This is a genomic window from Microcystis sp. BLCC-F209 (genome assembly GCF_041928595.1).
Classification (GTDB): domain Bacteria; phylum Cyanobacteriota; class Cyanobacteriia; order Cyanobacteriales; family Microcystaceae; genus Microcystis.
In genome coordinates this window covers 1-57,671 of record NZ_JBHFLL010000077.1, presented here as the reverse complement: position 1 = coordinate 57,671, position 57,671 = coordinate 1, and the positions used below count along the sequence as shown (strand labels likewise).

The following is a 57,671-nucleotide window of genomic DNA, read 5'->3' as shown; positions in this document are numbered from 1 at the left end:
GGCAATGTGTTACAACTACAGGGAAAAATTGAAGAAGCGATCGCTTATTTTCAAACAGCAATTAAACTTAATCCTAAGTATATTAAAGCTTATAATAGTTTGGCTTTAGCATTAGGAAGACAGGACAAAGTAGAAGCAGCTATGAGCGTATTTAAGCAAGCTTTAGCTATTCAACCTAATTCCCCAGAGGCTTTCGCTTGCTTATTTTCTATGAAGGAAATGACTTGTAATTGGGAGACAAGAGAAGCTGATTTAATTCAACTTTGGCAATTAACCAAAAAACAGTTACAAGAGGGAAAATCTAGCGCAGTAACTCCCTTTGATACCTTATATAAACCTTGGTCTGCTAGTCAACAGTTGAAAGTAGCTTGTAACTATGCTCAAGAGATTAAAAGACAATTAGCCTTAGGGACTAAACCCCTCAACTTTAACCATTCACGCACCCGATCTGGACGATTAAAAATAGGTTATTTATGCCATGATTTTCGTAATCATCCTACCAGTCATTTGATGCAAAGTGTCTTTGGTTTACATGATCGCAATAACTTTGAAATAATTGCCTATTCCTATGGTCCTGATGATGGTAGTGAGTATCGTCGTCGCATTGCCAATGATTGCGATCGCTTTTATGATATTGCTACTTTATCAATTACGGAATCTGCACAACGGATTTTTGATGATGGGGTGCATATTTTAGTTGATTTGATGGGATATATTGATAAAGCGCGGACGCAAATATTGGCTTTAAAACCGGCACCGATTCAAGTTAATTATTTGGTTTATCCGGGGACAATGGGAGCAGATTTTATCGACTATATTATTGGTGATGCCATAGTTACCCCACCGGAATCTGCTGATAATTTTACTGAAAAATTGGTAATTTTACCAGATAGTTATCAGGCTAATGATTATCAACAAATCATATCATCTAAACCGGTTACTCGTTCCCAGTATGGTCTTCCTGAATCGGGTTTTGTCTTTTGTTGTTTCAACCATACCTATAAAATTGAGCCGCAAATATTCACTGTCTGGATGGAAATTCTGGCCAATGTTCCAGGTAGTGTATTATGGTTATTTTCGAGAGTAGCTGAAGCTGAAGCAAATCTACGTCGGGAAGCACAAGCGCGAGGAATTGAGGGCGATCGCTTAATTTTTGCCCATCTCGAACCTAAGTCGGAACATTTGGCGCGGCATCAACTAGCTGATTTATTTCTTGATACTTTATACTATAATGCTCATACTACTGGGAGTGATGCTTTATGGGCAGGTTTACCGATTATAACTTGTTTGGAGGAGACTTTTCCTTCCCGTGTTGGTGCTAGTTTACTGACAGCTATTGGCCTACCTGAATTAATTACTAAGAATTTAGAGGAGTATAAAAATTTAGCGATTAATTTAGCAAAATCTCCTGATAAATTGCACGAAATTAAACAGAAACTAGCACAAAATCGTCTGACTTATCCGTTATTTGATACCCTTCGTTTTACCCGCAATTTAGAAAAAGCTTATCGGACAATGTGGGATATTTATGCTGCGGGAAAATCACCAGAGATGATCAGGATAGCCAATTGATCACTGGAATTATCAGGGTAAGCGCATCTTAACAATCCTTGACAAAATGAACTTTATCCCTCCGGGGTTTCACGGTACTTGACCAGAAAAATCAGAAAAAGTATCGGTATTTTTTTGAGGAATTAAAGCTTATTTTCATAGATTAAATTTACTTGACAAAATGACTTATGTGTGTTAATAAATTAAGTCCTAAAATTGAATTACCTTGCTCATTTAACAGGGGACTATAACAAGCGATCGCTCCCTGTTTTGGTACAATTGATAACAAAGCTCCACTAACTCCCGATTTAGTGGGAAACCCTACCTCAAGGGCGAATTGTTGGGAAGCTTCATAGAGTCCACAATTAGTCATAATTTCTAGAATAATTTCGCCAAAAGGAGCAGCTAAAATCAACTTACCTAAATTAGCAAGATCGGCAATTTTTCCAGATAAACAACAGATTTGATTGTAGGTTTCTAGAGCTAAATAACGATGACTGATATAACCATTTTTTTCTAATTCTAAGCTTAAAGCCTGATTGTGGGTATTAGGATAGGAGTGGACAGAATCAAGGACAGAGCGATCAATAAATAATTGACAATTACCCATTTCATTTAACCATAAAAGCAAATTTTTACAGCGAGATTCTGGCGTTTCTCCTGCTAATAAATCCGCCAATGAGATCGCACCACTATTAATCATAGGATTACGGGGAAAACCTCGATCCTCTTGCAGTTGAGTTAAGGAATTAAAAGGATAACTAGAAGCTTGTTTTCCCACGCGACGAAAAACAGCATCTTCCCCTAAATGAGTTAAAAGATATAATAACAAAAAAGGTTTAATCACACTCATCAAAGGAAAAGTTACAGTTTCATCTCCCCAAGACAAAATCTCCCCCTCAAGACAGTGAATCTGGAGAGCGAAAACCTCAGGATTAACTTGCTTCAAAACCGGTATATAATAGGGAGTCTGACCCTTCCTATCCGATAAATGCACTTCCCCGAGCCAAGCTTGTATATCTTCCACCCTTAATCTAGCTAATCGGTTCATTTTTTTAATCCATGTACTCAGTCAAAGAAGCAGAATCTATAATCTTAACTCAAATTCAACCCCAACACCCAACCGAAAAAGTTTCTCTAGGGGCAGCTTTTGGGCGCATTTTAGCCGAAGATATCAGCAGTGATTTAGACTTTCCCTATTGGGATAATTCCGCTATGGATGGCTATGCTGTCCGCTACGAAGATGTCAAAGACACTAACCCAGAAAATCCCGTTACTTTAAAGATTATCGCCGAAATTCCCGCCGGCAAAGTCCCCGAAAAAATTATTCAACCGGGAGAAACAGCGCGAATATTTACCGGAGCGATGTTACCCGCCGGCAGTGATACGATTATTATGCAGGAAAATACTCAAAAACAAGGGGAGCGAGTGGCGATTCTTATCCCTCCCGAAAAAATAGGTCTTTTCGTGCGTCAACGCGGCACATTCTATCGAGCGGGAAATACCCTATTAAAAGCCGGTATTGCCCTTAATTCCCCAGAAATGGCGGTTTTAGCCACGGCACAAGCTACCGAATTGACAGTTTTTTCCCGTCCCCAAGTGGCAATTTTCTCCACGGGAGATGAATTAATTAATCCCGATGAAACCCTACAAAAAGGTCAAATTATTGACTCGAATCGCTATGCTTTAACGGCATTTGTCGCCAGTTTAGGGGCAATTCCCAGGCCTTTAGGTATAATAAAAGATAATCCTGATCTTCTCAGAGAAACTATCAAAAAAGCCATTAATTCTAGTGCTATCGTCCTTTCCACTGGAGGCGTTTCTGTGGGAGATTACGATTATATCGAGGGAATTTTAGGGGAATTAGGGGGAGAAATTCTGATTGGCAGCGTTGCTATTCAACCGGGTAAACCCTTAACCTTTGCTACTTTTCCTAACGGTTGTATTTACTTTGGTATCCCCGGTAATCCCGTCTCTGCTTTAGTTTGCTGTTGGCGCTTCGTACAAATGGCCATTAAAAAATTATCGGGATTGACAGATTATCAGAACAAATTTCTGCGAGTTGTCACCCGCGATACTCTCAAATCTAAGGGACAAAGAGAAGTTTATCTCTGGGGAAAAATAGAAATTATCGAGGGAGTTTATCAATTTCAACTTGCTCCCGGACAACACAATTCGGCTAATTTAATTAATTTAGCGGGTACTAATGCTTTAGCCATAATTCCCCAGGGTAAAACTACCATACAAGCGGGAGAAACAGTAGAAGTTATGACTGCACTTACCCTTTGAGAGCCAGTTTCAGATTTTGGCAAGGGTTCTTTTTTTGACTTGATCTCCTTCTCGGCAAGAATCAGGTCGAAGAACAGCAGCTGGGGAATTATACTAGCTAGGGCTAAAAGTCTTGGAGAGCCTGGGTTAAAATTTAATTTTTTAGTATTTCTGTATGGAGGAAGTCCAAGAATACTGACTCCCGAATACCGACTCCTAACCCCCAAACTTTTTCAGCAGACCCTAACTATATATTGGCCTCAAAAACGGGACAATAGCCTTCGGCAACCACTTTAAAACCGTAGAGAGGAGAAGCGGGATTCCAACAGCGCTGACTTTTGTAGTGGACACAGACACGACAGCAATCCATCTCCTCTAAAGCTTTGGTGGTGCGATTGGGAATCTCGCTTAATAATTCCCGTTGGGAGACTCCCCGCAATAATAATTCTTCCCCTTGCCAGCGCGCTTCCACCAGTCCCGTATCGGCGAAATTACTCCACCGGGGATCCCGGGTGATCGGCTCTGGTAAGGTGATAGTGATGATCGAATCCGATTCATTTAATTCTCCCTCATAGTGACTGGGGGCCGGGGGTGTCGGTTGCAAAAAGCGATCGCCAATAGGCAATTCCACCAGGGTTCCCACGGCCGGAGAATGGAGTTGATAACGGCTTTGTAATTCTTCTAAACTGGTCAAATCCGCTAGATATAGGGGCGAGCCATGGACGAACATGATATGCTGCGGTCGCAGGTTATGGATTAGTTGGGTGGTGTTGCGACTATCGCTATGTTCGGCCAGTAGATAGGTTTCTTGGCTAATTAATCCCGAACGCTGTGCCGCTTTTAATCGGGGATTCTCCAGGTTGATATCGTGCAGGTGTTGGGGAGCTAACATTAACCAAGGTTTATCCCCTTGCAGATATTTACTCACCTCCTCTAGGCGATCGATTAGTAAAATGATCGGAGTGGTTCCCCCTAGAGGTGTCGGTTTTTCTGGCAATCTTCGCAACCGGGGACAGATGCGCTCATCCCAAAATAAGGGCTGATGTTTGGCAAAATTTTGCACAGAGGCAGGAAATTGTGGCAAGATTTCTAGGTAGGCATCGCAAGCTTTAGCGATCTTGCCCCCAACCCAGATATCAATGTCGCGGCCCGTGAATTGGTGGTGCGATCGCAGTAATTTTAAAATTTCCTGACCCAATCCCAAAGCGGGGACGGGTAGTAGGACATTTTGCCCCTCGGCGATCGCATGATAGATGCGATTCATCAACTGTTTTTCCTGCTGTCGTCGGTGGGGATGGCGCTCTGTGCCGTAACTGCCTTCAATAATCAGTACATCGGGGGATATTCCCCGCAGCAGATCGATCGATAATCCTTCCACCAGTTGAAAATTAGATAGGGAAAAATCGCCGGTATAGAGGACCTTATAGGTGCGTTTGGGGGTTTTGTAGGTGAAGAGAACTACAGCAGCCCCAGGTAGGTGGCCGGCCGGAAAAATCTCGACGGTGAGATCATCGAAGAGAGTGATCGGCGATCGCCATGGCCAACCCTGACAGAAACTGCCGATTTCCTCGACAGAATCGGGCCATTGTAGGGGCAGCAGTTGTACTGTCACCTCGCTGGCATAAACTGGCAATTGGGGATAGGTCTGATGGAGAGCCATTAACCCACGGATGTGATCGCTGTGGGCATGACTACAGAACACCAGATCCACGGGTGGTTTTTTGTTTTGGGTCAGGGGTTGCATATCGGCCAAACCGCAATCTAAAAGTAGGCGATAGGGACCGATTTTCAGGAGGAGACAAACCCCTTCCGACGCGTGACCGACACCAAAAGGTAAACAGGATAAAAGGGATTTTGACCCCCAGACAGCAGTAGAGCGTTGAACCATGGCAACCCTGATTATGATGACTGGTTAGTGAGCCGAACCATTGCCATCGTAGTTATCGCTATCGTAAAAACCGTTGCGGGTGCCGAAAAAGAGACAAGAGACGGTGAATACAGCCGTTAATGCCAACAGGATTAATTTGATGTCCATATAATTAGTGCAACTCCTCAGAGGGTATCTCCCCTCATACTAACCCAACTTTTTCGGTTGTTAGCAGCTAGGTTTTGAATTTGTCCCTGGGCGCTCTACCTCTTTTCATAATCAAACCTCTTGCATAATTAATTTTTGAGGGTTCAAAAACGGTAAAAACAAGGATTAAATTGCATAAAATCTGTAAATAGACCATTTATTTGAGACGAGGGACTGAATCATCTCCGCTGTCAAAGCGCATCAACCTGATGCGAGAAAAATTGATTTTTGTAAATAATAATTTCAACGCGCTCGCTACTAGCATAGGATAGAAACGTTGAATTTCCAGGAGGGGTGATGATGAAAGACAGTTCTATATTCCGACGTTTCCCGCAGGTATTCGCGGGTTTATCGGTGCTATCGATCGCTCTCGTCTTGAGTTCGTGGATAGCGGCGCGCTCCCTCTTAGCAGTGAAACGGGCCAGCGATGTTTTTGTCGTGACCGGTTCGGCAAAAAGGGCGATCACATCCGATTATCTTCTTTGGCGTTTGTCGGTTTCCAGTCAACAACCGACTGCCCGCGACGCCTACCGCGATCTGACCATGCAAACCGAGCGGATACGAGCTTATCTCAAAGAAAAACAAGTTCCCGACGACGCAATCACCACCAATGCGATCGAGACGATGCCGATTCCCGAAGTAACGACTAACGGCCAGGAGACCGGGCAAATTCTCGCCTATCGCCTCACCCAACGCTTCGAGATTCGAGCAGGCGATGTGACCCGTTATACGGAACTTTCTAGGCAGGTAACGGAATTGATCGAGGAGGGAATTAACCTCGTCTCCGAACCCCCCCAATACCTTTACACCCAACTGGATAAGCTGCGGGTGGAAATGGTGGCGGCAGCGACCAAGGACGCAAGAGCGAGAGCCGAAGCGATCGCCGGTAGTACCGGCAGTCGGGTGGGAAGGGTGCGCGATGCGAAAACGGGAGTTTTTCAGATCACCTCGCGCAATTCCACTGACGTGAGCGATTCGGGAATTTACGACACTTCCTCGATCGACAAAGATATTACTGCGGTGGTTTCGGTGACGTTCGGGATCGAGTGAATTACAACACAATCCTTACTGCTGTCTAGGCAGGGAAGCCTCTGTGCTAGAGCTAGACTTGACGATGAGAGCAATGGGAACTAGGCCAATCCGCTTGGCTGAGATTAGGGTTTCCAAGACTAATCTCGCAGATTTTGCGCTTTTGACGCTTCCTTTGGCACGTTTACCGTCTGATGCTAAATCCTGTTATAATAGGGTAAATAAAAACCAGGAGATAAAATGCCGAAGAAAGCTTACTTAGCTGAACATCTAAGTTCAGAGGAACTGAAAGATAGATACAGAAGTAGTCAAGACTCAGTGGAAACAAGAAGATGGCACTTATTGTGGAAAATATCCTTAGGATGGACAATCAAAAATGCGGCAGTAGCTGTGGGATTAGATTATCAATATAGTTTTAGAATTCTCAAAAGATATAATGAATTAGGAGAAGAAGGAGTTACAAATCTCAAGAAAAAAAGTGTGGAACATCGGAGAGGAAAAGAACCTTTATTGAAGGAAGAACAGTTGCAAAAATTAAAAGAAGAACTGAAAAAACGTCCTGCCGATGGAGGAATCTGGACAGGTCCGAAGGTGGCTAGATGGATAGAAAAGGAAACGGGACGAGAAAAAGTTTGGAATCAAAGGGGATGGGATTACTTAAAAAAAGTGCGGTTATTCTTGTCAAAAACCGAGGCCAAAACATAAAAAGCTAACCCCAGTTAAACCAGAAAAATTTAAGCAGAATTTACCAGTAAAATTTTAATATTAAGACATAAATTTCCCAATGCTCAGAGAGAAGTTAAAAACTGTAAGTTGCCGATGGAATCATGCTCGATTTTCTACTGTGCTGATTCGCCAGAATTACAGCCAGCCGAGAGGTTGTGGTCTCTAGTAGATGAATCCCTGGTTAATGAGCATTTTGAAACGATGGAAGAAAGGGAAGAACAATGACTTATGATTGATTGTTATCAGCTTTTCAAAACAGGATTTGGCATTAAAAGTCAGACAGAGGAATAATTCCACAGGCTTGAATTTTGTTTAAAACGAGGTGAAGTTGCCACAATAACCAATTGCCAACCCTCCAGAAAGCCAAGGAGTTTTGATGGTCAGAAACCTCCCCAGATGGGGAACAAAGATTTTCTTCAAAAATCAGCCAATGAACGGGTAAATGACCGAGGGGAGAATTCGGATCTAATTGAAAGTTTAGTTGCTCATAATTGAGCCATTGACCCTGCTGCCGCCAACCTAGGCGCTCGCCAAGTTTCTTTTGAGTTTCATAATCCACTAAACCACCGAGACTAGAGAAAATAGCTTGCTGAATACTAAAACCGAAATGACCGTTACTATAATGGAGCCAAAGTTGATCAATTTTTTTCAGTTCCGAACAAGGTAATTGAGCAATATCTTGAGGATAAACCTCATTCCAGTAGGTCTTACCCAAAATTTTCAATAGTAGTTTGGTCGTTTGGCGATCAGCGGCTTGCCACTGTTGCTTTCTTAGCAAATCTTGTAATTGATTATAATCAATATCCGCCGATTCTTGAGTTAAGATATTTGGGGAAGTCTGGGGATTTTTAGAACTAGAAGATTTGTCAAGACTGTTTTGAGTGAATTGAGAAACAACTATTGCCGGGGGAGTTTTTGGCCTAGTGTCTTTTTGACAAGCCTCTTGTTCTGCTAAATGATGAGATAATTTATTGATGGTTTTTTCTAGGGAAATAAATTGTGCTGACCATTCACTTTCATTGAATAAGTAATCATTAACTTGGCCAGAGGACAAAGCATCTTTTAACCTTGCTTCTTTCTCGTAACCAGTCGCCAGGAAATTGAGCAAAAACTCAGAATTCATGGCGGAATCTGACGTTTCTAACAGATCAGGCTGAGGTATAAAAATATTATCTACTAAATACTTAATTTCTCCCACTGTTGCATAAAATTCTTCATCCACCTTAATAACTTCTTCTATTAATAATTGAAAAGGAGCAAAATAGTCCTGTAAGTAGTTTTCAAAATTAACCGCATTTTGGGCAAGATCAGCAATTTCTTGGCGAACCCGTTGAGCTCTGAGTTGATAATGATTTAATTCCTCATAAATTTTGAGTTCTTGGATAATTGTTTGCACAATTTTTTTCTGATTTTGAGTATCCTCGGCTAATTTCTGAACTCCTTCCCCTAGCAATTTAGTTTTTTTCAACATCAAAAAAGATGTTTTTCCCAGTAGCAAAATTGCCCGAAAATTTTCCTGTTTTTCCAGCTTGAGTTGCTCGAGAATATTTTGATTGTTATTATTTTTAATTTCCAGTTTTATTCTCTCGTAGTCTAAGATTTTTAATTCTTGATATTTTTGGGAAAATAAAATTTTTAGATTGTCACTGAGTTGCAGTAAAAAACGATAATATCCTTCTTGATAGAGTTCTAGTCCATTAATTAATGAATTATAGTCTTTAATTAATAACTGAGTCTCGAGCAAGATTTCCTGTTGAGTAATTTTTTCTTTTCGTTTGATAATCTTACCAAAATAGTAATGGTAGCGAACTCCTTCCTGAATTAATTTCCGACGTTCCTTGATGATTTTCTGAAAATTTTTTAAGCATCTATTCTTAAAAACAGGAAGTTGATAGCTTTGCTCATAAATGGCAATCTTTTTATAGGTCATCAGATGTTGAGAGTTCCTATTTAGCATAGCTATCTTAGACCAAAAAATTTCTCAATACTTAGCAATAATTATTCGCTTCCCCCAGCTATTGCAAGAGGGAGCAATCCCTAATTAAACATTTTCAACGACAACTGTTCCATTTTCAACAACTGTTTCATTTTCAACAACTGGTTCCTTTTCAATAACTGGTTCATTTTCAATAACAACTGTTTGAGGACTTTCAGGAGTTGGATCAGTTACCGTTTCTGGCTGCTTTACTGTCTGTTCTTGATGCTCGGTTAAGTGTTTTTTGGTTTTTAATTTCAAGTCATCAGTCAGAGGTAAACTATCAATTTCAGCCAAAAGTGTTTCCAGAGATTCTTTTTTACTTCGCTCGGCGTAAAAAGCATTGAGAACCGCTTCAATTCCGTACTCGGCGATCGCATCTCCTAAGACAGTCACCAACCCCATCGCTCCGATACCCAGAAAAACGACAAAGGGTTGTCCGAGGGTGAGAATTAGCACGATGACAGCAATAATAGCCGAAGCTAAATAAGCACCAGCAACTTTTTTAATAATGTTATCAAGTTCCATAAAAATCACCTCAAATTTTTAGCGAAGGATTAGTTTAATTGTAAAGCAAGGTTAATCTGTCTGTTGCTCGCTGTCAAGTAAAGCTTGAAGAAAAGGTTCAAGACTTTTGGGACGATAATCGGAAAAAGCCTTTAATCGTTTTACCACACTGTGATGAACGGTGACAACTTTGCCATTGAAAGTTCGCCATTCTTCCCCTCCCAATGCCGCCAATCCCTTAACCGCATTATCGAACTTGATGGTGGGGTCTAGTTTAATTTGGAATTCCTCAGATTCAGGGAGGGTTGAGTTAAACTCTAATCCCAATTTTTTGGCTTGATTAATCATCCATTGTAACGGGTAATCGGCAAGTCCTTGATATTCTTTTTTGCCACCGCCTAGACAGGTATGTTCACCGACAAACAAAACTTCTTTGACAACTTGTTCGGGATTTTCGGGGTTGGCTTTGATCGGAGTCGAAGGGAAGTTTTTACGTTTTTCATCAATGGCAACAGCCTGAAAAGCATTCTGGATAATCGGACTTAATTTTGTGTTACTAAATTCATATTTTTTATGATAAAACTTAGCCAGGGGAAACCAAGGAGTTAAATCGGGAATACCAAAATCCCCCACGGTATCCCAACAACCTAACATCTTAACTGGAATACGCTCTTGAAGATCTTCCTTTTCTGTCTCAATTTTTTTAGCATTAGCGGCACGGAATTGTCGAGCTTTAGCACTATCAGCACTAACGGTGTGGTCCCGATAGAGTTGATAAGCCTGGGGAATTGCTTGAAGCTTAGAGCGTTTTAGGATTCCACATTTATCGATAAAACTGGCCAAACAACGAACGATATATGCTCCTCGACTAAAACCTAACAAATAAATTTCATCCTCGCTTGTGGGATTATAGTTAAGGACAAGAAAACGATAGGCATCTTGAATCATCCGATCGAGGCCGCAGCCAAAAGTTTCATTCCCTAAATTTTTAATAAATTCGTTGTCTTCGGGGCCGCCATAACCTGATAAAAAGATGATTTGGGGGGTTTGATCCTCGGCAATATGCTTAATAGATGTGGCGAATTTAACCACATTGGTGGGATCAGCACTGACCGAGTCTTCCCAAGAACCATCACAACAAACAATTAACCGTTTTTTCTGGCTTGAGTTAGTGACTATAGCGGGTTCAGAAATTGCCGTTTCAGCAATCTCCTCAATTTCATTGCTCTCGTTGTTGGCAAGAGCAGCTTCTTCGGTGATTATCGTTGATTCTGGATTCTCTTCCGGGGAAGGTTCTTGATGTTCGGCTGGAGCATTCTGTTCAATCGCTTCTTCTTCTTCAAGGGAGTCAAAAATTTCGTTGACCATTGTTATCCTTTTCGCATTCCTTCTAGCTTTACTGCTAGTCTGAGTTTTTGATTTAGGGATCGAGGTTGATTTAGAGGGAAGACTATCTAGTTGCCAGGTTGTCCCATAAAGAACACCATGATTACCATAACTTGTTTGATCCTCAGCACTGCCATTGAGTGATAAATAAGTGACTAAGCCAACGTCATCAACCCCGGGAGATTGATACATCGTTTTTTGGATTTCTTCTTGGCTAAGTGCTTGATTCCAAAGAGAAAATTCAGCGAGACAACCTTGCCAATAATGAGCGGGATTAACAGAGGCCCCCAAGATAATTTTTTCAATCCCGGTTAAGGACCGGTTATGACCGTTGCCACGATGCCAAATGATCCCATTGCGATAGATCAACATTCGGCCTGTGGCGGCATTTTTGACAAAGGCCCAATGAGTCCAGTTATTATAATCCTTAAGCTTGACTTTTTTTTCAATTCGATCGAAACCTTCTTCATTACCCGCATCCCAAAAAATCGCAGGTTTCACGGCATCACCCCAGGGCAGAGTAATATGTAGGACGCGGTTATTTTCCTGATTAACAGCTTCTAAAAGAGTCGTTTCTGTAGCTAAATTATTTTCCCCTTTTGCCCAAAATGTAATGGTAATACTTTGATCGATGTCGAGAAATCCCCGGGATAGCTCCATCTGATCATCAATGCCATTAAATTTTAGTACAGAGCGTTGTTCAGCCATTGGTTTTGTAATTGCCCAGGGGAGAAAGAGGTAATCAGGGGTTCAGGGACTCTGACCAATAAGAGACTGACCTATCCGTTGCGGTCTTTCTGAACCCTACCGCCTAGCTTACCACATTTTAATCATCTAGCGATATAAGTGAGAAGTTTTCGTAAAATTTAGTTTCAATAGCCTCTCATCCTATATTCTTACTCAATTCTTGTTGGTAGAAACTGGCAATTAAATTGCTGGCATCCTCAGACAGCTGGCGGGTTTGTCCAGGTTCTGGGATCGATTCGCGGTCCGGCTATTGGCCTGATTATATCAATCTTTTGCAGCCAGAGAGCTTAAGGTGAGATTTTAAGCCACTTTAAGATTTGAGGATTTTTGTCATAACGATAGGTAAAACCATCCTTGGCTAGGATCAAATTTCCGCGACTAGCTTTACTACGAACACTAGAGAGCGATAAGTCGGTTAATAGTTTCATCTCTTGATGAGAAAGTCCCTCAAGAGACTGATCTGTTTCTGGAGATTCTGACCCATGATTAATGGTAATATCAGGTTTTACAGAATTGTTCTTAGGGGTATTAGTAAACATTTCTTGCGCTTTCTTAAGGCGATAATCCTCAACGGTCGAGAGTTCCCAACTAGAGTTAGCCGAGAGTTCTAGAACCCATTGATGATAATTAAAGAGACTTTCTCGATGACCGACACTAATAAAAGTTGTCTTACGAGCTTTTAATTGCTCATATAGAATCCTTTCGTTGACTAAATCTAGGGCGCTGGTTGCTTCATCTAAAATGATAAAACTGGGGGGATTAACTAAGAGCCGAGCAAAGGCTAGACGTTGTTGTTCTCCTAGGGAGAGAATGTTTTCCCAGGGTTTTTCAGAGTCAAATTCATCCACCCGACTTAGGGCGTTTTGTAAATTGACTTGTTGCAATACTGCTTGAATTTCGCTATTAGTTATCTGACGCTCGGTCTGAGGATAGAGCAGTTGTTCGCGTAAGGTTCCTAAGATAATGTAGGGACGTTGGGGTAAAAAGAGAATTTCTTCAAGGGGTGGCCGTATTAAACGTCCGGTACCGGAATTCCATAAACCCGCGATCGCTCGTAGGAGGGAACTTTTGCCGCGGCCACTAGGGCCAACAATCAGTAATCCTTCACCGGGTTGAACAGAAAGAGATAGATCTTCGACAATTACCTGCTCATAGTCGGGAGTTTGTAAAGTGACTTTCTCAAAGGCAAAATGATTTTCTTCTATAGTTTTGATCGTGTTGATATTCTCCGGTTGTTGAGTGACGGTTTCTAGGGCAGTCGCAAATTCATTTAAACGTTCAACATAACTAGAAAATCGTCCCGAAATGCCAAATTCAGTGATCAGGTCGCCCAAAGAAGTAGCGAATATATAACAGGCTGTGGAAGCTTGTTCCACCTGTCCATAATCGATCTCACCTCTAATATACAAAGGTCCAAGAATTAAGAAGGGAAATACTTGAATAGCGGCTTGATAGCCCCTAGCAAACAGTTCGTTCCCTCTTTCCCAATCAATTTTATCGAGAGTATCTTCTAATACCTTTTTAAATCTTCGCTGAATGATATTTAATTCTTCTTTCTCCCCCCGAAAAAAAGCGATGGATTCAGCATGATTCCGAACGTGAGTTAACGCATAATTATAATCAGCTTTTGAAGCTAATTGCTTTTCATTGATCTTGATTAATTCTTGATTTAAATAAAGGGCGATAAAATTACCGATGACTGTATAAATAAGTAACGGAATAGCAATCCGCTCAGAAATCGTCCAAATCACCACTAAAAAGACAAGCATCTTCAGGCTTTTTTCTAGAAAAGATGAGAAAAAGCTAAGAGCATTACTGGTGATCGGTTCAATTTCTTGAGCAATGCGTTGATCGGGATTATCAATATCAGATTTGAAATTAATTTTATAATAGGCACGCTTATGGAAGTATTTAGTTAAAACCTGACCATTTAGCCATTCATACCAATCCAAAGCAATTTTTTTGGAAATATTTTTACTGTAACCGACTAGCAGTGTCACCAGGATCAGCCCAATCACATAGGCGATCAATTCCTGATTAAATCTGGCATAGTCTCCCTGTTGTACAATTGCGTCAATCAAGCGACGAATAGCAAAACTATTAAAAAGCGTTACGACTACTAGACCGAGGATTAGAAAAAGTAGCAAAAATAGCATTCCCCAGCCACGAATTACTGCGGGAAAGCTTCTTGTTCCTGGTTCGGTCGGATACCAGTAAGGTTGAGTGATCGCCTTGACATCTTTCAAAAATTGGTTAAAAGAAGCAAGTGCATTTTTATTTTCAGCAACTTGGGTTGACATATTTTCAAAAAAAAGGGTTGACGCTATTGGTAGTCGGGCAGCAGTTGAGCCTCTGCTAGTTTAACATTTTTGTCTCATATTTTTTCCAAGCAAGTAAATAAGTAGAGATCAGGGATAAATCGAGAGGATGACAAACGATGGAGCTACTGGCTAATCCTTCCATGGTTTGACAAGCATCGAAGCGAGGCTTTGTCTGACTAATCATTTTAGCTGATTTTAAAATAATTGGGAACCAAGAACTAACGGCTTTTTCTCCTCCCCGCTCAAAAAGGTAATTTTCAACCATTACTAACCAATTTTTATCGGATACCGCTTCAGTGGCATAACCACAGGCATTAATTAGTTCAAAAAGTCTCTGCCATGAAATTGATTCAGGATTAACTAAATGAAAGGTTTTTCCTAAAAGTTGCTTTTGCCTTGAGAGATAAACAATAGCTTTACTGGCATAGTCCATGGGAATAATATTTATATCCACATCAAAAGTGGGAAATTTTTCTGATTTAATACATATTTGAATAAACCTAAAAAAGAAATTATTGGATTTTCGATAAATTCCAGTTTTGCTGTCACCCATAATTCTTGTAGGTCGATAAATAGAGACGGGCAAACCTCTTTTTTGAGCTAGGTGTATTAATTCTTCAGCAACCCATTTGCTTTGTTTATAGCCCGTATTTAAACTGGGAGAAAATCGAGGAAATTCTGTCTCTCTAATGGGTGTATCTTGTCTATGAGCCTGACTAAAAAAAATGGCCAGTGTCGAGATAAAATGAACAGGTTTAGTTTTTCTTAGTCCGGCTAACTTAAGAATTTCTTGAGTTCCCAGAACATTAACCGCTTTCATTTGATAGTAAGGGGGGATCGGGTCGTTTTGTGATCCGTTATGATAAATAACATCAATCTCGCTGGCTAATTGACAAAACTCTTTCTCAGAAAGACCTAGCAATGGTTGAGACAAATCGCCAAGCATCGGGATAATACGAGCCTCAAAATGTTGCTGCCAAAGTTGGTAAGATTGGAGGTTTTCTTTTAGTCGCTGTTTACCAGTTTCTAAAGTATGACAACGAATTAAACAATAGATATTAGCGGTGGTTTGATCGAGCAGTTCCCTGAGCAAATAAGCCCCTAAAAATCCAGTAGCACCAGTTAAAAAAATTGATTTTGGCTCGTCAAAATTGTCCTTGAGAGGACTGTCAAAACTGATATCAGGATTAAGAATAGCCTCTGTTTTTAAATCTGGAATACATTCTTGATTGCTCATTATTTGCTAGGACATATCTAATTTAATTTAGGGAGTGGACTTGCTTCAATCAAACTCTGCACAGGCATAGTGTCAATAATTCTATCTATTTGAAATCCAGCCCTTGTCAATAGGACTTTTAATTCATTTTCTGAGCGAATTTTTCCTGAATGAAGCATCCATAACTGTAGATCAGCTAAATTATCTCTCCAATAAATCTTGCGGATAATTCTTTCTGCGATTAATAATCGAGATGTGGAAGGCATATACTGGCGACAGTTTTTGAGAATATCAACCACTTGTTGATCATTCCAACTGAGCAAAACTTGCTTGAGTAAATAAACATCAGCTAGGACGGGAACCGATTCAAAAAAATCTCCACTTATCAACTCACAGCGTTCGCTTACCCCTTCCTGTTTCAATAAATTTTTGGCTTTTTCAAGGGAGTATGGCTGTTCAAAAAGTATCCCTTTTATTTGAGGGTAACGTTTTAAGATAGCAGCAATCAGTTTTCCCTGACCGCCACCAATATCTGCCAATACTTCTACGGAGGAAAAATCATAAGCTTCTAATATTTTGGCTATTTGGAATGTGGTTATATCATTCATTGATTGATCATAAACTTTATTTTGGCTAGGATTCTCTCGATGGTACTCCTCAATATCAAGACCATACATGGCTTTAAAAGCTCCTTCACCAGTCGTTAAACTTTGGGTAAAATTGCCCCAACAAGCATAACTTTCTTCTATCTCGGTAATTAGCCAGTTGCGTAAAGTTCCCACTTGATCATCCCTTAGATAAGCCGCTAAGGGAGTATTTTGAAAATAATCCGGTTGATTTTCTTGCAAAACTCCTAAACTGACCAAAGTTCGTAAAAGACGATAGAGAGAATCAGCATGAGTGTTAGTTTCCGTCGCTAATTCTTGATAGTGTTTTGAGCCATCTCCTAACAAATCAAGAATCCCTAATTTTACAGCAGCATAAATACATTGACTGATCTGAAACCCCCTAATCATCAGTAAAACGGTGTCTCTAGGAGATATTTGATTTGGGGTTTCTCTGGGAAGATTAAACATAATTTAATGACCTTTTTGATTGAGCTTACGGATTCCCTAAAAAGGGTATTTTTTGCTAAGAATAAATCCTTGGCTAAATTATTAACGATTTTACTTTAGTTGTCAACAATTCTAGGCTTGACTGTATTATTCCCTCAGTTTGAACCAGAAACAGCAAAAACGAGAGCCTCTTGCTCAATTCTTTGGTCAGGGTGACTTACTGAATTAGCCGCACCTTTGGAAATAGTAACCGCCGCCAGAGTACAAGAGTATTTAGCTGTTGGTAGCAGACTGTTTTGACCGATCATCTTTAACACACCTCAACCAATTTTAAAGACTGTTTTACTTGCTTGAAAGTTAACTCTAACTTTTCCACCAATTCATCACATTGACTTTCTGTGATAATAAAGGGTGGCGAAATTAAGATATGGTCTCCATCGACTCCGACACCAGTACCAAACCTTCCTCTGAGTATTAATCCATTTTCTAAGCCTAGTTGCATAATTTTTTCAGTAATACCTAGAGAACGAGAAAAAGGTTGATGATTGTCTCGATTTTTAACAAATTCAATTCCTATTAATAATCCTTCCCCCCGAACATCGCCTATGATTGGCTCCCGTTCAGCCAGTTTTTCTAATTGATGTTTGAGGTATTTACCCATCACTGCACATCGTTCTATTAAATTATGTTTAGCCATATAGTTCTGCACAGCTAAAGCCGCAGCGCAACTAATAGGATGACCGGCATAGGTAAACAATGACAGGGGTATATTTTTAGTTGCATTGTCAAATACTTCCCGAACCCGTTGATGAACAATAACTGCACCAATGGGAGCGTACCCGCTGCTTAAGGCTTTCGTGGCTGTAATTATATCGGGAATTGCCGCCCAATGGTCAACGCCAAAGTTTTTACCCGTTCGACCAAAACCCGTGATAACTTCCTCAGAAATCCAAAGAATATCATAGAAATCACAAATTTCTCGCACTTTTTCATAATAGCCAGGAGGCGGAACAATGGCACTCCCGGCACCGCCAATAATCGGTTCAGCCACGAAAGCTGCTATGGTATCTGCTCCTTCTTGTTCGATTATTCTTGCTAGTTCATTAGCACAAGTTAATTCACAACTGGGATAGGTAAGTTTATAGGGACATTGATAACAGTGAGGTGCTTGAATATGGGGAAAATTTAAGAGGTCAAAGGGTGATAAACTTTCTCGCACAAACCTACTACCAGTCATGGCGAGAGTGGCAATTGTATGTCCGTGATAGCTATGCCAACGAGAAATAATTTTGTATTTGCTGGCTTTGCCTCGTAGTTTATGGTAATAAAGAGCTATTTGAAAAGCCATTTCATTAGCTGTTGAACCACTGGTGACAAAACCGACTCTATCCATACCTTCGGGAGCCATTGTTGTCACCACATTAGCTAACTTTTCTTGGGGTTCACTGGTAAATTGAGCCTTATGAATAAAACACAGTTGACGAGCTTGTTCTGCCATGGCATCGGCCACTTCTGTGACACCATGACCGATGGAAATAACATGAGTCCCCCCGATGGCATCTAGATAGGTTTTTCCCTCTGAATCATAAACATAAATACCTTTTCCCGATTCTGCCATTAAACAGGTATTATGCCAACGAGTTGTATTGAAAACGTGGGATTGATCGGTTTTCATTGATTGACGATTACCTCTAATAAATTTTCAAAATTTGACGCTATCCTAGCGATGGTATCCGCTTCAAACAAATCTTTTTTATACTTCCACCATAGCTTAATAACAGTTCCGGAAGGGGTATTTTTTTTCCAGAACAATACTCCTAAATCTACTCTTGCCATTGATAATTTAAGCGGTATGGGGGTGACATTCAAACCCGATAATTCTAAATGCTCTGTGGGAGCTTTTTGCAAAAAGTCTAAATACACTCTAAAAAAGCGTTTATTTCGCTCTATCGGCGGGTCAAAGGTTTTGGCGATTTGCTCAAAAGGGACATCTTGGTGAGTGATAACAGCAAGCATCTCCTGTTGAACCCGTTTTAATAGGTGGAAAAAGTGGTCATTTTCGCCAAAATCAAGTCTTAAAAGCAAGTGCTTCCCAAAATCTCCCATGACAGATGCAAATTGCTGCTGATTGCTATCAATCGCTGGAACGCCGATAACGAGACTTTCCTGAGGAGCGTACTGATGGAGTAAAAGTCCAAAGGTAGTGGCGATGGTGGTAAAAAAAGTCACTTTTTGTTTCTGACTCAAAATTTCTAACTGAGTAGTCAGTTCAGGAGAAATCTCTGTTTCTAGGGTGGCCGCCTGGAAGCTTTGCACCTCTGGTAGCGGTCTGTCAGTGGGAAGATTTAAAGGTTGGGGTTCTCGACTTAACCAATGTTGCCAATAGTCGCGCCTTATTTTTAGTCCTTCTTCTGTAAGAGATTGACGTTCGGCAATCACATAATCGCCATACTGTAGGGGTAATTCGGGCAAAGGAGAAGGGTTATCAGAGAGGAAAGTATCGTAGAGAAGGCTCAATTCTGGCATTAATATTTCCGAAGATTGTTCATTGGCCAGCATCATGTGTAAACCGATCAGCAAAATATGAGACGTTTCTGACAATTGTAGTAGATTAACAAACAGCCAAGGATCTTTGTCCAGAAAAACTTGTTTTTTGATTTTTTCTGCGGTTATTCTTTCTATTTCTTGCTGTTGCTCTACTTCTGAGCGGTTTCGCAGATCAATAATTTCAAGAGCTATCTTTGTGTTGGGATAGACAACCTGCCTTAAAGAACCATTGATTTCTTCTAATTTTGTTCTTAGAATTTCATGGCGACGAATAATCTCATTAAAACTTTTTTCCAAAATAGCTATATTAAGCTTTCCTTCCAGATGGAAGTAGTTAGGTAGATAATAAAAGCTCCCTAAATGACGATAATCCCAAAATCGCTCTTGAGCAAAAGAGGGCGGATAATAACGAATTTCGTCGGCAGGTTGGAGATTTGTTGCTTCAATTCTGTTAAATGTTGATGATTTTTCTGACAGACAAGTTACTAATTCAGCAATGGTGGGTGACTGAAATAGGTCAAGCATCTGCAAGTTTTTACTCAACCTTTCTTGGATTCTATTCAATAAAACAATGACCTTGAGAGAATTTCCGCCTAACTCAAAGAAGTTATCATTAATACCGATTGGCTCTAGTTGCAGAACTTCAGACCACAAGTTCGCTAATATTTCTTCTTCTCGATTACGAGGAGCTACAAAATTAGCTTTATTACTGGTTAATATATAACTCGGTTTTGCCAGTTTTGACAAGGCTAGACGGTCTATTTTATCATTAGGCGTAAGGGGCAATTTGTCTAAAATACTGATGGCATTTGGCCTCATATATTCTGGCAATTTGCTTTTAATAAATTGACCGAGTTCTAATATTAATTGCTGCTTAAATTTAATCTCGATTGGATTATTGGCATAGGTAAATATATCTTCAATAGGAGAACTAATGGGAAAAATTGCTGGTTGGAATGGTGCGGATTTATGGCTAAAAACTAGATCATAATATCCTGTGGCATCGGTATTAATCCAGCTAATCTCTAGGTGATAAGGTAAGTCCTCCACAAGAGCCATTATCCGATCAATTTCTACCCCATGCTTCGGCTGCTTACCTAGCCACTGGTTTAGTTGCTTAAGTGAGTCGCTTTGATCAGCTTCTTCTAACCATTGTTGAACCTTAACCTCCTTACTCAAACGAGCATTAGGAATACGAGAAATACCTAAATTTCTCGGTTGATATTCAGTTAAAATACGTTTAACTTCGTCTAAGTTCAGTTGTTCTTTTTGCCAGTCTAACCAATCAATCTCTGTCAACGGTTCAACGGAACTATTGATAGATAAAATCGCCTCGTAACGAAAGCGAGTTAATTCATTATCATAAACCCCAGTTTTGGGTTTTATTTGCACATGAGTAATTTCAGGAAATTGTTGTTGAAGTGCTAGGAAGAAAAAGGGATGTAATAACAACTCTTCTTCTGCTTGGTGTTTGCGGGTAATTCTTTCTCGCAATTGGCAGGCAAGAACATGATCATTAGCTCGATAAGCTTCTACCGAAGTACAATAGGTTGGCAAAAGGGCTAAATTACGAATATCTCCAACAAGAATATGACCTCCTTTTTTAACCCGTTTAATCAACCCTTCTAAAACTTGCAGTAGGTAGGCGGTACTGGGGAAATATTGCAGCACAGAGTTCATGATAATAGTATCAAAACTTTCTGACTCCAATCCCGCTAAGTCATCGGCGCTTCTTTCCCACAAAGTTACATGATCTAAACCGCCTATTGTTTGCTGAATTTTCCGAATATGATCTAAAGCAGGACGAGAAAAATCAAGACCTACATACTCGGAACAATCGGGGGCAACTCGAGTTAATAATAATCCCGTACCGCAGCCAACTTCTAAAACTTTTTCTGGGTGTAACTCTTGAATGCTTTCAACGGTTTTATCCACCCATTCGTGCATTTCTTTTTCGGGAATTGGCTGTCCGTCATAACTACTATCCCAACCAATAATATTAAAAGTAAGATCACTTTGAATAGGGGTTTGACTGTCAGTTTGCTGATTAACAGTTTTCCAAAGAGCCAGATATTCTTGTTGAGTTTTTTCCTGTTCTAAGGAATCCTCAGAAGTTAGATGAGGAACGACATAAGCGATTAACTGTTTATCCCCTAATTGATCTTGGCTGAGGATAACCGCCGCCGACTCAATCGCCGAGTGTTGAATCAATACGTTCTCAATTTCTCCTAGTTCTACCCGAAAACCTCTAATCTTAATTTGATTGTCAATGCGTCCTAAGTACTCAATGTCACCATCGGCTAAATAGCGACCCAAATCTCCAGTTTTATAAAGCCGTTCGGAGGGATTGAAAGGGTTATTGATAAAGTTTTCTTGGGTTAATTCTAGCTGATTGAGATAACCTCTCGCTAAACTAACACCAGCAATATATAATTCCCCTTGAGTTCCTTGGGGGACAGGCTGTAAATTCTGATCAAGAATATAGATTTGTGTCTGATTGATGGGACGACCAATAGGGACAGAGGTACAGTTTTCTGTTAATTTATAATTAGATAAATCACAATAGGTTGCTTCGACAGTGGTTTCTGTCGGTCCATAAGCGTTAATTAATTGGGGTACTCGGCGGAGTTTCCCAGTTTGTAGCATTTCTTCTATATATTGCTGCCATAGTTTGAGTTTTTCGGGTAATAAACTTTCTCCACCCACAAATAATAATCGCACCGATTCGGGGAAGGGTTCCTTAGTTCGCGCTAATTCGGTAATTAAAGCCTGCCAAAAAGCTGTGGGTAAATCTAAGATTGTCAGTTGCCATTCTCGACACTTTTGGATAAAGCTAGAAAATGAGCTTAACATCGCCTCAGTTCGCAAAACAACCGTGCCACCAACAGTTAAGCAAGGATAAATTTCCTCGACGGCAACATCAAAACTAATCGAGGCAAATTGTAAAATTCGATCGCTTTGACTGAGATTAGCGGTAGTCTTAACCACTTCAATAAAATTAACCACAGAGCGATGTTCAATCATCACGCCCTTGGGTTTTCCGGTGGAACCTGATGTATAGATAATATAAGCGAGGTTTTCGGGGTTAACTTCAATATCGAGATTTTCTGGCTTTTCTAGGGCAATTAGCCCCCAATCTTCATCCAATTTCAGAATTTTAACTCTCTGATTGTCCCCGAATTTACCGATTAAATAACTGTTGGTGATTATGAGAGATAATTGAGCATCTTGTATCATATAATCCAAGCGCTCCGGGGGATAGTCGGGGTCGAGGGGAACATAGGCACATCCGGCTTTTAGAATAGCCAAAAGGGCCATCACCATTTCCGGGGAACGTTCCACAGATAAACCGACGAGACTTTCCGGTTTTAGCCCATATTTTTGTAAATAATAGGCCAGTTGATTGGCTTTTTGATTTAAGCTTTCATAGCTAATTTGCCAGTTTTCCCCAATCAGAGCCATCGCTTCAGGGGTGCGTTGTACCTGCTGTTCCAATAATTGATGAATAGATTGAGTCATGGGAAATAAAGTAATTTGATTGCACTCAATGGCTATAGTTGGCTTAATTTGCTTGATCCTATTTTCCAAAGCGACGCTCGCGATTTTGAAACCAGTGGATAGCTTCTTCAATATCTGCCGGACTTAGATCGGGAAAGAAGGTATTTGTAAAGTAGAGTTCACTATAACAACTCTGTAGGGGCATAAATCCAGATAACCGACATTCTCCAGAGGTCCGAATAATCAGATCTGGCGGCGGACAAAATTGATCCATTAGCTGATGAGGTTCGATCTCTTCAGGTTTAACCCCCTTTTCTACTAGGCGGCGGACTGCGCGGATTATCTCATCTTCACCACCGTAGTCTAGGGCAAAATTGAAGATGTGACCGGTCATTCCTTTGGTGCTATGCTCTACCTCCTCAACAATAGACAAGAGATGTTCAGGAAGGCGATCTTTTCTACCTAAGTGTCGCAACTGTACTGAGTATTCAACCGATAAGGGCAATAAATTGCTGAGAAACTGACTAAAAACATCCATTAAGTTGTCAACTTCGCTATCGGAACGCTTCCAGTTTTCGGTGGAGAATAGCCACAATGTTGCGGCGTAAATTTCCTTATCCCAAAGCGTTTTTAATAGGGAAGGTGCCACCTCTATAAATGCTTTTCTGTGACCTTCTTGGGGAGATAAGCCCTGATTTTTTGCCCATCTTCTGTTACCGTCTGGAATGATGGCAATATGCTTGAGAGGTTTAGTACAGATGTTGTTAGTCATAAAATTTTTCCTAATAAGGTTGAATTGAGTAGTTTGGCAAACAGAGCGGTATTTAAGTTTCTGGTTTAGAGTGGAGTAGCTTCAATTAAACTCTCTATAGACTGAGTGTCAATAATTTTAGTTATTTGAAAGCCAGCCGTTTCTAATAATACCCTAAATTCAGATTCCGATCGAATTTTTCCTGAACCTAGCATCCATAAATTGAGATCAGCTAAATTATCCTTCCAACGATTTTTGTGCAAAATTCGATCCACGATTAACAATCGAGAGGATGGAGCCATAGCCTGACGACAGTTTTTGAGAATTTCAAGGGCTTTTTGATCATCCCAATTGAGCAGAATTTTCTTCAATAAATAAATGTCTGCTTTAAGGAAAATGGGGTCAAAAAAGCTCCCAGGAATCAAACTACAACGGTCGATCACTCCCTCTTGTGTTAGTAGATATTTCCCCTGCTCAATACAATAGGGTTGTTCAAATAGCACCCCTTTAATCTGGGGATATTTTTGTAAAATAGCAGCCAGAAATTTTCCGTATCCTCCACCAATATCTGCGACAATTTCCCCGACAGAAAAATCATAAGCGGCCAAAATCAGGGGGTTTTGAATTGCAGTTATATCAACCATTGCTTGATCAAAAACTTCAGCTTGATCGGAATTTTGTTGATGAAACTCTTCAATATTGACACCATACATAGACTCAAAAGCACCTTGACCTGTGATTAAACTTTGAGTCAGATTTCCCCAACTAGCATAACTTTCTTCTATTTCGGCCATCAGAAAATTGCGAACAGTTCCCTGTTGCTTATCTCTTAAATAAGTTGCTAAAGCAGTGTTTTGGAAATAGTTGGGTTGGGTTTCTTCTAAAATCCCCAGACTGGTTAACGTCCGCAAAAAACGATAAAGTAAATCAGCATGAGTATGGGTTTCAGTGGCTAACTGTTGATAAGATTTTGTTCCATCTGCCAACAGATCAACAATTCCTAATTTGGCGGCCGCATAAATACATTGGCTAATCTGAAAACCCCTTACCATCTGCAAGACAGTGTCTCTATCAGACATTTGCCCGGGATTTTCTCGCTGAAGATTAAACATGATTGAATGAGCAAAGTTGAGATGGTTGTTAATGGAATGACTCCAGAGATATTTTTAGACGAAATAACTCTCGGGAAATTTTTCTGTAATCATCATAATCGCTTGCTTCTGAGAGAAAACACGATAGGTACGAGAAAAAAGTTTTTCTTCTGGACTGATTTTAAAATCCTCAGCCAAATCCCCCGCAGGTTCTTGAGATAAATCAACGATTTCCTTAAAGGTTTCCATCCGATTTTCTAACCAAAGCTTACCGATGGGTTTTCCTGAATTGATTAATTCGTCTTGAAACTTGGTGTCTAGTCTATCAATAACAATAATAGACTCGGCATAAACTAATTTTTTTTGGCTGACTGTACTGCAAAGAAATATTTTTCTTTTGATAATTTTGCTACCTTTTTCAAGATCTAAAACCGGCAAGTCTTCCTCTAAATATACCGCTTCTTCAGACAGTTTAACAATTGACATTTTTTCCAACAAATAAATCTCTAAAATGTCGGTCAGAGTCCCATCGGTTATTAAAATGATTCGCTGGAGTGTGCTTAACTCCGAAAGATTAAGAGGGGTTTTGCTAAAACTATTTTTTAGCAACTCGATTTTACACCGATTCGGTAGTTTCGCTGGCATCATGGCACAATTCCTTAATTTGCTGGATAGATTTAAAGTTAGCCGATCGATGTGCCTAAGCGCTCTCTGGGCATCTTGTTATAACTGGGTAAACACAACCTTAAGCTGGACAATCTACTAAGTAGGGTCTGCTGAAAAAGTTTGTTGGTGGGGGCAGGGTGTGGCCCCCCCAACCCCCCCGACATCGGGGGGGCAGGTGGGGTGTAGGGTTTTACCGATTTTGAGGTAGTCAGTTACCTAATTTTCAGGGAAAAAGTACCTGAATTTTACCCCCGATCCCTCCAATGGTCGGCACTTTTTGAGGTCAAAAAAGTCTAAAAGCCTTATCCAACAAGGTTTTTAGATTTATTCAGCAAGCCCTAAGTAGGTTGGTCTCATTGAATGTAAGACCCAGTGTGGGCGGTATGCTCCCATTACAGGTGGGTGCAAATCAATGGCACCCACCTACTTAGTTGTTTTGCCGCGGTGCTTTGATTAGATTCCCAACCACCACATATCGGGATCAACATCTTTTGCCTGGGTTTTGATCACCTCCTTGTGATCTCGGAGCCGGTAGGAAGACTGAGCTTGGTTAGCGGCATAATCCATGATGGCTTCATATTCGGCCTCCTCTTCCGTCGGCCAATGCAGAGGAGGAATAAAATTCTGTTGCTTCATCTCTTCTGTATAGATAGAAAAACGACCCGGAACAGTTTTTAACTTAACCATCTGCTCGATCAATTGCGCGTGTAGTTCCAGGAATTTTTCTAAATATTCTGGTTTACCCGCAACATTGGTTTTTTCCAGAGGGTCATTGACTAGGTTGTACATTTCGTACTCGTAATTAGTCCCCTCGTCGTTAAAGTAAACAGAATATTTCCACTCTTTGGTGCGGATAGTACGGATACGTCGGGGAATGGTTTTGAAAAACCGGGGAGGCAGCGTACCATCATCAAAAGTAAAATGAATGGCATCGCGGACTTCCTGATTGGGATTGGTGAATAAAGGCGTTAGGTCACAACCCTGAAAGGCAAACTGGAACAGATCATATACCCCGGCAAATTTAGCCAGAGTTGGCACTATATCCAAGGTCGTGGCAAAGGAATCGGTACTAACGGCTTTGGGGAACAGATTCGGGTTAGAAATAATCAGAGGAACCCGAAGCACTTCCTCGTAGGCATTGAAAGGCTTTTCTCGCTGACGGTCGTGGGCCAGGCACATTTCCCCATGGTCGGAAGTCCGCACGATTAAGGTATCGTCAATTAATCCCTTAGCTTCAAGGGCATTCAGCACTTCATTGATTTGGTTATCTGACAGTTTTTTCAGATAGCCGTAGAAGTTAACAAACATCTGCTGAACTTGCTGACTATTGGTAGCGAATTTACCATCTTTTAGTTCTGGTAAATCTTCATACCACACCTTTTCGCCGCTCCGTTTTAGCCGTTTCCAGCGTTGCTCTTCCTTGACTTGACAGCCTTGTTTAAAAATCTCCTGGACGGTTGGCTTAAAGGATAGATCCTCGAAGACAGTTTCGGGAATGGGAAGATTAAAATCTTTAAAGTCCTCTAGGGAATAGCCAGCATCTTTCTCAAAGGTAGGAGCCACATGAATATCATGGGGATTGACCAAAGACACCACCAAGCAAAAAGGACCGTCCTCGGATTTGTAATTTTGAATAAATTCGAGAACCCCTTGTTCTTCTGGGGGAATAGCCCCGTCAATTCCAGCCAAGATCTCTTGCTTTTTCGCTTCCTTTTCCTTCGGGGAAAGTCCACTAAAAGCTCCGCGTCCTTCCTTGGCATCTTGCTCAATGACTTTTTTGACCCCTTCTACACCCCGTAGATAGCGTTCATCATTGTAAAAAATTCCTTTGCCAAACTTGGTTAAATCACTGCGGGCAACTCCCGCATCAATCGGAGTCCAGCCATCGAAACCGTAGGACTGTTTCATGTATTCGATGTCTTCGCTTGACCACTTATCGGTGTCACTCTTGGGAACACTCAAGTGCCATTTGCCTTTCCAATAGACCTTATAACCAGCCGCCTTCAGAACCCGAGCTAGGTTCACCTGAGTGGGACTAAGAAGCTTTTGTTCTAGGGATTGTCCGTAGCTATCCTCATAGCGGTTGATAATATCGGAAAAAGGCTCGGCAATGGTGTTGATGACACCGTGTTGATTGGGATAGGTACTGGTGAGCAGAGTAGCCCGACTGGGAGAGCAGGCCACCGTTACCGTGAACATTTTGTTGAAGGTCAGCCCGTTCTTTTTCAGTCGTTTCAGGGCCGGTAGATGCTCATCTTCAAAGCTTTGCGGCCAGCGTTCAGCAACGGCGGCACTGTCTTGGTCAGTGAGGAAAACGACAATATTGGGTTTAGAGGCTTTGGCAGTTAAGGGGAGTTGTTCTTGCTGCCATGTTGCCCCGTTAATTGTGCCATTACTGCCCTTACCGGTTTTGTCAGTGACGATATTACCTGAACCTTCATTAAGGGGCCAATAGCCCACCAGGCCTGGTTCATTGCCTAGCAGCCGATAATTCATTGATTTTTTAATGTCTTCCGCGGACCGTGCTTGGTTCCAAACCTGCACTTCCCCGATTTGGCCGGCAAATAAATAGTCTGGGTTTCTTTCTGTCGCTCCTGCTCCAATCCGTAAGGGAGATTTCTTATTCGGGATGATTTTGGTAGCCACGGGGCCGCCGGCCAGTTGCCCATTGACATAGAGTCTCATGTTGTTGCCATCGTAGGTGGCGGCTAAATGCGTCCAGGTTCCCAGCACAACATCGGGACCGGTTACGGTCACCCAATTACCGCCATTGCCTGTCCAAAACTGCCATTTATTGTTTTCCCCAGCATAAAGGATGTATCCCCCCTGCGGGCTGTCGGTTCTGCCAGTGATCGGCGATCGCCATTGACCCTGTTTTCCCGTTACTTTAGCCCAACAGGACACGGTAAACTGTTCCGGGTTCAGTTGAGCATTGTAAGGAACTTCCACATAATTTCTTTGCCCATCAAAGGACAAAACATTGGACAAAACATTTTGTTGAGCAGACATAAAACTGATCCTTTCTTTACTTAGGGGTTAATTCAATTCAAGGCAACCAACTTAGTTGATGTCATCAAAGACGAAGACGAAATCAGAGTAAAAAACAAGGCATGACTTGAAGTCATTACTCTACAATTTCAATTTTTCTTGGGGAACCAACATCCTCAGACACAACTTCTACCGACTCTATTTGCTGCTTGAGCTTCAGTTTCAGTGCTTGGGTAATCGGTAAACCTTCAACTTCTTTGATTAAGTCTTCCTGAGCTTCCTGTTTACGACGATCTTTATAGATAGCACCAAGAACCGCTTCAATTCCATAGTTTGTCAAGACATCCCCCACCACAGTGGTCAGACTAAGCAGTCCCAAACCACCGAAAACGCCGAGGGGACCCCCTAAAGCTGCCAGAGCGAAGGCAATGGGATAAGTGGTAGCTCCCGAGGTGGATACCGTCACCACGAGAATTACGCCTGGGAGTCCCAAAGAACCAATTCTTTTGGCTACTTCGTCCAAAGAAACCCCCCAGGATGCCAGTTTTTTGCTGATTTCACCCGGGGCAGCCTTTAGTTTTTTGCTGATTTCCTCCCAAGAAAATTCTGAAGCGGCAGCTTGTTCGTTGACATTCTGGGATGAAGATTCATCAGCGCCAGCCTGTTCGTTAACATTCTGGGATGAAGATTCATCAGCGCCAGCCTGTTCGTTAACTTCGTCCATGAGAAACTCCTAAAAATCAATCTCCCGGAGTCTAACACACTTTTACCGAGGGATAAACCTATTTTAAAAATCCTTGACAATTCGTAAATATTCTGATTGACTGGTAGCACTTGCAATGCCTAGACAGCAGACCAACGGCCGCTAAAATTAGCCAATTATCAATAGCGTTTGAGCCGCGTTTACCCTGATTTCTGCCGCCACTATCTCACCCCCATGTAACCTTCCATACCAATGTAAATGTTGAACAGCTTATTTATAGCCCGCATTCCCTCTCTAGACTCGTATCAGTCCAACGTGCTTACCGATGGATGTTTAACCTATTCTTGGCAAGATGTTGGGGAAATATTTGACAATTTGTCAAGCTTTTTCAGGCAAGAAAAAATCGATCTAGCAGACTGCTTGGCCCTGGAATGTGAAAATTCTCTTCCCAGTGCTTTAACCCTGTTATTTTTGTTAGAAAAGGGCTATAGTTTCTTTTTGCATCCTCAGTCAAACTCGCCCTCTATTATTCCTGAGTTTTGTCGCTATTGCCTCACTCCTAAACTGGAAAAAAAAGACAGTTTAGATAACATTACGAATTGGCTAAAAATTACCGAAAATCATCAATATAAAACTATCGATGACAAGGGTAAAAGGCTATATATGAAGACTTCTGGGAGTACAGGAACCCCCAAAATAGTGGTTCATTCTCAGACTAAATTGCTAGAAAATGTGCTTAACTGTGTGGAAAGATTGAGATTAAATTCAGAGGCGAGAGTGGCGATTCCAGTCCCGATTTATCATCTCTATGGTTTAGGGGCTGCTTTTCTCCCTAGTGTGGCTGTGGGGGCCTCTATTGATTTACAGAAAGGTGCTAACCTTTTACGCTATCTTCAGAGAGAAAAAGACTTTAATCCTAATATTGCTTTTATGACTCCTAGCTTTTGTGAAACCTTAGTTAAAGGCAGAAAATCAGCCAGAGAGTATAAATTAACGGTGGTGGCGGGAGATCTGATCAAAGAAAACACTTTTATCAAATATGAAGAGAATTTCGGCCCCCTAGTTAAGTTATATGGCAGTACAGAAATGGGGGTAATTGCCGCAGGTAGTCCCCAAGAAGAATCATCGCTCCGTTGTCAAACGGTCGGTTTACCTATGCCAGGTGTCCGATTGCAACTTAATAAATCTTTAAACTCGCAAATGTCAGAAGTTGGGGAAATTTGCTGTCAGCATCCATCAGGTTTTGATGGTTATGTTGATCCGGCAGGAGTGCCGCTGATGTCAACAAATTCTGATGATTGGTTCCCTACTAAAGATTTAGGTAAGCTACATTTAGACGGTCATCTGGAAGTTTGGGGAAGATGCGATCGCAGTATTAACCGGGATGGTCTATTGGTCTTGTTTTCTGACATTGAGAAAAATATGGAAACCCTAGATGCAATTGAAGCGGTTGCAGTCCAATCCCATGGAGAGAGTCAAAGAGGCAAAGGTATAGTCGCTTTTTGTGTCTTGACAAAAGGGAGTCATCTGTCTGAGAATGAAATCAGAGAATTGTGCTTTGATATACTACCGAAAAGAGCGATTCCAGACCGCATTGTCACTTTGAAAACCTTACCGATGTTACCCAACGGGAAGATCGACCATCAGCAATTAGTCAGTTTTTTACCCAAAGCTTAGAAAATGGCGACAAATATTTTAAATCAACTCAAGACAATTATTGCCGAAAAACTGGATGTCAATCTCAAAATCGAGGAAATTGACGAAACCGCCTCCCTATTTGAAGACGGGTTAGGATTGGATTCCATCGCAGTAGTTGAGTTAATTGCTTTGACAGAACAGCATTTCGAGGTTGAGTTTGCGGAATCGGATTTAAATCTAGAATCCTTTAGCAATCTTAACGTTTTAGCTAGTTGTATTGCCCAGAAAATACCGGCAAGTGAACAATTAACGGTCACAGCTTGATCTAGAGTTAATGCAACCTCAATAACAATACCCTGGTCAAAAACCATGACTTTAACCATCGAACTTCCGAAAACCCAAACGCCGCAACGTTTACCCTTAAATCCTAACTATCCCCCCTTTCGTCAGTGGAAAGCAGGGGTAATCGCCGAAAAACTAGAAGAACAGCCAATCTGTCTCTATGTCCATATCCCCTTTTGTACCCAACGCTGTGCTTTTTGTTATTACAAAACCGTTGACCTCAAAGAGAGCCAAGTACAGGCCTATGTAGATACGCTTTGCCAAGAAATTAAACTCGTTTCCGAAAGATTCAATTTGAAAAACCGACGGATTCAGGCGGTTTATTTTGGCGGAGGAACTCCCACTACCTTAACCGGAAACCAGTTAGTCCAAGTTGTCGAGAATTTACGGGAAAATTTCTCCTACTTTGAAGAAAAGAAACAGTTTTCCGTAGAAGCAGAACCCTTGAGTGTTTCCCCATCAAAAATGAGGGTACTCAAAGAATTAGGGGTAAATCGCCTGAGTTTAGGTGTTCAATCTTTTAATGATCAAATCATCAAACTAAGTGGCAGAGGTCATGACGAAAAACAAGCTTATCGAGCGATCGATGTAGCTCAAAAAGCTGGCGAGGGGCAATGGTCAATTAATATTGACCTATTGAGTGGACTAGCCGGAGAAACTGTAGAAACTTGGCAAGAAAGCTTAGAATGCGCTCTGAAAACCGGTGTAGAAAGCATCACCGTTTATAAAATGGAAGCTTTTGCCAATACCCAAGTATTTGATCAAGGGGTTCGCCAAGAAATTATAGAATTGCCATCAGCAGAGCTAGAAATGCAGTTTATGCAGTTGGCCATGGAGCGATTTGCTCAAGCAAACTATAATCCTTGGAGTCATTTTACCTATGTTAAAAATGACAGCGATTTGGCCACAAGTACCAAACAATATCGCAGTGAATACATTTTTAATATTTGGCACGGAATGGAGTTTTATGGACTGGGAGTCTCTGCTTTTGGCTGTTTAGGGGATTCTCTGTTACAAAATACTAGCGATATGGAGAAATATGCGACCCTTCTGGCCCAAGGCGAACTACCCTTATCTCGCGGTTATAAGCTGACTAGCTTGGACCGGATGGTGCGGGAAGTTTTACTAGGAATCAAGACATTACGTTTTGATTTAATTGCATTTCAGCAAAGACATGGGTTTAAATTACAATCCCTTTGCGGGGAAACTTTGTCAGCGCTTGAAAGAGATGGTTTTGTCACCGTATCTACCCAAGAAATTGAATTAACCGCTAAGGGGATTCTTTATGGGGACTATGTGGGCGAAACTTTAGCAGCATCTCTCAAAAAACTCAAAAGTTAGTAAGTAGGTGGGTGTTAAAAATTGTCAGTTTCCCCCCTTAATCAGGGGGGTCAGAACCCCTTACTCAGTTAAAATCTAGAAACTGGATAATCGCTAACTAATAATTGTTCATTGTTGAAAATGACCCAGATGAGATGTGCAGAACAAACAGTTTAGCTCAGGTCCCACTTAATGATTTACCCGTGCTTACTGCTGCGGAAATTGAAGAGCAAGTAGCCGCTATTTATGGTCTTCTTGAAAATTGCTCCCTTCCCCAGGGACAACTAGAGCAACTGACCGAAAAACTGGCAGAATTTCAAAGCCAATGGCAAGCAGTTTTTGCCAAATTTGGACAGAACTATCGAGGAGAATTAGCCTATCGAGATTTAATCGGGGAATTTAGCCGAAAAATAGCACCATTATTACAAAAATGGCTATCCTCATCCGTGGCAATCCAAGAGATAATTAATCCTATTACTTCCATGCTTTCAACCCTATCCCCTTCCCCACCCCTGAGGGGAAAAGATGGCGAGATGCTTTCTCTGCATCAGAGAAAGCGTTTGTTAATTGCCAAAAAAAAGCACCAATCTCAGCTAGAAGTAGAAGATAAAAACCTCTCAATCCCAGAGTTTGAAAAGCCGATTTTTATTGTTTCTGCACCCAGAGCAGGAAGTAGTTTATTGTTTGAAACCCTGGCTAAATTCCCCGATTTATGGACGATTGGAGATGAAAGTCACGAAATTATCGAAGGAATACCCGCTTTACATCCTGCCGCACGCAATTTTAGCTCCAACCGATTGGATGAAGGCGATGCTACCCCAGAAATTAGTAAGACTCTGAGAAAAGGTTTTACCCAACAATTACAAAATCGGGAGGGGGTAAAATATTTAAACATTGCTGAAAATGAGCGTCCTAACAAAATTCGTTTTTTAGAAAAAACGCCGAAAAATGCTCTAAGAGTTCCTTTCTTAAAGGCTGTATTTCCTGATGCTCTCTTTATCTATCTTTATCGAGATGCTAGGGAAAATATTAGTAGTTTGTTAGAAGGATGGCGATCGCATCGTTTTATTAGCTATCAACCCTTACCCGGTTGGGAGCATAGTCAGTGGAGTTTTCTGCTCGTACCCGGTTGGTCATCTCTCCAGGAATCTTCTCTGGTAGAAATTGCCGCCTATCAGTGGAAAATGGCTAATTCCTACCTAATAGAAGACCTTCAGTCCCTCAACCCTTCCTGTTGGTGTTCGGTCAATTATCGCGATTTAATTGAACATCCCGGGCAAACCATTAATCATATTGCCCAATTTGCCCAACTGCATCAAGACAAACAAATCGAGCAAATTCTCTCTCAACCCTTACCCATCGCTCAAAGAACCCTATCTGCTCCTAGACAAGAAAAATGGCGCAAACATGAACGGGAATTGGCCACATTATCACCAGACTTAGAAAACATAATTGATTTTTTGCACTATCTTAAGTAGGTAGGTATTGAAAACTTTCAGATGCCCCCCTTATTAAGGGGGGACTAAGGGGGGATCGGCACCCCCCTTATTAAGGGGGGACTAAGGGGGGATCGAACCTAAAATCCATTTTTAATTTAATTATAACCAGCTACTTAAATCATGATTGAAGTACAATTACAGCCAATTGAGGAGAATTTTAGGGCAGAAAATTATTCTTATTCCACCACAATTCATCAATTATTTGAAACCCAGGTGGAGAAGACCCCTAATCAGATTGCGGTAAGTTTTGAAGATTCCTCCTTAACCTATAGGCAGTTAAATGATCGGGCCAACCAAATCGCCCATTATTTAATTGAATTAGGAGTAAAACCAGAACAATTAATAGGAATCTGTGTTGAGCGTTCCCTAGAAATGATCATCGGGGTTTTAGGTGTTCTCAAAGCGGGAGGGGGTTATGTACCCCTTGATCCTGCTTACCCCCAAGAACGGCTAAAATTCATCCTAGAAGATGCCGGTATATCTATCTTATTGACACAGGAAAAACCCCTTATAAATCTCCCCCTTGAGCAGATAAAAGTAATTTTTTTAAATAAAGATCAGTCCCTAGTTCAACAAAGTCAAGAAAACCCTAAAACTGCTGTAAACTCCGACAACTTAGCCTATATTCTCTATACTTCTGGCTCCACTGGCCTACCCAAGGGGGTTTTAATTACTCATAAAGGAGTAGTTAATTTAGCTCAAACAGAAATTAAACTATTTAACTTAAATCCCTCAAGTCGTGTTCTGCAATTTGCTTCCTTAAATTTTGATGCTTCCGTTTCGGAAATCTTCACCGCTATTTGTTCGGGGTCGCAACTTTGTCTAGGAAATTCTAACTCCTTACTTCCGGGGGATAACTTGCTTAATTTTCTGCAAAAAAAAGCTATTACCCATGCACAAATTCCCCCATCAGTATTAGCCGTCCTCCCTCAAGCACCCTTAAAACACCTACAGGTATTAATTGTCGGTGGAGAAGCTTGTCCCCCTGCCTTGATGGCTCAGTGGTCAGTGGGAAGACGCTTTTTTAATGCCTATGGCCCCACCGAGGCCACCGTTGATGCCACCATAGCAGAATGTAGCCCTGATAGTCCCTTAACTATCGGTCGTCCTCTTGCTAATACTCAAGCTTATATCCTTGATGAGTCTCTCAAAAAAGTGGCTGTGGGGGTTGCGGGAGAATTACATATTGGGGGAGTAGGTTTAGCTAGGGGATATCTCAATCGTCCCGAATTAACTGCGGCAAAATTTATTCCCCATCCTTTTGATGATAATCCATCGGCGAGGTTATACAAAACCGGCGATTTAGCCCGTTATCTTCCCGATGGTAATATTGAATGGTTAGGGCGTATAGACTTTCAAGTTAAAATTCGTGGTTTAAGAATTGAATTAGGGGAAATTGAAGGCATCTTAAACGAAAATACCGCCATTCACCAAGCGGTAGTCATTGTCCGTCAAGAGCAGTTAAATGATCCTCAATTAATCGCTTATGCTGTTATTAACCCCACCGTTAAAGTCGAGCAAGTTCTCGCTCAATGGCGCGACTATCTAAAAGAAAAGTTACCCCATTATATGATTCCCCGGGCATTAGTAATTTTAGAAAAGATGCCTTTGACCCCCAATGATAAAGTTGACCGTGCAGCTTTAGCTAAATTGCCCCTAAATTATGATACTTCTCGTCTGGTTACACCGCCACGAAACCCAGAAGAAGAACTATTAACCGCAATTTGGGCGGAGGTTTTGGAATTAGAAAAAGTAGGAATTGATGAGAACTTTTTTCAATTGGGGGGACATTCCCTCAAAGTTATTGCCCTCTGTAAGAGGCTAGAGTTTTATTTTGAAAAAAAGTTTGCTGTAGAAACTATTCTTGATGCCGCAACGGTGGCCGAATTTGCCGAATATTTACGGAAAACTCATCCAGAGCTAATCGAAAAAATTGAGAAGATAAAATTTAATGAGGTAATTAATCCCTTAATCATAGACAAAGATTTCATTGCCGATTCTTCCCTGGAGATTGATTACTTATCTGGCTGTCCTTATTTTCCCTTATCTTTGACTCAACAGAAAAGATGGGCCTATGAAAAATCTAATACAGTCGTCCATTTTTCGGGTAATTTTCGACGACACTACCTTAAAGGAGACCTCAATTTAGCCGCTTTAACAGCCAGCTTGAATGAGATTATCTATCGCCATCAAATATTGCGTGTTACCTTTCGAGAAGTCAACGGTTCCCCCGTTCAGTTAATTAACCCCTACACCGAAAAAAACCTACCCATAATTGATTTACAAACCTGGCCAGAGAACCAGAAAAATGAGGAATTAGCAAGATTATTACAAGAGATTATTAATCAACCCTTCAACTTGATTAATGGCCCTTTAATCAGACTGATATTAATTCGTTTGGATGAGAAGGATCACATTCTCCTCACTCACATCCATGATATTATTATAGACAATTCATCCTTGACGCTCTTTTTTAAAGAATTGGAGCTACTTTATCAGGCTTTTGTCTTAGGTGATTCCTCCCCTTTACCTCCCTTACCTATCCAGTATGTTGATTATGTTCAATGGCAACTAAAATCCTTTAGTTCTCAACTAATTGAACCGAAAATTAACCACTATAAACGTATTTTAGAAGCGGGAGAGTCACCAACCTTAAAAATTCCCCCACACCTGATTTCGCCGTCTAAATCTAGTGATAAATTATCCGATTCATCGGTTTCAAGTCTAGGGACTAATTTTGATTTTGAAATTCCTAGGGATTTCACAGAGAAATTAAACATCCTCTGTCAAGAGCAAAGAATCACTTTATTTATGACTGCACTAACAGCCTTTGCTGTTTTACTCTATAGCTATAGTGGCTGTGAAGATATTATCATCCGCGCTCCCCGTGACGCTCGTAATCATCCACACCTGAAGCCTCTAATCGGTTTAATTAGTAATATAATGTTGCTCCGAGTTAATTTAAGTGGTAATCCTACTGTTAAAGAGTTACTAACGCAAGTGCGAAGGGTAGTATTAGAAGCTTTAGAGTATCAAGATATTCCCTTTGAGCATTTAGCCAAAGTCATCAAACCAGAATATCGCCTTGATAATTCTAGTTTTAAAGCAGTTATTACGGTTTTGTCAGAGTCCCCCGAAGAAGAATTGAAACTACCGGGGTTAGAGGTGACATCTTGGGAAATGGAAGAGTTTGAAGTTAGGCCCGACTTAGAGTTAATACTCTGGGAAAATAAAACTTCCCCAAAACCCTTTCTTAAGGGTTGGTGGCAATATAAAAAAGATTATTTTGAGTTTGATTCAATGACTCAAATTAACCGAGATTTCATGCAGATATGGTCGGAAATTGTTACGAATCCTGATCAGCCAGTTACTATCTTCCAAAATCTTAAAAGTATATAGCATCCCTTACAAAACTTTGTCCCTATCTATGATAGCTTGTAGGTTGGGTTGAGCGATTTAATACTTGCAACAAAACTGATCGAGGCAATGGTTTGAGGAAAACCCAACATTCTTAAAGACATCGGTGCAGTTGAGCTTCCCTCAATCGTCGATATATTTGACAGACAAGAGTTATTATTGTTCAACCCAGAAAATTCAGGTACTTTTCCCCTGAAAATTAGGTAATTGACCAGATGAAAAGCGGTAAAGCCCTATACCCTGCCCCCACGAGAAACTTTTTCAGCATACCCTAACTATGAATTGACAAAAGGGAACAAGACAACCTATCGACAACTACAGCTATTTTCTTGATTTACTGGCAAAAACAAATCTCCCAAAAACTCAACATTCTAATTCTTATGAAAGCAGCCCCTAGAAAATTCCGATTTTTCTGGTATATTTTCTTAAATTTCTGTCTGACAATTCTTTTCTCCCCCATCGTTCAAGCTTCTAGGGGAAGCACTATCGATAGGGGTCAATCCTTCCCATTAATCCTTTTAGGATTAGTCGCCTTTGCTTTATTTATCTATCTGTTCCTTGTCATTTTTATACCGGAGAGGTTTTAATCATGAGTTTTGCACGCGAGGCCGGTAGAGCCATCCGTTCTACCCTAGTTCTCTGGGTAATTACCGCCCTGATCTATCCTTTCTCGATGATCGCCATCGGTCAAATTCTTTTTCCCTTTCAAGCAAACGGGAGTTTGATCACCAATAATCAAGGTCAAGTGGTGGGTTCGGCTCTAATTGGGCAACCTTTCACCAGCGATCGCTATTTCAACGGTCGTCCGAGCACCACCGCCTACAGTACGGCCGCTCCGAAAAACGATCCTAACAAGATCCTGCAAACCGGAATTTCGGGGGCGAGTAACCTGGCCCCTAGTAACCCCGCATTGATTGAGCGAATTCAAGGAAAACCCAATCCCGATCTGGTGAAAGCTATAGAGGGGGAGATTCCCCGATTAGAGAAAGCGGCAATTAAACCCACCGCGGATCTGGTGTACACCTCCGGATCGAGTCTCGATCCCCATATTACCCCAGAGGCCGCCAGGTCGCAGATCGAGCGGGTGGCGCGCTCGCGGGGATTACCGCCGAATCAAGTGGAGATCCTCGTTATCAAAAACACCGACGAGCGCTTTCTCGGCATCTTCGGCGAACCGGGGGTTAACCTGCTGAAACTGAATCTGGCTCTAGATGCGATCGCAAATACCCGATAGGGTTTCTGATGCTAAATCCTGTTTAAAAGGTATAGGAAAGTAGGAAGAGAGAGTTTGCCTTTAAAAACCCCAACTTAGTAGATTTACAAAAATGGTATAGAGCCGCTAAAAAACTAACTAGGGTTGGCTGAATAAATCTAAAAACCTTGTTGGATAAGACTTTTAGACTTTTTTGAAATCCAAAAGTGCTGGGTCTGGGAGTGATCAGGGGGAAAATTCAGGTACTTTTTCCCTGAAAATCGGTAAAACCCTACACCCTACACCCGTTCGGACCTCGGCGTGAGACTTCGGACGTTCGGCGGGACTTCGGCGTGAGCTTTTGTCGAACGCTCAGTCGAACGCTGAGATCACGGCCGAAGCCCACACCCTGCCCCCACGAAAAACTTTTTGCCGCAAACCCTAACTAGGAGAGGATGGTTTACCCGATCTTACCTTGATATTCACATTTAAAACCTTGATCGCGCCAAGCTTCTAAATCAACGGAATTTAAGGTGATGACTTGCCAACAGGGGGGAGAGATTAATTGTCCGACAAAAGCCCAAATTATACTTCTAGTCACATCTAACCCAGTTTTTAGCTTTGATTCGTTATTACCGGGGATACCAATTTCTCTAACTGCATCGATTTCTATTGCTATACCGTGGGATTGCAAGTGAATTGCTGCTAACCACTTAGCGCGGGGTAAATGAGTAGGAGAGGTGACAACTTTTACTTTATGTACTCCCCATTGTTTTAAAATTGGCACGGCAAAGAAAAAATTGCCGAAGGTAGAATCAGCACACTTTTCTAACCAGACGTTAGTTTTTGGTGCTTTTGCCCGTTCAAATAGTAATAAAATACAGGGGTCTTTCGAGCCTTGGGAAATTAAAATCGGTATATTGGGGTGTTGCTGGGCTAGATTGGCTAGATAAATTTCCCGACGAATGCTGCCCCCCAACAGTAAGATGGCATCCACGGGTTTTTGTTGATTAATTGGCCAGCGGAGGGCTAAATTAATCGCTAAATTAAGGATAATAAACCCAAAAACTGCGACCAGAGTTAGTTTTAACCATCTTTGCCAATGCCTCTGTTTACGGGCAACATTTTTCGGTTTTTTCGCCATTGTTTAGAGACGATTTGACATACTCCCACCGTCAAGCTACGCTGTGACGGGGGATTCTTTCCATATCACTAAATGTCTCCATTAAGAATCCAGAGGCCGGACTTTCCCCCCCCCTTGCCCCCCCGACATCGGGGGGGTTTGGGTCTGTTTCTGTTTGCCCAACAGTACCGTTGAGATGATTTCCCAAATATTTTAACCCTTTTTTAAGAATGTTGATTGCTGCATTATGATCCCTATCTAAGATTGTTTTACAGTTAGGACATTGATGAGTTCTAGTGCTTAATGTTTTTTGAACTCTCGTCCCACAAACTGAACAATCTTGGCTAGTAAAATGGGGAGGGACAGCAACACAAACAATCCGATAAATCTTGGCAAAATAATTCAACCATTCAGTGAATTGATACCAAGAAGCATCACTAATCGACTTAGATAGCTTACGGTTTTTTACTAAGTTTCTTACCTTTAAAGCTTCATAGACTACCAGATCATTAGACTGGACTAACGCCAAAGCGTCTTTAATTGCTTTGTCTTTACGTTGTCTTGACACCTTAAGATGAAGCCTAGCTACTTTTATCCGTTGCTTGTGATAGTTGTTAGACTGTTTCTTTCCTTGGCGAAATTGTTTTGATAATCTCCTTTGTGCTTTTTTCAGTCGTTTTTCTGACTTTCTTAAATAACGTGGATTCTCTACAGTATTGCCTTGGTCGTCAGTATAAAACTCTTTTAACCCTAAGTCAATTCCTGTTATTTGTCCCGTTGGTTCATGGTATTCTTGCCGTTCTACGTCAATCAAAAACTGACAATAATAACCGTCAGCACGTCTAACAACTCTTACCCGTTTAATCTGTTGCTCTGAATAATAAACTAAGGTTTTTTGACTACACCATAAATCAAATTCTCCTGCTTTAAAGCCATCGGTGAACTTGATTTTACGTCGATCCTCAGATAGTTTGTAGCCTGTTAGTTTGTACTCAACGGAACGGCTATGCTTTTTGAACCGAGGAAAACCCTTTTTGACCGGTATCTTAGCATGACAATTCTGGTAAAACCTATTAATTGATTGCCAGGCTCTATCAGCAGCCGATTGACGAGCTTGAGAGTTTAATTTATTAACCCATGGTGTCTCTTTGTTGTTAGCTAGTACCGCACAAAGCTTTTGAAAATCATTGCGGGTTGTCCCTTGATTGTCCATCCAATAACGAACACAAGAGTTACGCACAAACTGAGATGTCCTAATTGCTTTATCTAGTCTTTGGTATTGTTCTGGTGTCCCGTTTTTTAACTTGGCTTCTACGACTAGCATTGATTAATCCTCGACCCTGGATAAATTAAGTATAACACAGTTTACCTACAAATGGTAGAATTAAAATCGTGCTTCGCAGTCAATATCCTGGTCGGATTTCATCCCCCGCAAAGGTTGATGTCTTGTCGAAAAATTTAGCGGGGGCATTCATCCGACATTTTAGGTAAGTACCTAAGCAAAATTAATTACACATATCTAACCACCTCTTGCCTCTTGCCTCTTGCCTATCTTCACTAGGAAATTAATTTTGCACGACTACTTAACAATTGTGCTTTGATAATTTTTTCTCCAGGGTTGAGTTTTACTAATTGTGAACCTGTCCCGTCTTTACCCGTAACTGTTACAGTTTCTACCTCTAAGGATAGTTTTCGCTTCTGATCGGTACTTAATAACACTATACCCCCCGCCCGCGCCGCTACCATGGCCGCTAAACTATCCTGTTTGTTGACGAATTGTAAAGCGGGTGAACCAAGATCGCCTAATTGTGATAGTCGTAAATTATCGATCGCCAGTCTTTTCCCGTAGCCTAATCCCGAAATCAGCAGCAGATTTTCCCGATGGGGGAGAGAAACACAGCCAGCTAGATGTTCTCCGTAACGCAATCGCAAAATTGCTAAACCCTGGGCAGATTTACTCATCATTGGCAATAATTCCTCGCGCACGGGATAACGCAACACCCGACCGCTACTGGTGGCGATCGCTAAGTCCAGGCCCTCGTGAGTAAAAATAGCAGCATATAGGCGATCGTCTTCTTTCAATTTCATGAGGGACAAACCCCGACTACCAAGCCCCTCTAATTCATCGATGGGAAGCCGCTTTATTCGCCCCTGTTGACTCAGTAAAAGCAATTCTTGATTTTTTTGAGGTTCTGCCAAGAAAAATTGATTTAACACGGCTTCTGACTCTTTTTGGGCGGTTTTGGTCAGCAGACTGGAGATTAAAACCGGTTGATTCGCTTGCGGGGGAACTTCCCGGATAGCAATCGGGTAAGCTTTGGCATTATCGAGGATAACTAGGAAATTTTCCCGTTTTTCGATCGCCTGTTGATAGATAATTAAACCCCGGTCCGGCGCTCGCTCTTCCGGCGTCGTCCAACCAATTTTATCTTCGGCATCAAGCAATAAAATCGCATTTTCTGGGGGTTCTTGGGGCGTAAATAGGCTTAAACTCGGTGCATTCTCACTCTCAGACTTTTTCTTAACTTTATTCTCCTGTTTTTTAACCACAGAATCCTGTTTCTTCCCTTCTGTCTCCTGTCTCCTGTCTCCCGTCTCCTGTTTTTTAACCACAGAATCCTGTTTCTTCCCTGCTGTCTCCTGTCTCCTGTCTCCTGTCTCCTGTCTCCTGTCTCCTGTCTCCTGTTTTTTAACAGCAGAATCCAATTTCTTCCCTGCTGTCTCCTGTCTCCTGTCTCCTGTCTCCTGTCTCCTGTCTCCTGTCTCCTGTCTCTTGTCCCCCGACTTGCCGGTGCGAATTTTTGTCCGTCTGCTATCGGCGAATTTTTTCTTTAAAGAGCGCAATTCTTTTTTCAGAGACTTGAGAAACTCCTGACGGTTATGGAGGAGGGTTTCCAACTGTTGAATTTTTGTTTGTAATTCCGTCGCTTCCGTCTCTAACTTTTGTCTTTCCAAACCAGTTAAACGACGCAGAGGCATAGCCAAGATAGAATCAGCTTGAGCGTCACTAATGCCCAATTCTGCCTGAAAACGATACTTAGCCGTCGTCCCATCGGGAGCATTTTTGAGAATATCCACCACTCGATCGATATTCTGCAAAGCTAATAATAAACCCTCCACTAGGTGTAAGCGATCGCTGGCCTGTTGCAACTCATCGCCATACTGACGGGTGAGAGTTGTTTCTCGAAAGCGCAAGAATTCCTGTAAAACTTGTTTTAAAGACAACTGCCTCGGTTGATTATCAACCAAAGCCAGGATAATCGCCCCAAAATTAGTCTGCAGCGCCGTTTGTTGGTATAAAGCCGCCAAAACCTGCTGCGGTTGACTTTCCCGCTTTAATTCAATCACCACCCGAATGCCTTCGCGATTGCTTTCATCGCGGATATCGGCAATTCCCTCCAATTTCCCTAAATTAACTAATTCGGCGATTTTTTCAATCCATGCCGCCTTATTCACCTGAAAAGGCAACTCAGTAACCACAATTGCCGTCCTTTCCCTTCGGCGCTTGCCCTCAATGATAATTGTTTCAGTTTTCGCCACTCCGCGCACGGGAATAATCCCCCTACCAGTGCGATAGGCCTCGCGAATGCCGGTATCATCTAAAATCTCGCCTCCCGTGGGAAAATCGGGCCCGGGGATAATTTCTACTAACTTTTCCTCGCTTAAATCGGGATTATCAATCAAAGCGATTAAACCTTCCACCACTTCCCCTAAATTATGGGGAGGAATATTAGTCGCCATTCCTACCGCAATACCCGAACAACCATTAAGAATCAGTATCGGTAACTGAGCGGGTAAAACAACGGGTTCCTGTTGAGAATTATCAAAATTACTGCTAAAATTAACGATAGCATCGCTAATTCCCCCTAAAACCGCCTGATCACCGATGCCGGCCAAACGGGTTTCTGTATAACGCATGGCCGCCGGGGGGTCGTTATCGATCGAACCAAAGTTACCATGGCCCGATAAAAGTGGGTAACGACTGGAAAAATCCTGTACCATACGAACCAGTGCCTCGTACACTGACTGATCACCGTGGGGATGATATTTACCCAACACATCCCCCACCACCCGCGCACATTTGCGAAAAGGGCGATCGGGAGTTAAACCCAGTTCGTGCATAGCGTATAATATGCGACGGTGTACTGGTTTTAAGCCATCGCGTACATCCGGCAAGGCTCGCCCCACGATCACACTCATGGCATATTCTAGATAGGAGCGTTCCATCTCTTGGTGTAAAGCCGTGGGTATAATTTGACCACTAGCTAAGAAATCCAGTTGTTTGGCCATGAGTCTCTCGTTTTTAATCTGTCTAGCTGTGAATCATAAGGCATTTTGCCCTTTTTAACCTTGTTTATCCCTGAGCATCCCTATGACGACTGTTTTGATTGTAGAAGACGACCCGATAAATTTTCGCGTTTTTGCCAAAATTTTGACCAAACGAGGTGGTCTAGAGGTCAAAGGGACCGAAGATGTGGAAGAAGTGCTTCGTATTGCTCGGGATAAGGAAGCGGACGTGATCTTAATGGATGTCTCCCTCTCCCATAGTGTCTATGAAGGGAAAGCGGTAGATGGCATTAAAATCAGCCAAATTCTCAAAGCTAACCCCGAAACCGCCGATTTACCCGTTATTATCGTCACCGCTCACGCTATGGAGGGCGATCGAGAGAATTTTCTTAAGCAGAGTGGGGCCGATGGTTATATTTCTAAACCAGTGGTTGATCACCAAGCTTTTGTTAATCAAATTTTGGCGATCATCGAGCGGAAGCCGGTGTAAGCTTTGAGTCTTGTTTTGTTAGTATATCAGTATTTATCTAGGGCTTGCTGAATAAATCTCAAAACCTTGTTGGGTAAGACTTTTAGACCTTTTGTCAATCAAAAAGTACCGGCGACGGGAGTGATTGGGGGGAAAATTCAGGGACTTTTCCCCTGAAAATTAGGTAATTGAGCAGATGAGAATCGGTCAAAACCCACACCCCCCGATGTCGGGGGGGGTTGGGGGCCACACCCTGTCCCCACAAGAAACTTTTTGCCGCAAACCCTACTTAATCCTCCACTCTGCCATAGATGGCGTAGGGTTGATCGAGCGACCAGGCCCACATCTGATCCCCTAGGGAAAAATGCCACCATTCCCCCTTATGTCGGCTAAATCCCGCCTCCTCCATCACTTTAGCCAATAAAACTCGTTTTTGATGATAACTCTGTTCTCGCGGGCTTTTTGCGGCGATATAATGATCGGGATGCGATCGCTCACTGATCTCATCGATTTCTCCCCCCATGTCGATGGCTTGTCCCTTCTCGTCCACTAGGGTAATATCGATCGCCGCTCCGGTACTATGGGGAGGCGGAGTGGCGGCATTATCGCTGGGAACCGCCCAAATAGTGTAAACTTCTGTTAAAATCGCTTGACTTTCTGCCTCCGATAGTTTCTCTTTGGCTAATCCTCTTGTGTCTAGGAGAGTCTGAAAACTATAATCGACCATAAATTGTTGCACTTCCACGGGTCGATAGGCATCAAAAATCAAAATTTGCCAACCGGGTTGATAGACTTGCAGACGGTTTTGAGCGTCAATCAGGGCATTTAACACCCCTTGTCGCAAAAAATAGGGAGATTTACCCCGATAATTAGCCCCCAATTTCTCGTAAGCGTGGGGAGAAGGGATAACAAATTTATCTGCGGGTATCGGTACTAGGGGTTCCCCACATTCACGAATAGGAATTTTTTGGTAGGGTTTCATCGCGTCGTCGAGAAACAGTAATTTTATTGATGGTCAACTCGATCGCCAGTTTACATAAACCTGTTATTCCTCCTCCTCATCGGTTGTAGGGAATTTCATACTGGCCCAAGTTAACTGTTTTTGCGGGTCTTTTTCCGGTTCACTAAAACTCTCTTTGAGTTGTTCTTTCACCTGGGCAATATTACCACTTTGAGCGGCATTCTTTAGATCATAGACATAACGAGCATTTTCGATCGCTTCCTCTTTACTACGAGAACTAGACTCAAAGCATTTTTCTAGGTCTTTGTAAATACCCTTGCGAGAGATTTTGAGAAAATATTGACGTTCTGTATCTATAAGTTTAGCCAATAATTCTAGGTGCATGGAATCCTCGGCACAGATATCCGCGAGGATATCCCATTCTTCACTCCCCAAAAGATTATTATCCGCTCCCGGTCGCGGGTCTCGAAAAGTTTCTCCAGTCACTTGTTTATAAATCTTCGGTAATTGGTCATCAAATTCGTGCTTTTCTTCCCTCCAAATCCGGCGAATTTCGCTGAGTTCCTCCGTGGTAATTAGGGTAATATCTTTCATCTCCTCTGGCGCATTAGTACGCACGCTCTCCTGGGCTTCTAATACCCTTCTCAGCCAATATTCCCGCCATTGTTTAGTATAAGGTCCCGGTATGGGTTCGATCGATATTTCTCCATTTAGGTTTCTTTCAAATAATTGTACTTTCCCAAAGATACGGCGAAAATCCCGTTTTGGTCGGTCATCTTCTATATCTAATTCGTTGCGAAGGTCTAAAAGTGGTTGTAACCATTCTTTTTCTTGGTCATTCTGTATCATTGCCTCCATGGATTTATCTTTATTTACCAATGTACACACCCAACAACCTAATCGCGAATCTCCACAGCTAGGAGTGGAGGTATCTACCACTAGGGGACATTCATTATCCGCAGTCGCTCCTCGATACATTGCTAATAATTCTTTGTTGTCTCCTCCCCAGGGATTTTCCCACTGCATTAAGTACATCCATACTTCATCGTTGCGCCAGTCCTCAATAGGAGTATAGACAAGAGAATTAATCAAACTTGGTCGAGGACTCAGACGATCTCTCAATCTACCTTTTTCGTGTTTCGCCATGACATTGGCTCTCTTTTGGCTCTCAGCTTTACGCATTCCTAACACTAAAATAACTTCTCCACTTTCACGAACTACTTGTCGAATGAATTGATTAGCTGGATTAATTTTTAGTCGTTCAGTACACCATCTAAATCTTATTCTCGGTGCTGGATATCCTTTGCCAATCAAACAAACCCAATACCTTGCTAAAACTTCTGGATGTAATATATGAGCTTCTATTGGCATTTTTTGTTGTTCTGCCGCAGTTCTCAGTTGACTAATTGATTTATTTACCCATGCAGTGACTATCGGATTTTCTACCAAAGTATCTGTCGTTATGACGTAAACTTTTTTTTGTCTTTTTTCTTCTGGCAAACTAGCGATCGCATTCCAAACCAATTGTAAAACTGCTGTGCTATCTTTTCCCCAAGATACACCTATGATCCAAGGAATACTGTCTAGACAATATAACTCTTGTATTTCTTGAGTAATACTTTTGATATCTTCTACGAACTCCTCTATAGCACGATTAGGAAAAATAGAAGTTGTTTTTTCAAGCATAATGTTATCAACAAAAAGATAAACTAATTTCTAAAAATATTCTGACGATGCCATTGGATAGCTTCAGGTTTCGGATAGTGGTCTTCTAGAGTGGGTAATAAAATATTCATACCATGAAAGTCTTTAATTGCTTTAGCATTAGGAGAAATTTCTTGAAAGTCTTTACTAATCATAATTTTGTATTGATCGTCAATAGTAAATAGTCCTTGATCGAATGCCCAATGATGATTTTTACAAAGAGATAAACCATTGTTTATCTGGTTATCATAGAATCTGGCAAAAGGTTTGATATGTGCGCCATCGACAATACTTTGTGTCAAGGAGTGGTTTACTTTAAGACCGCAAAAAGAGCATTGATAATCGTATAAATGGACGACTGATTTACGAAATAACGCATCTCTAACTATAGACTTTCTGAAATAATATTTTGTCTGTGTTTCTCCTGTAGCTAAAACGCTACGATCTAGTTCAGTGTCATCATCTTGTTGTAAGACTTGATTAATTTCTAAAATATCTTCTAATTGCTTTTGACTAGAATAAAACCAAGCTTCTATTAGAGTATCAATTAGCTGTCGTCTAGCTTCCGGTTCCTGTAAAAGTTTATACAATTCCTGATCTAAAATCGCATAATCTACATCTGCTCTAATTTTAGGAATAGTTTGAGGACGGCCACCACTATAAATATCACTAAACTTTAGCTTCCAAAATCCGTCATTTTTTAGATGAAAGAATGGTAAAGCTAACCCACCTTTAAAAGTATCTGGGTTTAAACGCTTCCAATACTTATCAAAAGTATCGATTAAGTCATCAGAAATATATATTTTATTGTCTTGAATTTGAGAATCACTAATTAACTCAATTACTGATAATAATAAGATAGGCTTATAAGGTGCTTCACCACTTTGCTTAGACTTATTGACTTTAATTTTAGAAAATAAGTCACAATAATATTTTAAATTGCGTAGGGGAAGACTATCGACCATAGGGGGGGGAGATATGCGGATAAAAAAAGGAAACCATTACCAGCATACAGAAAAACATCCCACCGAGAGGAAAAAATATAGAAAGCCTAGAGAGATCGTCATAATAACATCGATCGAGCGCAGCTGACGAGTGATCGCATACTACAGAATATATGTACTAAGAAAAAGCCAATTGGCATGGCAGCGGGGGAGCGGGGGGAGAAAGTGCTTAGTCAAGTCAAAACTACTCTTCAACAATTTCGACTTTTTTGGTAGCAAGGGGTTCTTGGGTGAAAATTTCTACTTCAATAGCCTTTTTCAGGTTAAGTTTTAGAACTGAAGAAATTGGCAAACCTTTCACCTCATTGATGAGATATTCTTGAGTTTCTGTTTCACGACGTTTGAGATATACCGCTTTCAGCACTGCCTCAATGCCATAACCCGTAACCATGTCACCAATAATAGTAGAGACACCTAAGACCCCAAGTCCGCCAATTACCCCCAGCGGACCGCCTAACCCCAAAAGTGCGTAAATCATGGGATAGGTAGTGCTAGTGGATGCGGCAACAGCAATAATGAAAATAATGCCGGGGAGTCCAAGAGAGGCAAGTTTTTGAAGGACTTCATCCAGAGAAATTCCCCAAGACACAAGTTTTTTGTTGATTTCTGCGGGATTAATGCCGAGAAAATCCTGGGGAATGACGGGTGCGGTAGTTTCCGTCATTGATGAGACTCCTAAAATCACTAAGTTGGATTGGTTGCTAGGGATTTCAGTCATATAAAGTTCGGGGATTCAGATGCCTGGCAGCATTCTACATCAGTCTTACTGTTCACACAACTTGTAGAAAATCCTCAGTTCTTAAGGAAATAGCAATTTCTGTGCATTTTCGGGTTAACCCCTAGAGCATCTCCCAGAGGGCAGCCAGAATGGACAAGCTGACAGTTTAGATACTGTCTCTTTTGTCAAGTTCAATTTATACTAAAATTGATACGCTTACCGGTCTCGGGCAGAGCTATTGTTATCACACCGCAAGATTAATGTTAATATCCTACAGTCATCAGTTCATTTTTTTTCATGTCACAAAAGCTGCGGGGACAAGCGTTAAAGCAGTCTTAGAACCTTATGCACAACAACCTGAAAAATTCAAAATTAATCGCCCTCCCAGAATGTTAGGAGAGCAAATCAATCCCCTGTATGAAATGTGGGAATCCTCTCTTTGGCACGCTAAAGCCAGAGATATGCAAAAAGAACTGTCAGAGGAAGTATATAATAATTTTTATAAATTTTCTTTTGTCAGAAATCCTTGGGATTGGCAGGTATCCTATTATCATTTTATTCTTAAGGAGAAAGATCATGTTAGACATGAATTGGTTAAATCTCTGGACGGTTTTGAAGAATACTTGGAATGGGTTATTAGTACCAAAAATCCCTTTCCCAAAGGAGCAACTAAACTACAAAAAGACCTTATTACTGACTTAGAAGGCAAAATAATAGTTGACTTTGTTGGTAGATATGAAACTTTAGAAGCTGATTTTGATCTGGTCTGTCAAAGGCTAAATATTAAAGCTTCTCTGCCCTGTTTAAACAAGTCAAAACATCGTGATTATCGAGAATATTACAACAACAGAACCAGAAAATTAGTAGAAAAACACTTTCAGGATGACATCGCCTTATTTGGCTACACATTTGATAGTTATCAATCCCAAATTGCAGCGGAAAAATTTTTCCTCACAGCTGCCGGGGGTTATTGAGAGTTTACAAAAATTTAGCTAAACCAATTTTCTGCCTAGGGTTTCAAAACCAGCGTCTATGTGAGTGGTTCTAATTAATCTGATCCCCCCGCCTATCGGCAGCCCCCTTATTAAGGGGGCAAGGGGGGATAGAACCTAAAATCCATTTTTAATTTAATTCCACCTAGCTACTTATGTGAGATATTCTAACAATAGTCCATTAACAAGACAAAATCTAATGATTTCACAAGCCTCTTCTCCCATTACCTTGACAGAGCCAGAACAAATCCAGCCAAGAAATATGAGTGACCTAATTGTCGATTATTTAGAGCAATTAGGGGTAGAATACGTTTTCGGCATCCCGGGAGGACATAATAGTGCCTTCTACGAAGCCTTAGCACGCAGTGAAAGACGCGGGGGGGTTCGTGCCGTTTTGACTTGTCACGAAACCGGTGCCGCTTTTATGGCTGATGGTTATGCTCGTGAAACGGGAAAAATCGGGGTTTGCTGCGGCACAACTGGACCGGGTAGCACCAATTTCATTACAGGATTAGCCTCAGCTTATGCCGAAGGGATACCTTTACTTGTTATCACCGCACAAACTGCCCTACCTAATTTTAGCTGGAGTGCCTTTCAAGAATCATCGCCTGATACCATTGATACAGTGGCCATGTTTAAGCACTGTACCCGTTATAATACCCTCGTCACCCACCCTAATCAATTAGAAAGAAAATTGGCAGCGGCATTAACAACAGTTTTACATTCACCTTTTGGACCGGCTCATCTTAGTATTCCTGTGAATATTTTCCGGGTTGAGTCTCCCTCATCCCTTGCTTATCCCCAGGTAGCGACTCAAGCTGCTGCATTAGTTGATTTAAAAGCCTTAGATGAGCTTGATAGTACCATAAACAATATCTTAGACCAAGGTCAAACCATCGCCATCTGGGTTGGTCAAGATTGTACGGAAGCCACCTCGGAAATTATGGCATTAGCCGAATTAATTAACGCTTCTATTGTCACAACTCAAGGTGGTAAAACCTGTGTTAATCCTTATCATCCTTTAGTAAAAGGGGTCTTTGGTTTCGCCGGACATCAAACGGCCCGTCAAGCTTTAACCGATGATTCTGTTGCTTTAATTTTAGCGGCTGGGATGAACTTAGGCCAATGGGAAACCTCGGCTTGGGATCAGAAATTGTTAACTAAAAAAATAGTTCATATTCATCACGCAAGGGACTATTTTAAAAGTTCTCCGATGGCCAGTTTACACATTCAAGGTACAATCAAAACTACCTTGGCAGAATTACTAAAAAGATTACAGAAAACTCGGCAAAGGGGACAATTAAAACCGGAGTTATCAGCGAGCTTATCCCCTGAATTTTACCAGCCTTATCAACCCGCTCACATTACCGTTAAAGAACCGGATAGCTATCGACTTTCAGAGGATAATTCCCCTGTTAAACCCCAGCAATTAATCGGTGAACTCCTACAACATTTTCCCCCGGAAACCCGCTATTTAGTCGATGTGGGTAATTGGTTAGCTTGGACAATTCACTATTTCTTCCCACCCCGTCCGGAAAATTTCCGTTTAGCTGTGGCAACTGCTCCCATGGGTTGGGGAATTGGCAGTGCGATTGGAACAGCTATGGGGGCAAAAAATACCCCAGTGGTTTGTCTTACAGGTGATGGATGTTTTCTAATGCACGGTAACGAACTTGCTGTTGCTGTTGCTGAAAAATTACCGATTATTTTTATCATTCTTAATGATCAATCTTTTGGTATGGTTAAACACCGACATCTTCAAACGGGAGTAGAACCCCTAGAGTTTGCTTTACCATCAGTAGATTTTAGTCAAATTGCTCGGGGAATGGGAGCGAATGGTTATATTATTCGTAATAGTCAAGACTTGCATGAATTAGATTATGAGGCAATTTATCGGGATGGCAAACCTACCGTCTTAGATGTGCGAATTGATTCGGAATATGTTCCCCCCATAGGAATGTTTTAAAGCCACGAACAATGATCAATACTTTTAACTCAAAAGCGATGTCCTATACCGAGTTAGCAGCCAAGCGATTACTAATTAATTCTTTGCCTAAAAGTGGCACTCATTTGTTGGCTAAGTCCGTTGAAATTCTGGGCTATAAAGAACATTTTGAGGATCGAGAAGTTCAAGAAGTGCCTCTATTTTTTAACTATCGAGAAGTTAAAAAAAGAATCGAGCATCAAACCCAATTTAGCCAAAAACAGATTAGCATAGGGGCTTTAACTCCCTACTATGTAGATTTGGCGATTGTTCGACATTGGTTAACTCTGATTGCCGAAAAGCAATACATTTTAGGTCATATTCCTTGGACACCTCTGTTAACCCCAATTCTTCAGGAATTAAATTATCAGCATATCTTCATTATTCGTGATCCTCGTGCTGTTATAGCTTCCTCAATTCCCTTTGTTTTAGATACGGGAAAAATGCCGGCAAGACACTTTTTAGAAGAGGATTTTAAGTCCATGTCTCCTAGCCAAAGATTAGATTTTATTTTAGTGGGAGGCTATGCGGCAAAAGCGGGAGTAGAAATCAGAAATTTTGCTGAAGTGTTCCGTTCTATGTTAGCTTGGTCTCAAGAGCAAAATTGTTTATTTATCCGTTTTGAGGATCTGGTGGGAGAACAGGGAGGTGGCAAGTCGGAAAAACAAAGGGAGACGATGGAAAAAATTTGCCACCATTTGGATATTCCTTTTAGTGAAACTATTGCTTCTCAGTTGGGGGAAATTTATAACCCTTCTGCTAGAACATTTAGAATGGGGAAAATAGACGGATGGAAAGACTCAATAGAGCCGGCAGATATCGAAAAATTAAACACCTATTGTCAACCATTATGTCAAGAGGCGGGTTATGAAATGTTTTGAGTTATACCTAGGATTAGTCTGATAAATTCCCAGTTTATTGGTGATTATTTTCCTAGATATGGTACGATCCTTCCACGACTTAAAATAAGGAAACACAAAAATGGACTTACAAGCAAATCTTGAGAGATTTAAAAGCAAACACCCCATCAGTCGCAATCATTATATTTCCTATCGTAGTATATACAAAGCTACTCCCAGTCTCAAATTCATATTCAAGCATTATTGCCCGATTTATCATATTTCACTAGATGAGTTTTTTGAATATTATCCCCTTTTAGCATTTATTGAATACCTTGTCTATGAAACTGATGCGGAGATGGAAAGCAATCAAAAGGATAGCAGCCCATCAAGTCAGTCGTCTCTGTGGGATTCTAAAAAAATTATCATTCGATCTTTTTTGCAAGAATTTGATTTAGAAGCTCCTAGTATTTTAAATCAAATGGATAATTTAGGGAAATATATTCAATTGGAAAGTAAGCTATTGACCTCTGAAAATATCACATTAGAAGATGTAATTCGTGCCTCTGAATTGCGGTCTTCTGACGAGTTAATTCTCCACTGTACCTTGATTGCTATGTCAGGTAAACCTTATAGAGATGAAATTTTTGAGATTATGTCACCCATACATATTCTGCTAGAATTTCATGATGATTTTCTTTCCTATCAAGAGGATAGGGCAGCCGGTAATTATAATACCTATTGGATGTTTCAGAAATTGTATGGAGAGGAAGCACACCATTATTTAAAAGCAGAAATAGACCGTTACAGTAAGCTATTTGAAGCAACCCTGAAAGGATTATCTGAACAAGAACAAGAAATTTATTCAGCAAAATGGTCTCGTTTATGGCAAAATGTATTTCCCTATTTCTCTAGTGCTGAACTTCTTCGTCAAGCTGTTTTAGAAGGGGTTTAAACCTGTTATTTGACCGCAGAAATTTATTTGTATAAAAAATCAAAACAAGGAGAACCCCAAATGATCCCATTGATATCTATTGAGCGGATTAAAAGTAAACAAACTATTAGTCGAATCCCTTACATTTCCTATCATAGTCTATTCAAAGCTATTTCTGTAATCCACGTTTCTTTAAGGCTATATTGTCCGATTTATAATATTTCTGATGATCAGTTTTTGGAACTTTCTCCACTCTTAGCACTTATTGAATCTTCTGTCTATGAAACTGATATAGAAACAGAAAACAATCAAAAGAATAGCAATCTATCATCTCACCTTGCTCCCTGGGACAATAGAAAGATAATTATTCAATCTTTTTTAAAAGAATTTAATTTAGAACACCCTACAATTTTAGAGCAAATAGATAACTTAGGTGAATATTTTGAATTAGAAAGTCAGCTAGTAGCTTCTGAAAAAATAACATTAGAGGATGTAATCCGTGCTTCCGAATTGCGTTCATCTGATTTGAGGATTATCCACACTATTCTAGTTCAGATGTCAGGTAAATCCTACAGAGCGGAAATTTTTGAAATTCTCTCACCGACAGAAATCTTGAGTGAATTTCAGGATGATTTTTGTTCCTATAAAAGGGATGTGGCAGCAGGTAATTACAATACTTACTGGATGTTTCAGAAATTGTATGGAGAAGAAGCACACCATTATTTAAAAGCAGAAATAGACCGTTATAAAAATCTATTTGAAGAGAAACTCAAGCTATTTCCTGAAGAAGAACAAGAAAGATATACAAAAAAATGGTCTCGTTTCTGGAAAAGATATTCTTATCTCTCTAGTGCTGAACTTATTCGTCAAGTAGCTCTGGAAGGGGTCGAAAATAATGAATAATTAGCCATCCCATAGCCTGCTATTATTAAAATCTGCATCACTATTCATTGGAAAATTCAAAATTAGGAGCATCAAAAATGAATCTACAGGACTTAGAGATTTTGTATGAGCGTCTTAAAAGCAAACAACCAAGCAGTCAAACCCGTTACATCTCTTATCATAGTCTATACAAAACTGCTTTTATGTTTAAATCTATTTTTAAGCAATATAATATGATTGATGACGTTTCTCTTGATGAGTTTCTTTTATGTTATCCAGTTTTAGCATTGATTGAATCTTTAATCCATGAAGTCAATATTGATCTAGGAAGCAATCAACAGAATAACTTATCATGGGATGCTAGAAAGAAAATCATTCAATCTTTTTTAAAGGAATTTAACGTAGAACATCCTACTATCCTAAATGCTATGGAGAACTTAGGAGAATTTTTTCACCTTGGCAGTCAGTTAGTGACTTCTGAAACAATAACTCATCAAGAGGTGATTCGTGCTTCTGAATTGCAGTCTTCCGATATCAATATGCTTTACTTTACTTTAATTTCAATACTAGGTAAACCTTACAAAACTGAAGTTTTTGAGCTGATGTCACCGATCAACATTTTGCTAGAAGTTCATGATGATTTTCGTTCCTATCAAGAGGATAGAGCAGCCAGTAACTATAACACCTACTGGATGTTTCAGAAATTGTATGGAGAGGAAGCACACCATTATTTAAAGGCAGAAATAGACCGTTACAGTAATCTATTTGAGGCAACCCTCAAAGGATTATCTCAACAAGAACAAGAAGTTTATTCAGCAAAATGGTCTCGTTTATGGCAAGATGTATTTCCCTATTTCTCTAGTGCTGAACTTCTTCGTCAGACTGTTTTAGAAGGGGTTTAAACCTGTTATTTGACTGCGGAAACTTATTTGTTTAAAAATTCAAAAAGGAGAAACTAAAATGAACCCGCAAATGTCCCCTGGGATGATTGAAAGAAAAAAAACCGTTAGTCAAATCCCTTATATTTCCTATTATAGTATCTATAAAGCTACTTCAGTTTTAAAGCCGTTTTTCAAAATATATTGTCCAATTTATAACATTTATGATGATGAATTTTTTGAATTTTATCCCCTCTTAGCATTTATTGAATATCTGATCTACGAAACCGATGTAGAACTAGAAGAGAGTAATCAAAAAGATGGCTCACTATTAACTCAAGTTTCTCCCTGGGATGCCAGAAAAAAAATTATTGAATCTCTGTTGCATGAACTTGGTGTAGAAGGCTCCGCAATTTTAGCACAAGCAGACAACTTAGGTAAATATATTGAATTAGAAGGTCAGCTAATTGCTTCTGAAAAAATAACTTATGAGGACTTACTTCTTGCCTCTGAACTAAGGTCTTCTGATTTGAGGATTCTACACTCTGCTCTCGTTCAGATTTCAGGTAAACCCTACAGAAGTGAAATTTTTGATCTGATGTCACCTCTAGAAGTTTTACTAGAATTTAATGATGATCTTCGTTCCTACAAAAAGGATATGGCAGCAGGTAGTTACAATACCTACTGGATGTTTCAAAAATTCTATGGAGAGGAAGCACACCATTATTTAAAAGCAGAAATAGACCGTTATAAAAATCTATTTGAGGAGAAACTTAAGCGATTTCCTCAAGAAGAACAAGAGATATATTTAGTAACATGGTCTCGTTTTTGGCAAAGATTTCCCTATCTCTCCGATGCCGAACTTATTCATCAGGTTGCTCTAGAAGGGATTTAAAAAACACATGACTAAACCTGTGACTCAACAATTAGACCTGAAAGCGGAAGTAAATTTGGATTCCTCGATTCAATTTGAGCAATCGCTTTCCAAGAATGTACTAGAGCCAAAAGCTATCTTATTGACAGGAGCAACTGGTTTTCTTGGTGCTTATTTACTCGAAGAACTTCTCCAGAAAACCAGCGCAGATATTTATTGTTTAGTTCGCTGTTCTAATATAGAGGAGGGAAAAAATCGTCTTCAAAAAAACTTAGAGTTTTATTCTCTTTGGCAAGATGGTTTTAATTCTCGTATTATTCCTATTGTTGGAGATTTAGGTAAACCTTTATTCGGTCTTTCTCAACTAGCATTTAATGAATTAGCGGCAATAATTGATATTATTTATCACAATGGAGCTTGGGTTAATTCTGCTCGTCCCTACTCCACCTTAAAACCGGTAAATGTGTTGGGGACGCAGGAAGTGCTAAGATTAGCTAGTAGGGAGCAAACTAAACCTGTTCATTTTGTTTCGACTCTTGGGGTTTTTCTCGGTGATAATCAGGAGGAAATTGGCAGAATCACCGAAATGGATAGCCCTAATTTTGTTAATCTTCAAGGAGGTTATCGCCAAAGTAAATGGGTGGCAGAACAATTAGTGATGGTCGCACAAAAAAGAGGATTACCTGCTTGTATTTATCGTCCTTCAAGAATTATCGGGAATAGTAAAACGGGGATTAACGGTAATTTCCAAGATTTCCTGTGTATTTTGCTAAAGGGTTGTATTCAATTAAAAAAATTCCCCGCTTTAAACACACAAATAGATATCGTTCCCGTTGATTATGTCAGTCAGGCAATTGTCGGTTTATCCCAGCAAAAAAACCATGCTGGCAAAGTATTTCATTTAATTAATTCTCAGCTAATTTCCTGGGAAACTTTCTTTAATTCTCTTCAACTTTTAGGCTATTCCTTAGAAAAAGTTAATTATGATAATTTTTATGCCGAATTAAAGTATCAATTATCCCGGTCTCCCAAGAATACACTATACTCATCTTTATTACTGCTTTTGAAACTGTCAAAACTATTTTCCCCTGATAAGCTAGAATTTGACGCAACTCGAACATTGATAGAATTAACAGAGCTATCTATCTCCTGTCCCGTTATTGATGAAAAATTGCTCAGTTTATATTTTTCTTACTTTCAGAAAGTTGGCTATTTCCCCCTGTTCTAGATTATAATTTATAGCCGTAGTTTCGGTTGAGCAATAATAACTCTTGTCCATTGATTATTGTTATCCAGAGTAGGGCAACAAGAGCTACTTTTGTGACTGTTTTCATGATCATCTATTCTTAGAACCTGTTTGAAAAGTTATCGGGGGTTGCTGATTTTAAGTATCAATTGTCCTCTCGGCAATTTTTAAAACCTAGCACTAAGGTAACTTGTGGATAGGAGGCACAATTTAGTCTTCATGTCTTGATTCAGCGACACCGCTTTTTACTATCTTCTGATCTGCCGCTT

At 40.7% G+C, this 57,671-nt stretch carries 44 protein-coding genes (1 of these 44 running past the window's edge); 21 read left to right on the top strand and 23 right to left on the bottom strand.

Annotated elements, in window-relative coordinates:
- On the top strand, nt 1–1,572 hold the 3' portion of the coding sequence (locus tag ACE1AQ_RS04900; protein WP_374807972.1) for a TIGR03032 family protein. It extends 1,548 nt beyond the left edge of the window; 1,572 of the gene's 3,120 nt are visible here — the last part of the coding sequence; its start codon lies off the left edge, out of view; its stop codon occupies nt 1,570–1,572.
- A gap of 148 nt (nt 1,573–1,720) precedes the next feature.
- Here ACE1AQ_RS04900 and ACE1AQ_RS04895 read toward each other — a convergent pair whose 3' ends face one another.
- The gene (locus ACE1AQ_RS04895) at nt 1,721–2,602 is read right to left on the bottom strand and encodes a glutaminase (protein ID WP_149979279.1); all 882 of its coding nucleotides are present in this window, start codon (nt 2,600–2,602) and stop codon (nt 1,721–1,723) included.
- An 11-nt stretch (nt 2,603–2,613) separates the two neighbouring features.
- On the opposite strand from ACE1AQ_RS04895, the gene glp reads away from it, so the two are divergent.
- Complete coding sequence (glp, locus tag ACE1AQ_RS04890; protein ID WP_008202919.1) at nt 2,614–3,840, top strand: gephyrin-like molybdotransferase Glp; 1,227 nt, start codon at nt 2,614–2,616, stop codon at nt 3,838–3,840.
- A gap of 226 nt (nt 3,841–4,066) precedes the next feature.
- On the opposite strand, the gene ACE1AQ_RS04885 is transcribed toward glp, so the two are convergent.
- A complete protein-coding gene (locus ACE1AQ_RS04885) occupies nt 4,067–5,707 on the bottom strand; it encodes an MBL fold metallo-hydrolase (protein ID WP_008202917.1) in 1,641 nt (546 codons plus the stop codon).
- Between the two features lie 24 nt (nt 5,708–5,731).
- A complete protein-coding gene (locus ACE1AQ_RS04880; RefSeq protein WP_002737208.1) occupies nt 5,732–5,854 on the bottom strand; it encodes a hypothetical protein in 123 nt (40 codons plus the stop codon).
- A gap of 339 nt (nt 5,855–6,193) precedes the next feature.
- On the opposite strand from ACE1AQ_RS04880, the gene ACE1AQ_RS04875 reads away from it, so the two are divergent.
- From ACE1AQ_RS04875 to ACE1AQ_RS04865, 3 genes are all read left to right on the top strand, one after another.
- On the top strand, nt 6,194–6,943 hold the full coding sequence (locus ACE1AQ_RS04875; RefSeq protein ID WP_039899763.1) for an SIMPL domain-containing protein: 750 nt from the start codon (nt 6,194–6,196) through the stop codon (nt 6,941–6,943).
- A 219-nt stretch (nt 6,944–7,162) separates the two neighbouring features.
- Complete coding sequence (locus ACE1AQ_RS04870; protein ID WP_008199691.1) at nt 7,163–7,627, top strand: helix-turn-helix domain-containing protein; 465 nt, start codon at nt 7,163–7,165, stop codon at nt 7,625–7,627.
- Between the two features lie 114 nt (nt 7,628–7,741).
- Nucleotides 7,742–7,873 carry a hypothetical protein gene (locus ACE1AQ_RS04865; protein ID WP_255348749.1) on the top strand — a complete coding sequence of 44 codons (132 nt, stop codon included), beginning with the start codon at nt 7,742–7,744 and terminating at the stop codon, nt 7,871–7,873.
- A gap of 43 nt (nt 7,874–7,916) precedes the next feature.
- Here the strand turns inward: ACE1AQ_RS04865 and ACE1AQ_RS04860 are convergent, their stop codons facing one another.
- From ACE1AQ_RS04860 to ACE1AQ_RS04800, 13 genes are all read right to left on the bottom strand, one after another.
- Nucleotides 7,917–9,578 (bottom strand): GUN4 domain-containing protein, encoded by a 1,662-nt coding sequence (locus ACE1AQ_RS04860; protein WP_106910062.1) that lies wholly within the window; start codon nt 9,576–9,578, stop codon nt 7,917–7,919.
- Nucleotides 9,579–9,689: 111 nt separating this feature from the next.
- The gene (locus tag ACE1AQ_RS04855) at nt 9,690–10,151 is read right to left on the bottom strand and encodes a hypothetical protein (protein ID WP_110545636.1); all 462 of its coding nucleotides are present in this window, start codon (nt 10,149–10,151) and stop codon (nt 9,690–9,692) included.
- A 51-nt stretch (nt 10,152–10,202) separates the two neighbouring features.
- Entirely contained in the window at nt 10,203–12,224 is a 2,022-nt protein-coding gene (locus ACE1AQ_RS04850) for a phospholipase effector Tle1 domain-containing protein (protein ID WP_008199684.1), read from the bottom strand.
- Between the two features lie 326 nt (nt 12,225–12,550).
- The gene (locus tag ACE1AQ_RS04845; protein ID WP_106909807.1) at nt 12,551–14,563 is read right to left on the bottom strand and encodes an ABC transporter ATP-binding protein/permease; all 2,013 of its coding nucleotides are present in this window, start codon (nt 14,561–14,563) and stop codon (nt 12,551–12,553) included.
- Nucleotides 14,564–14,618: 55 nt separating this feature from the next.
- On the bottom strand, nt 14,619–15,821 hold the full coding sequence (locus ACE1AQ_RS04840) for a thioester reductase domain-containing protein (RefSeq protein WP_008199679.1): 1,203 nt from the start codon (nt 15,819–15,821) through the stop codon (nt 14,619–14,621).
- Nucleotides 15,822–15,838: 17 nt separating this feature from the next.
- The gene (locus ACE1AQ_RS04835; protein WP_008199677.1) at nt 15,839–16,876 is read right to left on the bottom strand and encodes a methyltransferase; all 1,038 of its coding nucleotides are present in this window, start codon (nt 16,874–16,876) and stop codon (nt 15,839–15,841) included.
- A gap of 289 nt (nt 16,877–17,165) precedes the next feature.
- Nucleotides 17,166–18,530, bottom strand: a complete 1,365-nt coding sequence (locus ACE1AQ_RS04830) for an aspartate aminotransferase family protein (protein WP_008199674.1) — start codon at nt 18,528–18,530, stop codon at nt 17,166–17,168.
- Nucleotides 18,527–22,921: an amino acid adenylation domain-containing protein gene (locus ACE1AQ_RS04825; protein WP_253257764.1), complete on the bottom strand. Its 4,395-nt coding sequence runs from the start codon at nt 22,919–22,921 to the stop codon at nt 18,527–18,529. The genes ACE1AQ_RS04830 and ACE1AQ_RS04825 overlap by 4 nt, the downstream gene beginning before the upstream one ends.
- Nucleotides 22,922–22,979: 58 nt before the next feature.
- Nucleotides 22,980–23,672: a polyprenyl diphosphate synthase gene (uppS, locus tag ACE1AQ_RS04820; protein WP_110545640.1), complete on the bottom strand. Its 693-nt coding sequence runs from the start codon at nt 23,670–23,672 to the stop codon at nt 22,980–22,982.
- Nucleotides 23,673–23,737: 65 nt separating this feature from the next.
- Nucleotides 23,738–24,730 (bottom strand): methyltransferase, encoded by a 993-nt coding sequence (locus tag ACE1AQ_RS04815; RefSeq protein WP_374807966.1) that lies wholly within the window; start codon nt 24,728–24,730, stop codon nt 23,738–23,740.
- Between the two features lie 87 nt (nt 24,731–24,817).
- The gene (locus ACE1AQ_RS04810; protein ID WP_277927682.1) at nt 24,818–25,387 is read right to left on the bottom strand and encodes a chorismate pyruvate-lyase family protein; all 570 of its coding nucleotides are present in this window, start codon (nt 25,385–25,387) and stop codon (nt 24,818–24,820) included.
- 474 nt (nt 25,388–25,861) lie between these two features.
- Nucleotides 25,862–28,417 carry a sulfatase-like hydrolase/transferase gene (locus ACE1AQ_RS04805; RefSeq protein ID WP_374807965.1) on the bottom strand — a complete coding sequence of 852 codons (2,556 nt, stop codon included), beginning with the start codon at nt 28,415–28,417 and terminating at the stop codon, nt 25,862–25,864.
- Between the two features lie 115 nt (nt 28,418–28,532).
- Nucleotides 28,533–29,120, bottom strand: a complete 588-nt coding sequence (locus ACE1AQ_RS04800; RefSeq protein ID WP_106909803.1) for a hypothetical protein — start codon at nt 29,118–29,120, stop codon at nt 28,533–28,535.
- A 237-nt stretch (nt 29,121–29,357) separates the two neighbouring features.
- Between ACE1AQ_RS04800 and ACE1AQ_RS04795 the strand changes: the two genes are divergently transcribed.
- The 7 genes from ACE1AQ_RS04795 (at nt 29,358) to kdpC (ending at nt 38,549) form a co-directional block, all read left to right on the top strand.
- A complete protein-coding gene (locus ACE1AQ_RS04795; protein ID WP_374807963.1) occupies nt 29,358–30,776 on the top strand; it encodes an AMP-binding protein in 1,419 nt (472 codons plus the stop codon).
- Between the two features lie 3 nt (nt 30,777–30,779).
- Nucleotides 30,780–31,061 (top strand): acyl carrier protein, encoded by a 282-nt coding sequence (locus ACE1AQ_RS04790; RefSeq protein ID WP_008199665.1) that lies wholly within the window; start codon nt 30,780–30,782, stop codon nt 31,059–31,061.
- 45 nt (nt 31,062–31,106) lie between these two features.
- Nucleotides 31,107–32,420, top strand: coding sequence for a coproporphyrinogen-III oxidase family protein (locus tag ACE1AQ_RS04785; protein WP_008199664.1), 1,314 nt, complete (start codon nt 31,107–31,109; stop codon nt 32,418–32,420).
- Nucleotides 32,421–32,602: 182 nt separating this feature from the next.
- Complete coding sequence (locus ACE1AQ_RS04780) at nt 32,603–33,877, top strand: sulfotransferase (protein ID WP_253882630.1); 1,275 nt, start codon at nt 32,603–32,605, stop codon at nt 33,875–33,877.
- A gap of 141 nt (nt 33,878–34,018) precedes the next feature.
- The gene (locus tag ACE1AQ_RS04775) at nt 34,019–37,297 is read left to right on the top strand and encodes a non-ribosomal peptide synthetase (RefSeq protein WP_110545865.1); all 3,279 of its coding nucleotides are present in this window, start codon (nt 34,019–34,021) and stop codon (nt 37,295–37,297) included.
- A 398-nt stretch (nt 37,298–37,695) separates the two neighbouring features.
- The gene (locus ACE1AQ_RS04770; RefSeq protein WP_051011164.1) at nt 37,696–37,902 is read left to right on the top strand and encodes a potassium-transporting ATPase subunit F; all 207 of its coding nucleotides are present in this window, start codon (nt 37,696–37,698) and stop codon (nt 37,900–37,902) included.
- A 2-nt stretch (nt 37,903–37,904) separates the two neighbouring features.
- Nucleotides 37,905–38,549 (top strand): K(+)-transporting ATPase subunit C, encoded by a 645-nt coding sequence (gene kdpC, locus ACE1AQ_RS04765; RefSeq protein ID WP_008199659.1) that lies wholly within the window; start codon nt 37,905–37,907, stop codon nt 38,547–38,549.
- A 418-nt stretch (nt 38,550–38,967) separates the two neighbouring features.
- Here the strand turns inward: kdpC and ACE1AQ_RS04760 are convergent, their stop codons facing one another.
- From ACE1AQ_RS04760 to ACE1AQ_RS04750, 3 genes are all read right to left on the bottom strand, one after another.
- Nucleotides 38,968–39,651 (bottom strand): YdcF family protein, encoded by a 684-nt coding sequence (locus ACE1AQ_RS04760; RefSeq protein WP_110545864.1) that lies wholly within the window; start codon nt 39,649–39,651, stop codon nt 38,968–38,970.
- Nucleotides 39,652–39,682: 31 nt separating this feature from the next.
- The gene (locus ACE1AQ_RS04755; protein ID WP_106909800.1) at nt 39,683–40,954 is read right to left on the bottom strand and encodes an RNA-guided endonuclease TnpB family protein; all 1,272 of its coding nucleotides are present in this window, start codon (nt 40,952–40,954) and stop codon (nt 39,683–39,685) included.
- Nucleotides 40,955–41,187: 233 nt separating this feature from the next.
- Nucleotides 41,188–43,920 carry a DNA topoisomerase (ATP-hydrolyzing) subunit A gene (locus ACE1AQ_RS04750; RefSeq protein WP_110545863.1) on the bottom strand — a complete coding sequence of 911 codons (2,733 nt, stop codon included), beginning with the start codon at nt 43,918–43,920 and terminating at the stop codon, nt 41,188–41,190.
- An 82-nt stretch (nt 43,921–44,002) separates the two neighbouring features.
- Here ACE1AQ_RS04750 and ACE1AQ_RS04745 point away from each other — a divergent pair, with 82 nt between their 5' ends.
- Nucleotides 44,003–44,407: a response regulator gene (locus ACE1AQ_RS04745; RefSeq protein WP_008199646.1), complete on the top strand. Its 405-nt coding sequence runs from the start codon at nt 44,003–44,005 to the stop codon at nt 44,405–44,407.
- Nucleotides 44,408–44,675: 268 nt separating this feature from the next.
- On the opposite strand, the gene ACE1AQ_RS04740 is transcribed toward ACE1AQ_RS04745, so the two are convergent.
- From ACE1AQ_RS04740 to ACE1AQ_RS04725, 4 genes are all read right to left on the bottom strand, one after another.
- Nucleotides 44,676–45,368: a M15 family metallopeptidase gene (locus tag ACE1AQ_RS04740; protein ID WP_106909798.1), complete on the bottom strand. Its 693-nt coding sequence runs from the start codon at nt 45,366–45,368 to the stop codon at nt 44,676–44,678.
- A gap of 63 nt (nt 45,369–45,431) precedes the next feature.
- Nucleotides 45,432–47,033 carry a DNA phosphorothioation system sulfurtransferase DndC gene (gene dndC, locus ACE1AQ_RS04735; protein ID WP_149989413.1) on the bottom strand — a complete coding sequence of 534 codons (1,602 nt, stop codon included), beginning with the start codon at nt 47,031–47,033 and terminating at the stop codon, nt 45,432–45,434.
- 23 nt (nt 47,034–47,056) lie between these two features.
- The gene (locus ACE1AQ_RS04730; RefSeq protein WP_374807959.1) at nt 47,057–48,016 is read right to left on the bottom strand and encodes an HNH endonuclease; all 960 of its coding nucleotides are present in this window, start codon (nt 48,014–48,016) and stop codon (nt 47,057–47,059) included.
- Nucleotides 48,017–48,239: 223 nt separating this feature from the next.
- Nucleotides 48,240–48,719, bottom strand: a complete 480-nt coding sequence (locus ACE1AQ_RS04725) for a hypothetical protein (protein ID WP_008199637.1) — start codon at nt 48,717–48,719, stop codon at nt 48,240–48,242.
- Nucleotides 48,720–49,033: 314 nt separating this feature from the next.
- Here ACE1AQ_RS04725 and ACE1AQ_RS04720 point away from each other — a divergent pair, with 314 nt between their 5' ends.
- The 8 genes from ACE1AQ_RS04720 (at nt 49,034) to ACE1AQ_RS04685 (ending at nt 57,384) form a co-directional block, all read left to right on the top strand.
- On the top strand, nt 49,034–49,747 hold the full coding sequence (locus ACE1AQ_RS04720) for a sulfotransferase family 2 domain-containing protein (RefSeq protein WP_008199635.1): 714 nt from the start codon (nt 49,034–49,036) through the stop codon (nt 49,745–49,747).
- A 217-nt stretch (nt 49,748–49,964) separates the two neighbouring features.
- Nucleotides 49,965–51,731 (top strand): thiamine pyrophosphate-binding protein, encoded by a 1,767-nt coding sequence (locus ACE1AQ_RS04715; RefSeq protein ID WP_110546054.1) that lies wholly within the window; start codon nt 49,965–49,967, stop codon nt 51,729–51,731.
- Nucleotides 51,732–51,742: 11 nt separating this feature from the next.
- On the top strand, nt 51,743–52,630 hold the full coding sequence (locus tag ACE1AQ_RS04710) for a sulfotransferase domain-containing protein (protein WP_008199631.1): 888 nt from the start codon (nt 51,743–51,745) through the stop codon (nt 52,628–52,630).
- 100 nt (nt 52,631–52,730) lie between these two features.
- Nucleotides 52,731–53,543 (top strand): hypothetical protein, encoded by an 813-nt coding sequence (locus ACE1AQ_RS04705; RefSeq protein ID WP_008199629.1) that lies wholly within the window; start codon nt 52,731–52,733, stop codon nt 53,541–53,543.
- Between the two features lie 60 nt (nt 53,544–53,603).
- Nucleotides 53,604–54,425, top strand: a complete 822-nt coding sequence (locus tag ACE1AQ_RS04700; protein WP_110546055.1) for a hypothetical protein — start codon at nt 53,604–53,606, stop codon at nt 54,423–54,425.
- A gap of 77 nt (nt 54,426–54,502) precedes the next feature.
- Nucleotides 54,503–55,306, top strand: coding sequence for a hypothetical protein (locus tag ACE1AQ_RS04695; RefSeq protein ID WP_110546053.1), 804 nt, complete (start codon nt 54,503–54,505; stop codon nt 55,304–55,306).
- A gap of 58 nt (nt 55,307–55,364) precedes the next feature.
- On the top strand, nt 55,365–56,177 hold the full coding sequence (locus ACE1AQ_RS04690) for a hypothetical protein (protein ID WP_008199623.1): 813 nt from the start codon (nt 55,365–55,367) through the stop codon (nt 56,175–56,177).
- A 7-nt stretch (nt 56,178–56,184) separates the two neighbouring features.
- Complete coding sequence (locus ACE1AQ_RS04685; protein ID WP_008199621.1) at nt 56,185–57,384, top strand: thioester reductase domain-containing protein; 1,200 nt, start codon at nt 56,185–56,187, stop codon at nt 57,382–57,384.
- Nucleotides 57,385–57,671 lie beyond the last annotated feature (287 nt).

Coding starts and splice junctions, on each gene's coding strand:
- ACE1AQ_RS04895 (WP_149979279.1), bottom strand. CDS start 2,602: ATGAACCGATTAGCTAGATTAAGGGTGGAAGATATACAAGCTTGGCTC.
- glp (WP_008202919.1), top strand. CDS start 2,614: ATGTACTCAGTCAAAGAAGCAGAATCTATAATCTTAACTCAAATTCAA.
- ACE1AQ_RS04885 (WP_008202917.1), bottom strand. CDS start 5,707: ATGGTTCAACGCTCTACTGCTGTCTGGGGGTCAAAATCCCTTTTATCC.
- ACE1AQ_RS04880 (WP_002737208.1), bottom strand. CDS start 5,854: ATGGACATCAAATTAATCCTGTTGGCATTAACGGCTGTATTCACCGTC.
- ACE1AQ_RS04875 (WP_039899763.1), top strand. CDS start 6,194: ATGAAAGACAGTTCTATATTCCGACGTTTCCCGCAGGTATTCGCGGGT.
- ACE1AQ_RS04870 (WP_008199691.1), top strand. CDS start 7,163: ATGCCGAAGAAAGCTTACTTAGCTGAACATCTAAGTTCAGAGGAACTG.
- ACE1AQ_RS04865 (WP_255348749.1), top strand. CDS start 7,742: ATGGAATCATGCTCGATTTTCTACTGTGCTGATTCGCCAGAATTACAG.
- ACE1AQ_RS04860 (WP_106910062.1), bottom strand. CDS start 9,578: ATGACCTATAAAAAGATTGCCATTTATGAGCAAAGCTATCAACTTCCT.
- ACE1AQ_RS04855 (WP_110545636.1), bottom strand. CDS start 10,151: ATGGAACTTGATAACATTATTAAAAAAGTTGCTGGTGCTTATTTAGCT.
- ACE1AQ_RS04850 (WP_008199684.1), bottom strand. CDS start 12,224: ATGGCTGAACAACGCTCTGTACTAAAATTTAATGGCATTGATGATCAG.
- ACE1AQ_RS04845 (WP_106909807.1), bottom strand. CDS start 14,563: ATGTCAACCCAAGTTGCTGAAAATAAAAATGCACTTGCTTCTTTTAAC.
- ACE1AQ_RS04840 (WP_008199679.1), bottom strand. CDS start 15,821: ATGAGCAATCAAGAATGTATTCCAGATTTAAAAACAGAGGCTATTCTT.
- ACE1AQ_RS04835 (WP_008199677.1), bottom strand. CDS start 16,876: ATGTTTAATCTTCCCAGAGAAACCCCAAATCAAATATCTCCTAGAGAC.
- ACE1AQ_RS04830 (WP_008199674.1), bottom strand. CDS start 18,530: ATGAAAACCGATCAATCCCACGTTTTCAATACAACTCGTTGGCATAAT.
- ACE1AQ_RS04825 (WP_253257764.1), bottom strand. CDS start 22,921: ATGACTCAATCTATTCATCAATTATTGGAACAGCAGGTACAACGCACC.
- uppS (WP_110545640.1), bottom strand. CDS start 23,672: ATGACTAACAACATCTGTACTAAACCTCTCAAGCATATTGCCATCATT.
- ACE1AQ_RS04815 (WP_374807966.1), bottom strand. CDS start 24,730: ATGTCTGATAGAGACACTGTCTTGCAGATGGTAAGGGGTTTTCAGATT.
- ACE1AQ_RS04810 (WP_277927682.1), bottom strand. CDS start 25,387: ATGCCAGCGAAACTACCGAATCGGTGTAAAATCGAGTTGCTAAAAAAT.
- ACE1AQ_RS04805 (WP_374807965.1), bottom strand. CDS start 28,417: ATGTCTGCTCAACAAAATGTTTTGTCCAATGTTTTGTCCTTTGATGGG.
- ACE1AQ_RS04800 (WP_106909803.1), bottom strand. CDS start 29,120: ATGGACGAAGTTAACGAACAGGCTGGCGCTGATGAATCTTCATCCCAG.
- ACE1AQ_RS04795 (WP_374807963.1), top strand. CDS start 29,358: ATGTTGAACAGCTTATTTATAGCCCGCATTCCCTCTCTAGACTCGTAT.
- ACE1AQ_RS04790 (WP_008199665.1), top strand. CDS start 30,780: ATGGCGACAAATATTTTAAATCAACTCAAGACAATTATTGCCGAAAAA.
- ACE1AQ_RS04785 (WP_008199664.1), top strand. CDS start 31,107: ATGACTTTAACCATCGAACTTCCGAAAACCCAAACGCCGCAACGTTTA.
- ACE1AQ_RS04775 (WP_110545865.1), top strand. CDS start 34,019: ATGATTGAAGTACAATTACAGCCAATTGAGGAGAATTTTAGGGCAGAA.
- ACE1AQ_RS04770 (WP_051011164.1), top strand. CDS start 37,696: ATGAAAGCAGCCCCTAGAAAATTCCGATTTTTCTGGTATATTTTCTTA.
- kdpC (WP_008199659.1), top strand. CDS start 37,905: ATGAGTTTTGCACGCGAGGCCGGTAGAGCCATCCGTTCTACCCTAGTT.
- ACE1AQ_RS04760 (WP_110545864.1), bottom strand. CDS start 39,651: ATGGCGAAAAAACCGAAAAATGTTGCCCGTAAACAGAGGCATTGGCAA.
- ACE1AQ_RS04755 (WP_106909800.1), bottom strand. CDS start 40,954: ATGCTAGTCGTAGAAGCCAAGTTAAAAAACGGGACACCAGAACAATAC.
- ACE1AQ_RS04750 (WP_110545863.1), bottom strand. CDS start 43,920: ATGGCCAAACAACTGGATTTCTTAGCTAGTGGTCAAATTATACCCACG.
- ACE1AQ_RS04745 (WP_008199646.1), top strand. CDS start 44,003: ATGACGACTGTTTTGATTGTAGAAGACGACCCGATAAATTTTCGCGTT.
- ACE1AQ_RS04740 (WP_106909798.1), bottom strand. CDS start 45,368: ATGAAACCCTACCAAAAAATTCCTATTCGTGAATGTGGGGAACCCCTA.
- dndC (WP_149989413.1), bottom strand. CDS start 47,033: ATGCTTGAAAAAACAACTTCTATTTTTCCTAATCGTGCTATAGAGGAG.
- ACE1AQ_RS04730 (WP_374807959.1), bottom strand. CDS start 48,016: ATGGTCGATAGTCTTCCCCTACGCAATTTAAAATATTATTGTGACTTA.
- ACE1AQ_RS04725 (WP_008199637.1), bottom strand. CDS start 48,719: ATGACGGAAACTACCGCACCCGTCATTCCCCAGGATTTTCTCGGCATT.
- ACE1AQ_RS04720 (WP_008199635.1), top strand. CDS start 49,034: ATGTTAATATCCTACAGTCATCAGTTCATTTTTTTTCATGTCACAAAA.
- ACE1AQ_RS04715 (WP_110546054.1), top strand. CDS start 49,965: ATGATTTCACAAGCCTCTTCTCCCATTACCTTGACAGAGCCAGAACAA.
- ACE1AQ_RS04710 (WP_008199631.1), top strand. CDS start 51,743: ATGATCAATACTTTTAACTCAAAAGCGATGTCCTATACCGAGTTAGCA.
- ACE1AQ_RS04705 (WP_008199629.1), top strand. CDS start 52,731: ATGGACTTACAAGCAAATCTTGAGAGATTTAAAAGCAAACACCCCATC.
- ACE1AQ_RS04700 (WP_110546055.1), top strand. CDS start 53,604: ATGATCCCATTGATATCTATTGAGCGGATTAAAAGTAAACAAACTATT.
- ACE1AQ_RS04695 (WP_110546053.1), top strand. CDS start 54,503: ATGAATCTACAGGACTTAGAGATTTTGTATGAGCGTCTTAAAAGCAAA.
- ACE1AQ_RS04690 (WP_008199623.1), top strand. CDS start 55,365: ATGAACCCGCAAATGTCCCCTGGGATGATTGAAAGAAAAAAAACCGTT.
- ACE1AQ_RS04685 (WP_008199621.1), top strand. CDS start 56,185: ATGACTAAACCTGTGACTCAACAATTAGACCTGAAAGCGGAAGTAAAT.